This is a genomic window from Shewanella sp. 0m-8 (genome assembly GCF_052977265.1).
In genome coordinates, this window is the sequence record NZ_JBRIMB010000026.1 from 1 (window position 1) to 57,671 (window position 57,671).

Below are 57,671 nucleotides of genomic sequence, written 5' to 3' on the forward strand. Positions count from 1 at the left end.
TCCATCATCCATCATCCATCATCCATCATCCATCATCCATCATCCATCATCCATCATCCATCATCCATCATCCATCAACCTTATAACACCCTTTGGGTGTGTTTAGACCTCAAGTTGTATATTGACACAGTTGATATGCCATTGATTAACGCTGGCGCGCTAACCGATTTCCTTATGGAACACTTGAAACATGTCTTACCAGCTCTTTGAGCTGGTTTTTTTTTGCCTAAATTTTAATGGATGCTAAAGGCTGGTGGGCGTCAATACCGATATTGCAATGAATTAACGCCAGCAACATTATGCCGATTTCCTTATAGCGCTTTGTTAGAGATAGTTGAAACATGTTTTGCCAGCTCTTTGAGCTGGTGTTCTTTGCCTTGGATTTAAGGTTAGAAATCAGGTTGCACCTGAGCCTTAAGTTAGACTTCGTCTTATGATTCAAGCTTTGACACCCAATATAAATGACAAGTTCTACTTCCGCTGACTAAACTTTAGTGAATGCTGAAGTAGGAAGTTGGTATGCCGCGAGCAAGAAGTACCTTAATAAGCCTTGAAGACACGCCGTATTATCATTGTTGTAGCCGTGTAGTTCGGCGCGCCTATTTGTGTGGTGATGATAAATACACAGGCAAGAACTATGACCATCGCCGTGGTTGGGTTGAGTCGCAAATTCTGAAGTTAACAGAGGTGTTTGCAATTGATGTTGCTGCGTATGCTGTGATGAGTAATCATCTACATGTGGTGCTTTATATCGACCTAGAGGCGGTAAATAGCTGGACGGATAGGGATGTTGTTGAACAATGGCATAAGCTGTTTAACGGTACAGACTTAACTCAAAAGTTTGTTAAAGGTGATGTGATTGAAGCATGCATGGTCGCAGTATTAAAAAAACTCATTGCGACTTATCGTTCACGCTTAAGTGATATCAGTTGGTTTATGCGTTGCCTTAATGAACCGATAGCAAGGCAAGCAAATTATGAAGACAACTGTACTGGGCATTTTTGGGAAGGACGCTTTAAGTCACAAGCATTACTTGATGAAGCCGCAGTACTTGCCTGTATGGCCTATGTTGAGCTTAATCCTATACGCGCCAAGGTGGTTAAAATACCTGAACAATCAGACTATACCAGCTTGCAACTAAGAGTGAAGGCTGCATTAAAGGGCAAGCAGCCTGCCAAGTTACTGCCCTTTCTTGGTAATGAAAAAAAGTATCAACCGAAAGGCATTAACTTCTCGTTTGAAGATTACCTAACGCTTGTTGATGAAACGGGTCGAATCATTAGGGATGACAAGCGAGGAGCCATTTCTGCTAATGCAGAAAAGATTCTGAATACACTCAATATTGCTAGTGAGAACTGGGTCAAGCTTGCTACAGATTTTGGTAAGTTGTTCCATGGGCCGGTTGGTTCGTTACAGGAGTTAACTGACTACTGTGAACACCTAGAAAAGCGACGACGGCATTTCGCGCGCAGCTGCGAGTACCTCCAGGCAGGTTAAGCATTCACACAATCTTCTTATTTAGTTTATAGAATCATTCTATGAGCTAACTCTCTTTGTTTAAAATCCATTACTTTTCAGCAAAAGCATCGCTAATTGATACTGTCTTATCTTTAATCGCCAATCTGGAAATATGACTTGATAGTTTTATGTGGCTTGGAATCTCAATCTGGCAAGTGGGGGCTATCTTGTTGATTTATCATGGGTGGCTTAGATTAAACTACTAGTCAGAAAATGATACGTGCGATCAAAACTTTGAGAAAACAGAGCGTTTACTCGATGGATTTAATGCATTTGTATCCACGCTAGCCAACATAACGCCATACCCTTTTTCTAGAGAGATATATGGTATTTCTTCAAAGCGTGGTAATAAGTTCCAAGTGTCAATTTCAATGATACTAGCTGGTATTTATAAAAAGTTAGTGGAGTCCGGCTTTGACTTTGGGCTATTAGAAAATGCTACTAACTTAGAAACTTTCTCAATAGAGATTACCAGAATATTAAATCAATCTCATTTAGAAGACCCAGAGTATAAAGCTTCTACTACCAACCCTGTAGAAATTGAGAAAACCGTCGAGTCATTTGAGCTAAAGTTGGTATAAAAAGCATTTAAGAGTGATTCCCATAAAAGATAGGACAACCTTAACTTCCAATGTCAAAGCTTGTGTTTTTCTAACTCGGTGTAGATACGGCCGTGACCGTCCATGACATGGACGTCATGGCCGAGCTTCCAGGGATGGACTTGCTGCGTGTCACGGCAGTGTCTGCATATGCGCTGGCCGCAGGCGAAGCGCCGCGACTTTAGTTGTTCGACGCAATCTAACTTGAAATCCTTCAGTGACTTGGAAGTTCACGACCTTTTATCAAACGAAGTTTGATTGCTTTAATTTTTAGACGAAGTCTAACGTTAATCGCTGACATGCCAATTGTTATCAACAGCAAAACAATCAGATCACTGAAGCAGGCTAAAACTGAACTGAGTAGCCTCCCGAATTGCCAAACTCAAAAATAAACATGCGTTTTAAATATCTAGCCTCTGGCCTAAAGCCTCCGTATAATCGCTTCGAAATGTACAAATTGGACAGTTATTGTACACCTCTATATGCGTGCTTTATCAACCTAGACTCCCTGTAAATAAAACTATTATTGTTTCATAAAAAGAAAAGTCATACTTAAGTGCTCTCAATGAGTACACCCTACAAATCAATATAATAAAAAATAAGGGACTCAGCTCCATGCTAGAGAAAATATTCAAATTAAAACAAAACCAAACTTCGTTAAAACAAGAAGTCGTTGCGGGCCTAACAACATTTTTGACCATGGCCTACATTATTTTCGTTAATCCTATGATGCTCGCTGATGCCGGTATGGATCATGGCGCCGTATTCGTTGCGACCTGTTTAGCTGCCGCCATTGGTTGCTTTATCATGGGTTTCGTTGCCAACTATCCCATTGCGCTGGCACCAGGTATGGGATTAAACGCTTTTTTTACCTATACGGTTGTTGGCGAGATGGGCTATTCGTGGGAAACCGCGCTGGGTGCGGTTTTCCTATCGGGGATCTGCTTCTTAGTGCTGTCTTTAGTGCGGATCCGTGAATGGATAGTCAATAGCATCCCTATGTCTTTGCGTTTTGGTATTGCAGCGGGTATCGGCCTATTTTTAGCGCTTATCGGGCTGAAAAGTGCGGGGATTGTGGTTGCGAGTCCTGCAACCTTAGTCACCATGGGAGATGTGACTGCATTTCCTGCCGTTATGGCGGTACTGGGTTTTTTCTTGATTATTGCCATGGTGCACCGAGGTATGAAGTCGGCAGTTATTGTTAGTATTCTTGCCGTTACCGCATTAGGGCTATTATTGGGTAATGTGCAGTATCAAGGCGTGGTTGCTATGCCACCTTCAATAGTACCGACTTTTATGAAGATGGACCTATCGAGTGTGCTTGAGATCAGTATGTTGTCGGTGGTGTTTGCCTTTTTGTTTGTCGATCTGTTCGATACGTCCGGCACCTTAGTTGCAGTGGCTCAGCGTGGTGGTTTCTTGGATGATAAAGGACGCCTGCCACGCCTTAATCGTGCATTGACTGCAGATAGCACAGCCACCATCGCCGGTGCCATGCTCGGTACGTCGACCACTACCAGTTATATTGAGAGTACCGCCGGTGTGAGTGCGGGCGGGCGCACAGGGTTAACGGCTATTGTGGTTGGCTTGTTATTTCTCGGCTCGCTGTTTATCTCTCCTTTGGCTGCTATGGTGCCTGCGTATGCGACTGCTGGAACGCTATTTTATGTGGCAATCTTAATGATGTCTGGGCTGGTTCATATTGAGTGGGAAGATATTACCGAGGCAGCGCCAGTCGTTGTGGTGTGTATTTTAATGCCGCTGACATTTTCAATCGCTACAGGCATTGCGATGGGCTTTATCTCATATGCGGTCATTAAGTTGATGAGTGGACGTTATAAGGACTTAAGCGTTGGCGTGGTGATATTAGCAGCTCTATTTATTGCTAAGTTTATTTATGGCTAGCGCTTAATTGACTTAAGCTGCACACACAAAAGCCGCACTCGCTGTGGCTTTTGTGTTTATGGGTATTAGCTCTGACTGTTAAAAAATCTCGCGTTAAATTTCAATATTCTGCTAAATTTCCTGCCATTTTTACGAGAAACCCCTAATTCAGCCTTTTTTTTCAGTTTCTTTGTTGGTGCTTACTACCAATTCAAACCTAGATTGGGTATAAGGTTTTATTCAATGTAATTTTGTTAGCAAATAATGAACTTAAGTGAGATTAGTTACCGCCGCGTAGTGGTTAAATTGGGAACAAGTGTACTGACATCTGGCAGCTTAAAGTTAGATAAAGCACACATGGTTGAATTAGCACGACAGATGGCTGGCTTGATGAAAGCTGGCGTAGAAGTCGTTTTGTGCACCTCGGGAGCAATCGCTGCGGGTAAAGAGCATTTAGGCTACCCCAAACTACCCGATACCATAGCCAGTAAACAGCTGCTCGCTGCGGTAGGGCAAAGCCAACTTATTCTTGCTTGGTCTCAGTTATTCAGTATTTATGGTTTGCATGTCGGCCAGCTATTGCTGACCCGCGCCGACCTGCATGACAGAGAGCGCTACTTAAACGCGAGAGACTCTCTTAATGCACTGCTTAACAATGGCATTATTCCCATTATTAACGAAAATGACGCCGTAGCAACGGCCGAGATTAAAGTGGGCGACAATGATAATTTATCAGCCAGAGCCGCACTGTTATGTGATGCGGACCTATTGATCTTATTGACCGACCAAAAAGGTTTGTTTGATGCTGATCCGCGTAAAAATCCGGATGCAAAGCTGATCACTGAAGTTCAAAATATTGATGATAGTTTACGCATGCTGGCTGGTGGCGCTGTTTCTGGGCTGGGCACTGGTGGCATGGCGACTAAGCTCGAGGCTGCAGACATTGCACGCCGTGCTGGTGTTGAAGTGGTCATCGCGTCAGGACATCATAAAGATGTGATTCAAAACGTGGTCTGCTCAAAACCTGTCGGTACTCATTTTACCGCGCTTGAGCACCCGCTTGAGAGTCGTAAACAGTGGATTCTGGCAGGGCCTAAGGCTCGTGGACAGCTGGTACTTGATAGCGGCGCAATTGGCGCAGTCACCGAGAAAGGCAGAAGCTTGCTCTCTAAAGGGATCATCGAGGTTAACGGTCTTTTTCAGCGCGGTGATACCATAGAGCTTGTTGATACAAAGGGTAAGGTTTACGCCAAAGGCATGAGTCGATACGGCTCACTAGATGTCAGTAAAATTGCTGGTAAGCACTCTGATAGCATCGAAGAGATGCTTGGCTACGATTATGGTGATGCAGTAGTTCACCGCAACGACATGGTGGTGTTATGAATAACGAAGAATATTTAACGGCTTTAGGGCAAAATGCTAAGCAGGCAAGTTATGCATTAGCGACACTTTCTGGCAACCAGAAATCTGCACTGCTTAAGTGCATCGCGCAAAAGCTGACTGCCGCAAAAGCAGACATAGTCAATGCAAACCTGCAAGATGTTGCTGCCGCTAAAGCCAATGGCCTATCTGATGCGATGATCGATCGCTTGTTGCTTGATGAAACCAGACTGATGGGCGTGATTAGCGATATTGATAACGTGATTGGCTTGACCGATCCAGTCGGAAGCGAAATTGATAGCCGCCTTTTAGATAACGGTTTGCGCTTATCACGCAGGCGTGTGCCGCTTGGGGTTATTGGCGTTATTTATGAAGCGCGTCCAAATGTTACCGTCGATATTGCAGTGCTAGCCCTTAAAACCGGTAATGCGGTGATTCTGCGTGGCGGTAAAGAAACGTTAGCGTCGAACAAAGCCCTATGCACTGTGATCCGTAGCGCTATGGTCGAGCACGGTTTATCAGAAGATTGTGTGCAGCTAATTGATAGCCCTGATAGAAGCTTGGTATCTGGATTATTAAAACTCGATAAATATGTCGATATGATAGTGCCGCGCGGTGGTCAAAATTTACAACGTTTATGCGCCGAGCAAGCCACGATTCCGGTGATCTTGGGCGGGATTGGTATTTGTCATATCTATGTCGATGCTGAGGCTAACTTAGAAAAAGCGATTGCAGTTATTGAAAACGCTAAAGTTCAACGACCTACAGTATGTAATGCGCTTGATACCGTGCTTATTCATCAAAGCCATGCCAAGCAGTTTATTCCTCAGTTATGCAAGCACCTTGCAAGCCTTGGGGTTAAGTTTTATGGCTGCGACCAGACGCAAGCGATGTTAAACACGCAAGGGATTGAGGTTTGTGCTGCCAACGACGAAAGTTTTGCCACTGAATGGCTATCGTTAACACTCGGGATTAAGGTTGTTGCTGACTTAAGCCAAGCGGTAGAACATATTCGTACGTTCTCAAGCGGACATTCAGAGTCGATTTTGACTGACAATATCCATATAGCCAGTGAGTTTATGAATGCTATCGACTCGGCAGCCGTCTATGTTAATGCTAGCACTCGCTTTACCGATGGTGGCGAATTTGGCCTAGGTGCCGAAGTGGCGGTAAGCACCCAAAAGTTGCATGCTCGTGGACCTATGGGACTAGAAGCACTGACAACCTATAAGTGGTTAGCGTGGGGCGATTATACCATTCGAAGTTAAATTAATTCGCTTCTGTATCAGCATAAAAAAGCCGCATTGAGCGGCTTTTTTATGCTGATATTTTCTTACACTAATGGGTATAAGTGGGTAAAGGTGGGAATACGAGCGGCTCATAAGTGATGACTTGGTGCAGGTATAGCACCAAGTAGACGATTGCCATCACCGAGGTGTAGATCCTAAAGGGGGTGAGAAAACCTCGCATATGGAAAAAATGACGGTATTGGATCTCCCGGGTAAAATAGAGTGATGGCAGCAAGAAAAAGCAATACAAAAATGCGAAGTACCAAGTGTACGAACGCTCTTGTTGTAATTCATGTATTAGCATAGCAATAGCAAATGCCATTGAGCTCAGCCTGATAAACTTAACGACTTTAGCTTGCCTAAAAAACTTTAATGCATCCATATATTTGTAATACATAACTAATTTCCGTATTGTTACGCAGTTGTTACACTTATACCTAAGCTTGAACTTATTTACAATTGGCCATAGAAAAAAAGTCCATAAGTTGTAGAAGAATAACATTAAATGGGTAAAAGAATGATTGTTAGCTGTGTTGACCTGCTACTAACTCTTCGTGTTTAGCCCCATTTTGTTCAGTTCTATTTTTAGTTCAGCTTTAGTTTGGCCCGATTCTGTTTAGTCTAATTTTATTTAGACCGAATCTATTTTATCTCGAATTTAGTTTAGTCCAATGTACATTAAACAGATGAAAAAACCGACTCAAGGTCGGCTTTGTTTTGAAACCATAGTGCTAAGCATTGCTTTAAAGCCATGATATTAGATCCATGGTGTTAGAACGGGGAGGAAGGACTAGTGCAGCCCTCCCTTGATTGGCGTTAGTCTTTCATGCCTAGATATTATGCCTAGATGTTATACAGGGATACGCTTTTTTGCGCGCCACTGACCGACTTTAGGCAATATTTGCTGTAATGCCAGCGCGAATATAATCAAACCTAAGCCTATGTATGTCGATTTTTCAATGCTCTCTTGTAAAATCCAAGCGATAAAGCCTATCGACATCACTGGCGTAATAAATACTAGCGTGCTGATACTCGCAGTGCGCTCTGCTTTCTTTAAGGCGATTAACCAAAGCACAAAAGTAACGCCCATTTCAAACAGCCCAACATATACGCCAGCGAATATGGCTTTTATGTCCCAAGTGGGTAATGACTGAGTCAATAACAGCGCCACCACAATAAAAGGCAGCCCGACCAAAAAGCTTAATAATAGGCTAACAACGGGATCGCCCTTATCTTTAGTATTCACTATCCAGTAAAGCGACCAAAGCAGGGTACTGGTTAACGCAAGCACTACACCAGTCATGCTTTCAAAGTGAACGTTGGTGATATTACCTTTTGTCGCAATAAAGAATACACCGCAGTACGCTACCAGTGCGGCCGTAATGTCACTCTTTCTTAATTTTTGCCCCAGTAATGGCACTGATAATAAAGGTAACAAAATCGCCCAAGTGTAATTTAAGGACAATGCTTGCTGAGCAGGTAAAAGATCATAGGCTTTGAACAGGACTAGATAATACAGAAACGGGTTGAGCAGGCCTGTTTGCAAATAAAACCAAGGTCGCCCCCAAAATTGCTGCTTAATGAGTGACAGCTTTTTTTGGGCGATTAATATCGCACCTAAAGCAAAGATAGATGTAGTCACGGCAATAAACACCAATTGTAAGGGTGTAAAGTGCGCCAAAGCTAACTTAAACGCCGTTGCGACAGTGGACCACAAGAAAATGGCGCCAATGCCAAATACGTATGCTTGATGGGATGATTTCAATGTTTACTACTCTATACAACAAGATGATGACAAAGCGCATAATCCAGTTTTAGCTCTGATATCGTGCGCCATCTTTAAGATTGTATTCATTATACGTTTTACCGTTTTTTTAACCGCGTCCTAGATCAAATTAATGCACTCTTAAGATAAAATTTAAATTTATCCCTTGTATTCATTCTAAACGTCCCAATATAGGGTTTATGAGAAGATTTAGGGTGATAAAAAAGACTTGAAAAGTATTAAGTCTGTCCCCACTTCATAAACCAGATAACAAATTTAGTTTTTAAAAGTTTTTCGGAGGACTCCATGGGTAGAATTATTGGTATCGATTTAGGCACAACTAACTCTTGTGTTGCAGTATTAGATGGCGGCAAAGCACGCGTATTGGAGAATGCTGAAGGCGATCGTACGACACCCTCAATCATCGCATACACTGCTGATGAAACATTAGTTGGCCAGTCTGCAAAGCGTCAGGCTGTAACAAACCCAACGAACACAGTATTTGCTATTAAGCGTCTAATTGGCCGTCGTTTTAAAGATGACGAAGTTCAGCGTGACGTTGACATCATGCCATTCAAAATCATCAGCGCTGACAATGGCGATGCATGGGTTGAAGCACAAGGCAAGAAAATGGCTCCACCACAAATCTCTGCTGAAATCTTGAAGAAGATGAAGAAAACGGCAGAAGATTTCTTAGGTGAAGAAGTGACTGAAGCGGTTATTACCGTTCCTGCTTACTTTAACGATTCACAACGTCAAGCAACTAAAGATGCGGGTCGCATCGCAGGTCTTGAAGTTAAGCGTATCATCAACGAGCCAACAGCGGCGGCACTTGCTTACGGTATCGATAAGAAGCAAGGCGACAATATCGTTGCTGTATACGATTTAGGTGGTGGTACATTTGATATCTCTATCATCGAAATCGACAGTGTTGATGGCGAGCAAACGTTCGAAGTACTTGCAACTAACGGTGACACTCACTTAGGTGGTGAAGACTTTGATAACCGTATGATTAAGTATCTTGCTGACGAGTTCAAAAAAGAGCAAGGTCTTGACCTACGTAACGATCCACTAGCGATGCAGCGTCTAAAAGAAGCGGCAGAAAAAGCGAAGATCGAACTATCGAGCACAACACAAACTGAAGTTAACCTGCCTTACATCACAGCTGACGCAACAGGTCCTAAGCACTTAGTGGTTAAAATCACTCGTGCAAAACTTGAGTCACTTGTTGAAGATTTGATTAAACGTTCACTTGAGCCACTAAAAGTTGCACTTGCAGATGCTGACCTTTCAGTTTCTGACATCAACGAAGTGATTCTAGTGGGTGGCCAGACTCGTATGCCTAAAGTGCGTGAAGAAGTTTCTGCATTCTTTGGCAAAGAGCTACGTCAAGATGTTAACCCTGATGAAGCGGTTGCTATCGGTGCAGCGGTTCAAGCGGGTGTACTATCAGGTGAAGTTAAAGACGTACTGCTACTAGACGTTACGCCACTGTCTCTAGGTATTGAGACTATGGGTAGCATCATGACGAAGCTTATCGAGAAGAACACCACTATCCCGACTAAAGCGTCACAAACATTCTCGACTGCTGACGACAACCAAAGTGCTGTGACTATTCACGTACTTCAAGGTGAGCGTAAGCAATCAAGCGGTAACAAGTCTTTAGGTCAATTTAACCTAGAAGGTATTGAGCCTGCACCACGTGGCATGCCACAGGTCGAAGTGACTTTTGACATCGATGCTGACGGTATCTTGCATGTATCTGCTACAGACAAGAAGACTGGCAAAGCACAAAACATCACGATTAAAGCCTCTTCTGGTCTAAGTGATGAGGAAGTGGACGCTATGGTTCGTGACGCTGAAGCACATGCTGATGAAGATGCTAAGTTCGAAGAGCTAGCTACAGCTCGTAACCAGGCTGATGGCATGGTTCACGCAACTAAGAAGCAGATCGAAGAAGCGGGTGAGGCACTACCAGCGGACGAGAAAGAGAAGATTGAAGCTGCAATGGCTAACGTTGACACTGCTGTTAAAGGCAATGACAAAGAAGCGATTGAAAAGTCTACTCAAGAGCTAATGGAAGCGTCTTCTAAATTAATGGAAATCGCTCAAGCTAAGGCTCAAACTGAGCAAGGTCAACCTCAAGGCGAAGCACAAGCTTCTAAGCCTGAAGATGACGTAGTTGACGCTGAGTTTGAAGAAGTTAAAGACGACAAAAAATAATGACGGGTAATTCCTAAATTATTGTAGCGGGCGTTATGAGGAAACTCTAACGCCCGTTTGTGCAACTTTAGCCAAAAAGTATTAAAAACTATGTCAAAGCGCGATTTTTACGAAGTATTAGGTGTCGGACGTGACGCCAGCGAACGCGAAATAAAGAAAGCTTATAAGCGTTTAGCAATGAAATTTCACCCAGACCGCAATCCGGGTAACAAAGAAGCTGAAGCAAGCTTTAAAGAAGTTAAAGAAGCTTACGAAATTCTAACCGACAGCGATAAGAAAGCGGCCTATGACCAGTTTGGTCATGCTGGCGTTGATCCTAATCGTGGTGGCGGCGGTGGTTTTGGCGGCGGTGATTTTGGCGACGTATTTGGTGATGTGTTCGGCGATATCTTCGGCGGCGGACGCCGCGGTGGTCAACGTCAAGCTGCGCGCGGAAGTGACTTACGTTACAACTTAGAGTTGTCTTTAGAAGAGGCGGTTCGCGGCTTAACCAAAGAGCTACGTATTCCAACATTAGCGGCTTGTGATGTGTGTGACGGCAGCGGTGCTAAGAAAGGCTCCTCGCCAACAACTTGTGGTACCTGTCATGGCCAAGGCCAAGTACAGATGCGTCAAGGTTTCTTCGCAGTGCAGCAAGCCTGTCCAACCTGTCATGGCCGTGGCAAGATCATTAAAGATCCTTGTAACAAGTGTCATGGTGAAGGTCGCGTAGAAAAGAGCAAGACCTTATCAGTTAAGATCCCAGCTGGGGTTGATACAGGCGATCGTATTCGTCTTTCTGGCGAAGGTGAAGCGGGCGAGTTTGGTGCACCACCAGGTGACTTATATGTTCAGGTGAGTGTTCGTGAACATGCCATCTTCCAGCGTGATGGCAACAACCTTTATTGTGAAGTGCCTATTTCGTTCAGCAAAGCGGCGTTAGGCGGCGAGATTGAAGTGCCAACACTTGATGGTAAGGTTAATCTTAAGATCCCAACTGAAACCCAAACTGGACGCATGTTCCGTATGCGCGGTAAAGGTGTTAAGTCTGTTCGCAGTCATGCAGTGGGTGACTTGCTATGTAAGGTCGTCATGGAAACACCTGTCAACCTTAATGAGCGTCAAAAAGAGCTACTACGTGAATTTGAAGATACGTTAACGGGTCAATCAAAGAAGCACAGTCCAAAGGCTGATGGTTTCTTCGATGGCGTGAAGAAGTTTTTTCAAGATCTGAATAGCTAAATCTGAGCTCGTTCAGTATATAATTTAAGCCTCGCGAATGCGGGGCTTTTTGTTATATGTGCTGAAGCTATTTGTACTTAGGTTATTTGCACTAAAGCTATATATTATGTTTTACGTGAAGGGAGTTAAGCTTATATGAAAGGAATACTATTACTGCTTAGCGCTGTATTATTGTGTACGGGCTGCGCTACTCATCAATCGCCAACAGGGCGGGGGCAAACCTTGCTGTTTTCATCAGAAGAGATGTCGCAGCTTGGTGATACTTCATTTGCTCAGCTCAAGCAGCAAGAGACAGTTAGCCAAGACAGAGCGATAAACAGCTATGTTAATTGCGTTGCACTGCGTATTACTCAAGCGTTACCCGATCAGAGTTTGCCATGGGAGGTCGTGGTATTTGAGTCAGAGCAAGTCAACGCGTTTGCGCTGCCTGGTGGCCATATAGGGGTTTACACCGGTCTGCTAAACGTGGCGACCAATCCTGACCAGCTTGCCACAGTGATTGGTCATGAGGTGGCTCATGTACTGGCAAACCACAGTAACGAGCAAGTGTCGCGCGCACAGATGACAGGTGCAGGCATGCAACTGGCAGATCTTGCCTTAGGCGCGGGGGGGATTGCGGATAAAGAACTTTATATGGCAGCCCTTGGTTTAGGTGTACAAGTTGGATACATACTCCCCTATGGTCGTGACCAAGAATCAGAAGCCGATATGATAGGTGTCGAATTGATGGCCAAAGCGGGATTTGATCCAGCTCAGAGTGTCGATCTGTGGCGCAATATGTCTAAAGCGGGCGGCGAGCAGGGGCCAGAGCTGCTTTCTACTCATCCATCCCATGGGCAGCGTATTGCACAGTTACAACAAATGCAGGCGAAAGCCCAACCTCTATATAATGCCAGTAACGCGAGTATGAAAAATTCTTGCCAAAGACCAAAATAGCTACGGTTTTTAGGGCAATATCACAGAAATTATGATAAAGTTTCGCGCGAAATTTAAATTGAATCAATGAGAGTACAATCATTATGTCTGATAAGTTCAGTACAATTGAAGAGCAAGCAAGCTACGGTGTTGGTCGTCAACTAGGTGAGCAACTAGCTGCAAACTCGTTTGAAGGTATCGATATTTCTGCTGTTCAATTGGGTCTATCTGACGCATTCGAAGGTAAAGAAAGCCTAGTGTCTATGCAAGATATGCAAGTTGCTTTCACTGAAATCAGCCAGCGTATCCAGAAAGTTCAAGAAGCTGCTGCTGCGGCTGCATCAGAAGTAGGTGAAAAATTCCTTACTGATAATGGTGCTCGTGAAGGTGTTGTGACTTTGGACTCAGGTCTACAGTACGAAATCATTACTGAAGGTAACGGTGATAAGCCTGGTTACGACTCTACAGTACGTACTCACTACCACGGTACTTTTATCTCTGGTGACGTATTCGATAGTTCTGTTGCTCGTGGCGAGCCAGCAGAATTCCCAGTATCTGGCGTTATCGCTGGTTGGACTGAAGCATTGCAACTTATGCCTACAGGTTCTAAGTGGAGACTATTTGTACCACAGCACCTAGCATACGGTGAGCGCGGCGCAGGTGCTGCAATCCCGCCATATTCAACTTTGGTATTCGAAGTTGAATTGTTAGACATTATCTAAGTTAGACAATAAGCCTAAGTTAATACTTAGGCTTTTTTTTGACATTTGCAGGGAGTACTGAGATGACTGAACAAGTAAGAGTGGCAATAACAGGCGGCAGTGGCCGTATGGGACGTACTCTTATTGAAGCGGCAAAACAAAATGAAATGATTTTGTTGGGCGCGGCGATTGAACGAGCTGGTTCGACTCTGATGGGCGTCGATGCGGGTGAACTTGCAGGCGTTGGGGCGATGAATGTGGCCATTACCGACTCTCTCGATAAAGCGGTTGATGATTTTGATGTGCTTATCGATTTTACTTCACCTGAAGCCAGTGTTGTGCATACAGACTGGTGTGCAAAGAATGGCAAAGCAATCGTTATAGGCACCACCGGGTTCAATCATGCTCAGAAAGAGCAAATTTCTGCCTACTCTGATCAGATACCGATTGTCATGGCGCCAAATATGGCGGTTGGCGTTAATCTTATGTGGAAACTGCTTGAAGTGGCCGCAGAGGTGATGGGCCAATACAGCGATATCGAGATCATAGAAGCTCACCATAGATATAAGAAAGATGCACCGTCAGGTACCGCGCTGAAGATGGGTGAAGTGATCGCTGAAACCTTAGGCCGTGATCTGGAAAAGTGTGCAGTGTATGGTCGCGAGGGGATTACTGGTGAGCGTGATAGAGAAACCATAGGTTTCGCTACTGTGCGTGCTGGCGATATCGTGGGTGAGCATACCGCATTATTTGCCGATATGGGTGAACGACTAGAGATCACCCATAAAGCATCGAGCCGAATGACCTTTGCAAATGGTGCTATGCGCGCCGCAACCTGGTTAGTCGAGCAAAATGCAGGGCTTTACGATATGCAGCAAGTCTTAGGCTTGAAGGCATAATTATTTAAAACCGCTATTAGCGGTTTTTTTTTGCTTGAAATTTTTTTGATAAAATACTTTCTTCATCTATAGACAGGTTTTGCTTTTACATATAAAATCGGCGGAATTTGTCAAAATTTTGCATTTTAGCGAAAGTTGGTATTTTAAAAACATATAAAAAACAATTAATTTCAATGATTTGGCTCTTTCCGGAGGTCGCGTTGACAAAGTCTGCCTTACTCGTACTTGAAGATGGAACCATTTTTTCTGGCACTGCAATTGGTGCTGAAGGGATGTCTGTTGGTGAAGTCGTTTTTAACACTTCAATGACCGGTTACCAAGAAATTTTGACTGATCCATCATATTCACGTCAAATGGTAACCCTCACTTATCCACATATTGGTAATACTGGTACCAATGATGAAGATACAGAGTCTAGCTCTGTTCATGCATGTGGCCTTATCATTCGAGACTTGCCGCTAATCGCAAGTAACTTTCGTAATCAGCAATCTTTAAGCGATTATTTGATCGCTAACAACGTTGTTGGTATTGCTGATATCGATACTCGTAAATTAACTCGTATCCTACGTGAAAAAGGCGCTCAAGCCGGTTGTATCATGGTGGGTGATTTAGATGAAGCTAAAGCGCTAGCTGCAGCTAAAGCCTTCCCAGGCCTTAAAGGCATGGATTTGGCTAAAGAAGTCACCACAAACGAAACATATTCATGGCGCAGCGGTAGCTGGCGTTTAGTTGGCGGTTTGCCATCTGATACGCCTGAAGCTGAGCTTAAATATAAAGTCGTTGCTTATGATTATGGCGTGAAGCGTAATATTTTACGCATGTTGGTTGACCGTGGCTGTGATGTCACTGTTGTACCAGCTCAAACTCCTGCTGCAGAAGTACTTGCTATGAATCCTGATGGGGTTTTCCTATCAAATGGCCCTGGTGACCCTGAGCCATGTGATTATGCAATTGCTGCGATTCAAGAGATTTTAAAGACTGACATTCCAGTTTTTGGTATCTGTCTTGGTCACCAGCTGCTGGCATTAGCTTCAGGTGCTAAAACACTGAAAATGAAGTTTGGTCATCACGGTGCTAACCACCCTGTGAGCAATATTGAGCAAGGTAATGTGATGATCACCAGCCAAAACCACGGTTTTGCTGCGGATGAAACAAGCTTACCAGCCAATATTAAAGTGACACATAAGTCACTATTTGATGGTTCACTGCAAGGTATACACCTTACAGATAAGCCTGCATTTAGTTTCCAAGGACACCCTGAAGCGAGTCCTGGACCACATGATGCGGCGCCACTGTTTAATCACTTCATTGACTTGATTGATTTGTACCGTCAAAACGCCAAGTAGTAACCTCATCCGGGAGAAGATTTAAGCAATGCCAAAACGTACAGATATAAAGAGTATTCTTATCCTAGGTGCTGGACCAATTGTCATTGGTCAAGCCTGTGAGTTTGACTACTCAGGCGCACAAGCCTGTAAAGCCCTACGCGAAGAAGGTTATCGAGTTATTCTTGTTAACTCTAACCCTGCAACCATTATGACCGATCCTGAGATGGCCGATGCAACATACATCGAGCCAATTCATTGGGAAGTCGTGCGCAACATTATTGCAAAAGAGCGTCCAGATGCGATTTTGCCAACAATGGGCGGCCAGACTGCACTTAACTGTGCACTTGAGCTTGAAAGCCGTGGCGTACTAAAAGAGTTTAATGTTGATATGATTGGCGCGACAGCTGATGCAATCGACAAAGCGGAAGACCGTAGCCGTTTCGACAAAGCAATGAAGTCGATTGGCCTTGAGTGTCCTCGTGCTGGTATCGCTCATACAATGGATGAAGCTCGTGCTGTTCAAGCTGAAGTGGGCTATCCATGTATTATCCGTCCTTCATTTACCATGGGCGGTAGTGGTGGCGGTATCGCTTATAACAAAGAAGAGTTTGAGGATATCTGTTCTCAAGGTCTTGAATTATCACCGACTAGCGAACTCCTTATCGACGAATCTTTGATTGGTTGGAAAGAGTACGAGATGGAAGTAGTTCGTGACCGTAATGATAACTGTATCATTGTCTGTGCGATTGAGAACTTCGATCCTATGGGCGTGCATACGGGTGACTCGATTACGGTTGCGCCAGCGCAGACACTAACCGATAAAGAATACCAGTTGATGCGTAATGCATCTCTTGCTGTATTACGTGAGATTGGTGTTGAAACTGGCGGTTCAAACGTACAGTTTGGTATCAACCCGAAAGATGGCCGTATGGTTATCATCGAGATGAATCCACGTGTATCTCGCTCATCGGCATTAGCATCAAAAGCAACCGGCTTCCCGATTGCTAAGATTGCCGCCAAGCTAGCGGTAGGTTTCACTCTTGATGAGCTAAGCAACGACATTACTGGCGGCGCAACACCAGCATCATTTGAGCCAGCCATCGATTACGTTGTGACTAAAATCCCGCGCTTTAACTTTGAAAAGTTTGCCGGTGCCAATGACCGCCTAACCACACAGATGAAGTCTGTGGGTGAAGTGATGGCGATTGGACGTACATTCCAAGAATCACTGCAAAAAGCGCTTCGTGGCCTTGAAGTGGGCAAAAATGGTTTGTGCCCAGAAATCGACTTGGCAGATCCTGAAGCGCTATCACGTATTCGTCACGAGCTTAAAGAGCCTGGCGCAGAACGTATTTGGTATATTGCCGATGCGTTCCGTATGGGATTGTCGGTAGATGATATCTTCGCACTAACCAATATTGACCCATGGTTCTTGGTACAAATTGAAGACTTGCTTAAGTCTGAAGCGCAAGTTGCTGAAATCGGTCTAGCTGGTCTAAATGAAGATGTTCTACGTAAGCTTAAGCGCAAAGGCTTTGCTGATTCACGTTTAGCAGCACTTGCAGGTGTGAGCGAAACAGAAGTACGTAAGCTACGTACTCGTTTTGAAATTCACCCAGTGTATAAGCGCGTTGATACCTGCGCTGCAGAATTTTCAACCGATACTGCTTACATGTACTCAACGTATGAAGAAGAGTGTGAAGCGAACCCATCAAATCGTGACAAGATCATGATTTTAGGTGGTGGTCCAAACCGCATTGGCCAAGGTATTGAGTTTGATTACTGTTGTGTACATGCGGCATTAGCGCTACGTGAAGACGGGTACGAGACCATCATGGTTAACTGTAACCCTGAAACGGTTTCTACCGATTACGACACGTCAGATCGTTTGTACTTCGAGTCAGTGACATTTGAAGACGTGCTTGAAATCGTGCGTATCGAGAAGCCAAAAGGCGTTATCGTGCAGTACGGTGGTCAAACGCCGCTTAAACTTGCTCGCGACCTAGAAGCCGCAGGCGTACCGATTATCGGTACAAGTCCTGATGCGATTGACCGTGCTGAAGACCGTGAGCGTTTCCAGCAAGCAATTCAGCGTTTAGGCATGAAGCAGCCTGAAAACGATACCGTTACAACGGTTGAAGGTGCAGTGATTTCTGGTGAGCGTATCGGTTATCCGTTAGTGGTTCGTCCATCATATGTACTTGGTGGCCGTGCGATGGAAATCGTTTATGACGAGCAAGACTTACGTCGCTACTTTAACGAAGCGGTAAGTGTTTCGAATGCATCTCCTGTGCTATTGGATTGTTTCCTAGATAACGCGATTGAAATCGACATCGATGCAGTATGCGATGGCGAAACCGTTGTTATTGGTTCAATCATGGAGCATATCGAGCAGGCTGGTGTTCACTCTGGTGACTCAGGTTGTTCATTACCTCCATATAGCCTTAGCCAAGAAATCCAAGACCGCATGCGTGAGCAGGTCGGTAAGCTTGCAATGGAACTTGGTGTAATTGGTCTAATGAACGTGCAGTTTGCGGTGAAGGATAACGAGATCTACATGATTGAAGTTAACCCACGTGCTGCGCGAACAGTACCATTCGTATCAAAAGCGACTGGCGTTCCATTAGCTAAGATTGCAGCTCGAGTGATGGCAGGTCAAAGCCTTAAGTCACAGAACTTCACCAAGGAAGTTATTCCGCCATTCTTCTCTGTAAAAGAGGTAGTATTGCCGTTTAACAAATTCCCAGGTGTTGACCCTCTGCTTGGCCCTGAAATGCGCTCAACGGGTGAAGTGATGGGTGTCGGTGACACGTTTGCTGAAGCCTATGCTAAAGCACAGCTTGGTGCGACATCTGAAGTGCCTAAGTCTGGCCGCGCGCTATTGTCTGTTCGTAACAGCGATAAAGCACGTGTAGCAGATTTAGCGGCACAGCTAATCGCACTGGGTTATGAAATCGATGCGACTCACGGCACTGCAGTTATCTTGGGCGAAGCGGGTATTAACCCACGCCTAGTGAACAAGGTACATGAAGGTCGCCCACACATTCTTGACCGTATCAAGAATGGTGAGTACACCTATATTGTCAATACCACAGAAGGTCGTAAGGCGATTGAAGACTCACGTCAACTTCGCCGCGGTGCACTACGTTATAAAGTGAACTACACCACGACTCTGAATGCTGCATTTGCAACTTGTATGGCACACTCGGCGGATGACCGTTCGAACGTGACATCAGTGCAAGAGCTGCATAAGCGTATTACGAAATAAGTTGAGCTAAAACAGAAGGCCGCTTAAAGCGGCCTTTTTTATTGGCTTGACCTTTTGATTGAGCAGGGCAGCGATAAATAAAAATTTATCTTCCATTGCTAGCAAGTCTGGCAAAGGTTAAGTAAGCTCTACGGTCTCAAGTCGTGATTTGCTTCGAAAAAAAGGCGGTTTACTCAGCCTTAATGATAGCTAGATCGCGAGCAAGTATAGATTAGAGTGCATCGAATGCCCTCTGCGTTTACAATAACGTAATTCCACCTGATTTTACCTCACTGATGTTGTTCTCAGTGGGACATGCTTTTGTTTTAAAGGAGACGAAAGAGCTTATGAGTACGGTTCCAATGACCATAGTCGGTGCTGCAAGACTGCGTAAAGAGTTAGATTTTCTTAAGTTTGAGCGCCGTCCGCTAATTGCCGCTGCAATTGGTGAAGCCCGTGAGCTTGGCGATTTGAAAGAAAACGCTGAATACCATGCAGCCCGTGAAGAGCAGGGATTAAGCGAAGCGCGCGTTAGAGATATCGAAGGTAAGTTGTCTCACGCACAGATCATCGATGTGACCACAATGGAAAATAACGGCCGCGTTATTTTCGGTTCTACAGTGACTATTTTAAATGTAGATACTGAAGACGAAGTGACTTACCGCATTGTGGGTGAAGACGAAGCTAACATTAGAGAAAACTTGTTGTCAGTGAGTTCTCCAATTGCCCGTGGTCTAATTGGTAAGAGCTTAGATGATGAGATCTCTATTGTGACACCTGGTGGCACAACTGACTTTGAAATTATCAAAGTTGAATATATCTAATCTAACCCGTTAGAACTAAAAAAACCGCTTTTTAGCGGTTTTTTTATGTGACGCAGTGACCGGTAGCGCCAAAACAGTGAATAATTGTTTGTATCGAGGCTGTGCTACGTTTAGTATATTCAACATAGTAAATAGACTTAAAATAGGTAATTAGTGCTGTCATTTTGGCGATTCGGCTTCATCTTGTTGTTCATAGGGGGATTATTTCTCACACCTATGTCTGCAAGTGCATCTGAAAATGTTCAAAGTAATGATATGCGCTCAGTGGAACCTGCAGGGGCTGTTATAACCGTTATACAGGCTGCACCGCATAAGAATATGCTCGCAGATATGACAATCACGCAATCCTCTGGCTTACCTAAACATACTCCTTTAACGCTTGAAGATAAGCAGGCAAAGCAAACTGACAAAGATGGCTCTGAATATGCGCCACTTGTTTCGCAGCGCTTTATCAGTTTTTCTCAACATGATCCCCTGCAAAGTCGTCCCGACTATTTGCTGGCCTTTGAATTTACTTCCCCCGCAGTGCCTTCTTTAACCGTTGGTTATCGCATGGATTTTGCGCCAGCAGTAGACTGGTCACTGCACATTGATACTCGCTCCCACCGACTTTGCGCGTGGAAAGAGTCTAATCTTCTCTACCGCTTTTCTCAGTCTCGCTCCTTAAGCTAACGACCGATAGCCATTTGGCTTCGTTATCGGTTGGTTTTTAAAGCAGCTATTGAGCTCGGCAGTGTTAGTTATTACTAACTTTCCCCTGATGCATTGACGTACTCGGTGTTTATTCACTTTGTTGTTGATTCCGCTAATGGTGCACTCCCTATAAGCCGCTTACTTATTTCCGTCACAAGCATGTGATTGAAACGGTGAACGTTTACCTCGATAGCTCTAAAGCATACTCGCCCAATATTCCTAGGCACCAATGTTATTAGGCATTAGTCCTGCTGGGGTTAGCCTTTTAATAATAAGTCCAGTTTCACTTCTGTGGCCTTTGAATAATGGTGAGTTGCTATCACACTTTTAGTGAATTTAAAGAGCAAAAATATGAGAGAACAGAAAAAATCAGCAATTTTGAACCATTATGCTGCTTGGAAATACATAGTGTTAGTCGTCACCATCAGCATTATGTTACTGAGTGCGTTACCGACTTTTTTTGGTGAAGATGCAGCGGTGCAGATTAGCGACGAGGCCGGGTTGAAAGTTAACCCTTTGGAATTACATCAGCTGCTCGTGTCCCAAGGTGTTACCGTTAAGCGTATCGATCAAGCTAATGGACAAACCTTGATTGTGCTTGACGACAATTCACAACAGAGCCAGCTGAAAACCTTGCTTGCAAGTCAGGTAAAGGATCCATCAAAACTAACGCTTACTCTAGCGCCTGCAGCGCCAAACTGGCTATTATCGCTCGGTTTTACTCCGATTAAATTGGGATTGGATTTGCGAGGTGGGGTGCAATTTCTATTGGATGTTGAAATTGAGCCTGTCTATAAGTTGCACGCCAACACGTTCATTGACTCTGTTAGGCAATTTGCGCGTGAACAGTCCTTATATGGTGTCACGATTCAGCAGCAGGCTGACGGTAATGTGAACATAACAACTACGGATTTAGCACAAAAAACAGCGATAAGACAGTTTGTTACTAAGCAATATCCTAATTGGCAAGTCTCAAACTCTGGTGAGCAATCTTTAAATGCTGATCTGTCAGAAGCTGAAAAAATGAATATTCGCGACCTAACCGTGAAGCAAAACTTGCAGATCATGCGCAGCCGTATCGAGCAACTAGGGATCAGTGAGGCTGTCGTTCAGCGTCAAGGTGAGCATCGAATTCGAATAGAATTACCGGGTGTACAAGATCCTGCTGCTGCAAAGTCAGTGATAGGTGCTACCGCCAGCCTTGCTTTCTATCAAGTTAAGCAACAGGGTTCTGTTAATGCCAAGGTATTGAAAGATGAGCTGGGGGCTCCTGTTTATGTTGCTAGACGCGCGGTACTCGGCGGTGAGCATATTGTCGACGCAAGAGCATCGCTCGGTGAGATGGGGCAGCCTGAAGTGGTTATTCATCTAGACCGAGAAGGCGGCAGAATCATGTCGGCTTTTTCTCGCGACAATATTGGTAAGCCGATGGCGACTTCATATAGTGAGTATAGCCGCGGTGATAATGGACAAATTAGACAAACCACTGAAGTTATCAGTGTAGCGACAATTCAATCTCAGCTGGGAGACCGATTTAGCGTAACAGGCTCTAGGGATTATGCCAGTGCGCAGCAGCTTGCTTTATTACTTCGAGCGGGCTCAATGACGGCACCTGTGACTATTGTTGAAGAACGGACTATTGGGCCAAGCTTAGGCGAAGAAAACATCACCAACGGTTTCTCTGCGCTTGCCTTAGGTATGGCGGTGACATTGCTGTTTATGGGGCTTTGGTACCGACGTTTAGGTTGGATAGCGAACGTGGCACTTTTAGCCAACATGATCCTTATATTTGGCTTAATGGCACTGATCCCTGGCGCGGTTTTAACCTTACCTGGCATCGCAGGTTTAGTGCTAACCGTTGGTATGGCAGTAGACACTAACGTACTTATTTTTGAGCGGATTAAGGACAAGTTAAAGGAGGGGAGGAGCTTTGCTCATGCCATTGACCGAGGCTTTGATAGTGCCTTTTCAACCATTGTTGACGCCAACATTACCACGATGATCACTGCAGTGGTTCTTTATGCTATCGGTAACGGGCCAATTCAAGGCTTTGCGTTAACCCTAGGGTTAGGTCTGCTAACCAGTATGTTCACCGGGATTTTTGCATCCAGAGCATTAGTTAACTGGGCATATGGTCGTAATTTTAGTCGTAACGTGAAGGTATAATATGAATTTTAATCATTTAAGTAAGTTGAGTAAATTAACAAAAGCACGTTACCTCTCAAGTGTCTTCTCTGTGCTGATCATGCTGTCATCTATTGGCATTATTGTCGTCAATGGATTTAATTGGGGGCTAGATTTTACCGGAGGGATTGTTACTGAGGTAAAACTCGATTCGAATGTTAAGGCCACGCAAATTAGTAAGCTATTGTCAGCAACCTCGGAGCAGGAGGTCAGTGTTATTTCGGCGGGTGAGCCAGGTCGTTGGATTTTGCGTTACGCTAAAATAGACAATGCTGGGGCTGGTGATATCAAAACCATATTGGCGCCGTTGACTAATGATGTTGAAGTACTCAACTCTAGCATAGTTGGGTCGCAAATTGGTCAAGAGCTCGCAGAGCAAGGAGGGTTGGCACTGCTTGCGGCAATGTTATGTATTCTGGCTTATTTAAGTTTTCGTTTTGAGTGGCGTCTTGCCAGTGGCGCATTATTGGCACTATTTCACGATGTTATCTTCGTGCTGGCATTTTTCTCGTTAACGCAGATGGAGTTCAACTTGACCATTTTGGCAGCGGTACTGGCTATTTTAGGTTACTCACTGAATGACTCGATTGTCATTGCTGACAGGGTAAGAGAAGTGCTGATTGCTAAACCTAAGATGGCGATTGATAAAGTGTGCAGTAGCGCAGTAAAAGCCACGTTTTCACGTACCATGATCACGAGCGGTACCACACTATTTACCGTTGGCGCCTTATGGGTGATGGGCGGTGCGCCGCTGCAGGGATTTTCAATTGCGATGTTTCTCGGGATCATGATTGGAACGGTGTCATCGGTATCTGTAGGTACTTGCTTACCCGAGTATTTGAAAGTGAATGCCGAGCACTATAAAGTCGAACCTATTAGCGAAACGCCATAAAAAAGGCCCATAAAAAAAGAGCCGCTGAATAATCAGCGGCTCTTTTTATTTATCTTACAAAGGCTTCTTTATCTTAATGAAGACGTCTTTGTTAATTACTTTGCCTTAGGCACTGCAATTTTCATTTCTTCAGACTGACGGAACAGTACTAAAACGTGACCGATAAGCTGTATTTTTTCAGCTTTAGTTTCACGTACAATGGCATCTACGATAGCGTTTTTAAGCTCTCTGTCACCAGAGGCTACTTTCACTTTAATCAATTCATGATGTGAAAGTGCATTATCAATTTCAGCCAGCACTCCCTCAGTCAAGCCGTTACCACCAAGCATCACTACAGGCTTGAGACTATGCGCTAAGCCCTTTAAGTGCTGTTTTTGTTTGGTTGTTAAGTTCATTTATACCAACTTTATGCTGAGTTACTGTTGAAAACCCGCTATTCTACCCTTATATAGGCTTTGTGTAACTCTCAATTTTGTTGCGGATTTTAAATGTCAGGAAAAAAACGAACAGCCAGTTCTTCTCGCTGGATGCAGGAACATTTCGATGATCACTATGTCAAACTAGCGCAGAAGCGTGGTTTAAGGTCGCGTGCGGCTTTTAAGATTGAAGAGATCCAAGAAAAAGATAAACTCATTCGACCTGGAATGACGGTTGTTGATTTAGGGGCCGCACCGGGTGGCTGGTCTCAGGTAGCCGTTAAATTGGCAGGTGATAAGGGTAAAGTTATCGCTTGTGATATTCTACCTATGGACCCGATTGTTGGCGTTGATTTCCTACAGGGTGATTTTCGCGAGGAAAAAGTGCTGGACGCATTGTTAACCCGAGTGGGTGATGCCAAGGTTGATGTGGTGCTATCTGATATGGCACCGAATATGAGTGGTACAGGTGGTGTTGATCAGCCGCGTGCTATGTATTTAGTAGAACTTGCGTTAGATATGTGTCATCAAGTGTTGGCGCCTAATGGTTGTTTTGCTGTTAAAGTCTTTCAGGGGGAGGGCTTTGATGAATACATGAAAGCGGTTAAAGAGGCGTTCAAAACGGTTAAAACACGTAAGCCCGATTCTTCACGTCCACGTTCGCGTGAAGTCTATCTTGTGGCGACTGGGTACAAGTTGTAGTAATCTACCCTAAGTACTCTAACATTAGTTTTCGAAAGACTTTAAAAGAGGTCGAGTAATTTGAGTGACATGGCAAAAAATTTAATTCTCTGGGTTGTCATCGCCGTTGTGTTGATGTCAGTTTTTCAGGGCTATTCCCCCTCTTCTTCGACTAAGCAGAAGATGGATTATTCAACATTTTTAGATAACGTTAAAGACGGTCAAGTCAATACTGCAACGGTTAAGAGTGACCAGCGCACTATTGAGGGAACAACGCGTACTGGTGAAAAGTTTGTCACTGTAATGCCGTTACCTGACTTAGATCTAATTAATGAACTAAATCGCAAGGGGATTACATTCAAGGGAGAAGAAGCTGAAGAGTCAGGGTTCTTAACTCAGATATTTATCTCTTGGTTCCCAATGTTACTGCTTATCGGTGTGTGGATTTTCTTCATGCGTCAGATGCAAGGCGGTGGCGGTAAAGGCGCAATGTCATTTGGTAAGAGTAAGGCCAAATTGATGAGCGAAGACCAAATTAAAACTACTTTTGGTGACGTTGCAGGTTGTGATGAAGCTAAAGAAGACGTTAAAGAATTGGTTGATTACCTGAAAGAACCCACTAGGTTCCAAAAGCTGGGTGGCCGTATTCCAACAGGCGTATTGCTTGTGGGTCCGCCAGGTACAGGTAAAACTTTGCTTGCTAAGGCGATTGCAGGTGAAGCAAAGGTTCCTTTCTTTACTATTTCAGGTTCTGATTTCGTAGAAATGTTTGTCGGTGTTGGTGCATCTCGTGTACGTGACATGTTTGAACAAGCTAAAAAATCAGCTCCTTGTATCATCTTTATCGATGAAATCGATGCCGTAGGTCGCCAACGTGGCGCTGGTGTTGGTGGTGGTCACGATGAGCGTGAGCAGACATTGAACCAGATGCTAGTTGAGATGGATGGTTTCGAAGGTAACGAAGGTATTATTGTTATCGCTGCGACTAACCGTCCAGACGTACTCGATGCTGCATTGTTACGTCCTGGTCGTTTTGATCGCCAAGTGGTTGTTGGCTTGCCTGATGTACGTGGTCGTGAGCAAATCCTTAAGGTACATATGCGTAAAGTACCTTTGGCTGACGGTGTTAAAGCAAGCGTTATCGCTCGTGGTACACCAGGCTTCTCGGGTGCAGATCTTGCTAACCTTGTTAACGAAGCGGCGTTATTCGCTGCTCGTAACAACCGCCGTGTTGTGGGTATGGAAGAGTTCGAAAGCGCTAAAGACAAGATCATGATGGGCGCTGAGCGTCGCACTATGGTGATGTCGGAAGAAGAGAAAGAGATGACCGCTTACCATGAAGCGGGCCATGCTATTGTGGGTTGTTTGGTACCGGAGCACGACCCTGTGCATAAGGTAACAATCATTCCACGTGGCCGCGCATTGGGTGTGACCTTCTTCTTACCAGAAGCAGATGCAATCAGTCAGAGTCGTCGCAAGCTTGAGAGTCAAATCTCTGTGGCTTACGGTGGTCGTATTGCAGAAGATATTATCTACGGTAGCGAGAAAGTATCAACTGGCGCGTCACAAGATATTAAGTACGCAACGTCGATTGCACGTAACATGGTTACTCAGTGGGGCTTCTCTGAAAAGCTAGGTCCTGTACTTTATGCTGAAGATGAGAACGAAGTGTTTTTGGGGCGTAGCATGGGTAAATCTCAGCATATGTCTGATGATACTGCACGTGTTATTGATGCTGAAGTTAAAATGCTGATTGATGCTAACTACAGTCGAGCAGTTACTTACCTAACTGAAAATATGGATATTCTTCATGCAATGAAGGATGCGTTGATGAAGTATGAAACCATCGATGCAAACCAAATTGATGACTTAATGGCTCGTCGTGAAGTGCGTATGCCTGCTGAGTGGGAAAAAGATCTGCAGTCAAATGATAACGATAGCAATGACGCTTCATCTGAAAAGAAAGAAGAGATCAAGGAAGCTAAAGAAGATAAGCCTGATGTCAGTGATGCTGACGAATCACCCGCTAAGTAATCTTTAGTTAGATAAAGAAAACCCCTTCTAGGGGTTTTCTTGTTTACGGAACTTTATTTTGTCTAAATTAACCAGTGGTAATGCATCTCTAGATTTAAGTTCTCCAGTTGTGATGGGGATCCTCAATGTCACGCCCGACTCATTTTCTGATGGTGGCGAATATTCTTCAATCGAAACAGCCTGTAGACAAGCCGATTTTATGGTGGCTAATGGCGCCAAAATCATCGATATTGGTGGTGAGTCCACCCGTCCTGGTGCGAAAGATGTATCTGTTGACGACGAGCTGGCGCGTGTGCTGCCTTTAATCGATTACGTGAGCCGTACTCATAATGTGTGGATCTCAATAGATACCAGCAAGGCCGCCGTGATGCAGGCAGCAATAGAAGCGGGTGCCCATCTGATTAACGACGTGCGAGCACTGCAAGAACCGGGTGCATTAGCTGTCGCTGCGGCATTGAATGTGCCTGTGTGCCTGATGCATATGCAGGGGCAGCCTAGGACGATGCAAGATGCGCCGCAATATGGTGACATCATTAGCGATATCACCGAGTTCTTCAATCAACGTATTGAGGCCTGTATTGCGGCTGGGATAAAACGTGAACAGATAGTGCTCGACCCCGGTTTTGGTTTTGGTAAAACCCTTGCACATAATTATGAGCTGCTAAATCGTATGGCAGAATTTTTACCTATGGGCTTACCTATCCTGGCTGGCTTATCACGTAAGAGTATGTTCGGGCAGTTACTTGGACGTGAAGTAGCACAAAGATTAAGTGGTACACTTACTGGTAATATGCTGGCAGTCCAAGCTGGCGCGAATATTGTGCGCGTGCATGATGTGCAAGAAACCAGTGATATGCTTGCTGTTTTAGCAGCGACAAAGAATTATATCGCTTTAGCTTAATCGTTGGCTTTGATGCCAGCTGTTCAGCTAGGGTTAGTATTTTTACGGTAGAATCGATGGATTTAGATCTACGTGATTAGTGAGTTTGGAGTTCAAGTGAAGCAAAGACAATTTTTCGGAACCGACGGTATTCGAGGCAAAGTAGGCGCGGGCAAAATGACCCCTGAATTAGCGCTTAAGTTGGGTTGGGCTGCGGGGCGCGTATTATCTCGTGCTGGCACCCATAAAGTTATTATCGGTAAGGACACTCGCATTTCAGGTTACCTGTTTGAATCTGCATTGGAAGCGGGGCTTTCTGCCGCAGGGATTGATGTGATGCTTATTGGCCCAATGCCAACACCGGCAGTTGCCTATTTGACACGCACCTTCCGTGCTGAAGCCGGTATTGTTATTAGCGCTTCCCATAACCCGTATTACGATAACGGTATTAAGTTCTTTGCTAACGATGGCAGTAAACTCGACGATGACGTTGAACTTGAAATCGAAGCTGAGCTTGAAAAATCATTAACCTGTGTTGAGTCTCACCTGTTAGGTAAAGTGGCTCGTATTGATGATGCCGCTGGTCGTTATATTGAGTACTGTAAGAGTCATTTCCCAGCAGAGCAGACGTTAAGCGGTCTTAAAATTGTTGTCGATTGTGCTCATGGCGCAACTTACCATATCGCTCCGAGTGTGTTTAGAGAGCTTGGCGCTGAGGTTATCGCTATCGGTGATAAGCCAAATGGTTTGAATATCAACGATAAAGTTGGCGCCACCTCGATGGCAAAGATTTGTGAAACCGTTTTAGCCGAAAATGCTGATTTAGGTATTGCTCTTGATGGTGACGGCGACCGGATCATGATGGTTAACCGTCATGGACGTGTTATTGATGGCGATGAAATTCTTTATATCTTAGCCTGTGATGCGCAAAAAAGCGGCGTCCTTCGTGGTGGTGTTGTCGGTACCTTGATGTCAAATCTAGGGTTAGACCTCGCATTACAAGCGCTCAATATTCCTTTTGTACGCTCTAAAGTGGGAGATCGCTACGTCATGGAGCTTCTAAAAGAGCATGATTGGCGTATCGGTGGTGAAAATTCAGGTCATATTTTGAATCTCGACCATGGCACAACCGGTGACGGTATTGTTGCCGGCATCTTGGTGCTAGCGGCTATGCAGCGTCAAAACGCCAGCCTTGAGCAGCTAACTGCCAATATCACCATGTTGCCACAAGTATTAGTGAACGTTCGCTTCGAGGGTAATAACGACCCGTTAGCAGCTGATATTGTGTTAGCTGCAAAGGCAGAAGTAGAACAGAAACTGGGTGAACGCGGTCGTGTGTTACTGCGTAAATCAGGAACTGAACCGCTATTGAGGGTGATGGTAGAAGGTGATGAGCAAGAAGCGGTCACCAAATATGCTAATTATATTGCAGATGCTGTTCGTAATTTAGTTTAGTATTTAGTTAAATAAACAGGATGTTATAGGCAGTCGTGGTTGAATTTGCTGCAAAGCTGTTATTAATCGTACTGCCAACATCTTGTTAGCATAAAAAATACGCGTTCTCGCCTTAATTCGTAAAAATAACGTCTTTAGGTATTGTAAGTTAACAAGTGGTTCGCTATTATTCACGCCGCTTTCAAAGGAGACAGTAATGGCACTCAGACGTCCCATGGTTGCTGGTAATTGGAAAATGAATGGCAGTGCGCAACTTGCACAAGAGCTTTTCAAGAAATTCGCTACCAAGCTCCAAGATGATTCAGCGGAAGTGGTATTGTGTCCACCTTCTATTTACTTAGAAAGTGTACGACAGCTACTGGATGAAAACAAAGAAGCCTTAAATGGTTGTTTGGTCAGAATGGGAACGCAGAATATAAGTCAACATGACTTCGGCGCCTATACTGGTGAAATATCTGGTCAGATGTTAAAAGATTCAGGATGTCGATATGTTATTATCGGACATTCAGAACGTCGCCGTATGTACGGAGAGACGAGTGATATCGTGGCAGAGAAATTTGCCGCAGCTCAGAAACATGGTTTGACCCCAATACTTTGTGTTGGTGAGTCGGGTCCAGCTCGTGAAGCAAGACGCACTTTTGAAGTGATTGCTGAAGAGTTAGATGTGGTCATTGAAAAGAATGGCACCATGGCTTTTGACAACGCAATTATCGCCTACGAGCCATTATGGGCAGTAGGAACCGGTAAGAGTGCTACGCCAGAGCAGGCGCAAGAAGTTCATGCGTTTATTCGCAAGCGTCTCTCTGAAGTATCTCCATTTATCGGAGAAAACATCAGGATTTTGTACGGTGGTAGCGTAACACCGAGTAATGCAGCAGACTTGTTTGCTCAACCTGATGTAGACGGTGGTTTGATTGGTGGTGTAAGCCTCAATGCTACCGAATTTCTCAGTTTATGTACGATAGCGATGAGCGCATAATATGTATGAAGTTCTAATGGTTGTTTACTTGTTGGTTGCGATTGGTCTAGTAGGACTTATCCTTATCCAGCAAGGTAAAGGTGCTGACATGGGTGCTTCTTTTGGCGCCGGTGCTTCAGGTACTCTGTTCGGTTCATCTGGTTCTGGTAACTTTTTGACTCGTTCAACTGCAATTTTAGCAGTCGCGTTTTTTGCTCTAAGTCTTACCATTGGTAACTTAAGTGCAAATCACACTAAAGCTGAAGGTGCATGGGACGATTTAGGAAGCAACGCAGCGCAAGTTGTTGAGCAAGTTCAGCAAGAAGCTGAAAAGTCAGAAGATAAAATCCCTGACTAATTCATAAGAATGTTTATGAATGGTATCAATCTTAGATTGATTGGTACCGACTGTTAGATTGCTACGCCCTCTCAATGTAGCAAACAATGATAACAGTCAGATGTAACGATTTATGCGGATGTGGTGGAATTGGTAGACACGCCAGCTTGAGGGGCTGGTGAGCGAAAGCTCGTGGGGGTTCAAGTCCCCCCATCCGCACCAAATCTTTGAGTTCGTTAACGACGGAGTCGAAGATAATAAAGTGGTTTAAACGCCCTTTATTATTGCAAGTGGAGAGGATTCTCAATATACTTGCACAAGTTGTCGCGGGGTGGAGCAGTTTGGTAGCTCGTCGGGCTCATAACCCGAAGGTCGTCGGTTCAAATCCGGCCCCCGCAACCAGCTTCCCAGTAAAGAAATTTATTTCTATACTGTTACAGGTTCTGGATATATCAACCTCGTCATTACGGGGTTTTTTGTTATCTGGAACTTATAAAACGGTCACTCAAGGTGACGTGTACTGGGGCTATTAGGCCCTTTTTTGTTTTTCTGGGGGTAACCTTGGCTACATTAGAACGCAAACTGGTAGAAATGCTCAACGCACCAGTTGAAGCATTAGGCCACAAACTTTGGGGTCTGGAATATATTCAAGCAGGCAAGCATTCTATCTTGCGTTTATATATAGACAACGAAAAGGGCATCTTCATCGAGGATTGCGCCGAAGCAAGCCGCCAAGTAAGTGCTGTGCTGGATGTTGAAGATCCAATCACATCTGAATACACGCTAGAAGTTTCTTCTCCTGGTGTAGATAGACCGCTGTTCACCGCTGAGCAGTATAAGGCCTACATCGGTGAGACTGTAAAAGTACAATTAACGATGCCTGTAGCAGGCAGTCGTAATTTAAAAGGCACCGTTACTGGCGTTGATGGGCAAATGCTTAATCTGTCGGTAGATGGGAACGAACTTATTGTTGCTTTGGATAATATCCGTAAAGGCAACTTAATCGCTAAGTTTTGATGAATTCAAGGTGAACGAGGCAAGACAATGAATAAAGAGATTCTGCTAGTCGCTGAGGCGGTTTCAAACGAGAAAGGTGTACCGCGCGAAAAGATTTTTGAAGCGCTGGAAATTGCACTAGCCACAGCAACCAAGAAAAAATACGAAGGTGACATTGAAGTTCGTGTTGCAATCGACCGTAAGACAGGTGCTTATGAAACTTTCCGTCGTTGGATGGTAGTTGAAGATGCGGGCGTTCCATTAGAAAACCCGTTCCGTGAGATCACACTTGAAGCTGCAAAGTATGACGATCCAGAAATTGAGCTGGGCGGTTACATCGAAGATGAAATCGAGTCAGTTGCATTTGACCGTATTACCACTCAAACCGCTAAGCAAGTTATCGTACAAAAAGTACGTGAAGCTGAGCGTGCTCAAATCGTTGATCAGTTCCGTGATCGTGAAGGCGAGTTGATTGTAGGTGTTGTTAAGAAGAGTAACCGCGAGAGTGTAGTGGTTGATCTTGGTAATAACGCTGACGGTGTGCTGTTTAAAGAAGATTTGATTTCACGTGAATCTTTCCGTCCTGGTGATCGTGTTCGTGCATTGCTTTACTCTGTACGTCCGGAAGCTCGCGGTGCACAACTGTTCTTAACGCGTACTAAACCTGACATGCTTATTGAGCTATTCCGTGTTGAAGTACCTGAGATTGCAGACGAGATGATCGAAATCATGGGCGCTGCTCGTGATCCAGGTTCTCGCGCTAAGATCGCCGTTAAGTCTAACGACCGCCGTATCGACCCAATAGGTGCGTGTGTTGGTATGCGTGGTGCACGTGTTCAAGCTGTTTCAAACGAGCTTGGTGGTGAGCGTGTAGATATCGTGCTTTGGGACGATAATCCAGCGCAATACGTTATTAACTGTATGGCACCAGCGGATGTGGCTTCTATCATCGTTGATGAAGATAACCACTCAATGGATATCGCAGTTGAAGCTGACAGCTTAGCACAAGCAATCGGTCGTAACGGTCAGAACATCCGTTTAGCTACTCAGCTATCAGGCTGGGAACTTAACGTGATGACTGTTGCTGACATGAAAGCTAAGCATCAAGCTGAAAGCGCAAAAGTAGTCAATCTATTCATTCAAGCATTAGATGTGGATGAAGATTTTGCACAACTACTATCTGACGAAGGTTTCACTTCTTTAGAAGAGATTGCTTACGTTCCAGAATCAGAGCTATTAGAAATTGATGGATTCGACGAAGATACCGTTGAGTCATTAAGAGAACGCGCAAAAGCGGCGATCTCTACTCGTGCACTTGCGACTGAAGAAGCACTTGATGGTGCTGAACCAAGTGAAGATCTTCTTGCTCTAGAAGGTCTAGATAGACACTTGGCATTCGTAATGGCAAGCAAAGGCGTAATTACGCTTGAAGATTTGGCCGAACAAGGCATTGATGATTTGATCGAAATTGAAGAATTAACAGAAGAAAAAGCAGGCGAGCTAATTATGGCTGCCCGTAATATCTGTTGGTTTGGCGAAGAAGCATAAGTCGATCAGCAGAGGGGAGTTTTAATATATGGCAGATACTACAGTAGACAAGCTAGCCCAGGAAGTTGGGAAAAGCACTGATCGTTTAGTCGAGCAGTTTTCTCAGGCTGGTATTAAGAAGTCGGCGAGTGATACGGTTTCTGAAACTGAAAAACAGCAGTTGCTTGATTTCCTTAAGAAGCAACATGGTGGCGATGCAGCCCCAACTAAAATGACATTACAACGCAAATCAGTTTCAACACTTAGTGTTGCTGGTAGTGGCGGACAGTCTAAAGACGTTAAAGTCGAAGTGCGTAAAAAGCGTACGTTCGTAAAACGTGACGAAGCGGCAGAAGCAGAACTAGCTGCTGCGGCTAAAGCAGAAGAAGCTAAAGTTGCTGAAGAAGCTAAGGCTGCCGCGGAAGCAAAAGCTAAAGCGGATGCAGAAGCAAAGGCAAAAGCTAAGGCTGATGCCGAAGCTAAGGCGAAAGCAAAAGTGTTAACAGAAAAACCAGTTCAAGAAAGTGCTGAAGATAAAGCAGCTAAAGCAGAAGAAGCAAAATTGTTAGCCGCTCAAGACGCAGTTGCGAAAGCAAAAGCTGATGAAGAAGTTGCAGCAGCTGCAGAAGTTGCTCGTCGTTTAGCGGAAGAAAACGAAAAGCGTTGGGCTGAAGAAGAAAAAGCCCGTAAAGAAGCTGAAAAGTCAGTTGATCACCACGTGACGACCTCTACTGAGGCACGTGCTGCTGAAGATACAGCTGATGCGAACGCTGAAAAGCGCGGTCGTCGTCCACGCAAGCCTTCTGCTAATGCGGGTAATAACCCTAACGCGAATGCTAACGCTGGTGCGGGTAAGCCAACAGGTAAAGGTAAGCGCGGTAAAGACAATCGTCGTGATAACCGTAACTCACGTAATTCACGTAGCAACAATCGTAGCGTTGCGCCAGAGTCAATGGATCACGCGTTCACTAAGCCTGCTGCAGTGGTTAAAGCTGATGTCAGCATCGGTGAAACGGTTTCAGTTTCTGAATTGGCTTCTAAGATGTCAATCAAAGCTACTGAAATTATCAAGCAGATGATGAAGATGGGCTCTATGGTTACAATTAACCAAGTCCTAGATCAAGAAACTGCGCAGTTAGTTGCTGAAGAAATGGGTCATAAAGTTGTGCTTACTCGTGAAAACGAACTAGAGCACCAAGTACTTGCTGATCGTAACGGCGATATATTAGCTGAATCTCGTGCTCCAGTAGTCACTATCATGGGTCACGTTGACCATGGTAAGACATCGCTACTTGATTACATTCGCCGCGCGAAAGTTGCTTCAGGCGAAGCAGGTGGTATTACTCAGCACATCGGTGCGTACCACGTTGAAACTGAAAATGGCATGATCACTTTCTTAGATACTCCTGGTCACGCTGCGTTTACCGCTATGCGTGCTCGTGGTGCTAAGGCTACCGATATCGTAATCCTAGTGGTTGCGGCTGATGACGGTGTTATGCCTCAAACAATCGAAGCGATTCAACATGCTAAAGCCGGTGGCGTTCCGCTAATCGTTGCAGTTAACAAGATGGATAAGCCTGAAGCAGATCCTGATCGTGTTAAGTCTGAGCTTTCACAGCATGGCGTTATGTCTGAAGATTGGGGCGGAAACAACATGTTTGTTAATGTTTCTGCTAAGACTGGCGATGGTATCGATGAGCTATTAGAAGGTATTCTTCTAGAAGCTGAAGTACTTGAACTTAAAGCTGTTCGTGAAGGTATGGCTGCTGGTGTTGTTGTTGAATCTAAGCTTGATAAAGGCCGTGGTCCAGTTGCAACAGTTCTTGTACAAGAAGGTACATTGAAGCAGGGCGATATCGTTCTATGTGGTCTTGAGTACGGTAAAGTCCGTGCGATGAGAGATGAGAATGGTAAAGCAATTACTGAAGCTGGCCCATCTATTCCTGTAGAGATCTTAGGTCTTTCAGGTGTGCCATCGGCTGGTGATGAAGCGACGGTAGTACGTGATGAGCGTAAAGCACGTGAAGTTGCACTATATCGTCAAGGCAAGTTCCGTGATGTTAAGTTGGCTCGCCAGCAGAAGTCTAAGCTTGAAAACATGTTTGCTAACATGACTGAAGGCGAAGTCGAAGAGTTGAATATCGTGCTTAAGGCTGATGTTCAAGGTTCACTTGAAGCTATTTGTGATTCATTAAATGCGCTTTCAACTGGCGAAGTTAAAGTTAACATCATCGCACGTGGTGTGGGTGGATTAACTGAAACTGATGCAACTCTTGCTGCAGCATCTAATGCAATTATGGTCGGCTTTAACGTTCGTGCTGATGCACAGGCGCGTAAAGTTGTTGATAGCGAAAGTGTTGACCTACGTTATTACAGCATCATCTATCAATTGATTGATGAAGTTAGAGACGCAATGAGTGGCCTGCTTGCTCCTGAATTTAAGCAAGAGATCATTGGTCTTGCTGAAGTTCGTGATGTATTTAAGTCTCCTAAGATTGGCGCGATCGCCGGTTGTATGGTGACCGAAGGTACTATTAAGCGTAGCGCTCCAATCCGCGTTCTTCGTGACAACATTGTTATCTACGAAGGTGAGCTTGAATCACTTCGTCGCTTTAAAGACGATGTTAGCGATGTTCGTAACGGTATGGAATGTGGTATCGGTGTGAAGAACTATAATGACGTCAGAGTTGGCGATCAGATTGAAGTCTTCGAAACGGTAGAAATTGCACGTACCTTGTAATTCAACTAGTTACTTATAAGGGCGGCGTTAGCCGCCCTTAATATTTATGGCAAATATATTATGGCAAAAGAATTTAGTCGTACACGTCGTATTGCACAGCAGCTTCAACAAGAGCTAGCACAAGTGCTACAACGTGATATGAAAGACCCACGAATCGGGTTTGTGACGGTTAATGATGTCGATGTTTCTCGCGATTTAAGCTATGCAAAAGTCTATGTCACTTTCTTTGAAGAAGACGAAAAGCTTGTTCAAGAGAAAGTTGAAGCGTTAGATGCAGCTGCAGGCTACATCCGTTCATTGGTTGCCGGCCGTATGAAGTTACGCGTTATGCCTGAACTTCGCTTTATCTACGACAGCTCGCTTGTTGAAGGTATGCGCATGTCTAACTTAGTTAGCCGCGTTATCAGCAATGACGAAGCAAAGCAGAAGCAACACGGTATTGAACCTGATGCTGCGAAAGATGATACAAAGGAAGAGGGCGATAAGTAATGGCACGTCGTTCTCGCGGTCGTTTTATCGACGGTATTGTACTGTTAGATAAAGATACTGGTATGAGTTCTAACTTTGCATTACAAAGAGTGAAACGCTTTTTTAATGCAAATAAGGCTGGCCATACCGGTGCTCTTGATCCGCTAGCAACGGGCATGTTACCTATTTGCTTAGGTGAAGCGACGAAGTTTTCGCAGCACCTACTTGATGCGGATAAACGTTACTTAGTGACTGCAAAGCTTGGGCAACGTACCGATACCAGCGACTCTGATGGTGAAGTTGTTCAAACAAGAGAAGTTAACTTCACTCAAGAACAGCTTGATACAGCACTGGATTATTTTCGCGGTGAGACGATGCAAGTCCCGTCTATGTTCTCGGCGCTCAAGTACCAAGGTCAGCCTTTGTATAAGTACGCTCGCGAGGGAATTGAAGTCCCCCGTGAAGCACGCCCTATCAATGTGTTTGAGTTAAATTTTATCAGCCTTGAAGGTGATGAGTTGACCTTGGATATCCATTGCTCTAAAGGCACTTACATCCGTACAATCACTGACGATTTGGGCGAGATGCTAGGCTGTGGTGCTCACGTTATCATGCTACGTCGCACACAAGTTGCCGGTTACCCATACGATAAGATGGTGTCGCTTAAACAGCTTGAAGAACTTGTGACGAAAGCTGAAGATGAGTCTTTATCACTGTCTGAAGTGCTCGATCCACTCTTGTTACCTATGGATACCGCGGTAAGTGGTTTCAAAGAGATAAACGTCTCTGACGAACTTGCTACTTACTTGATGAACGGTAACCCTGTACAGGTGGCCAACTTACCGGTTGATGAGTTAGTTCGTATCACTATCGGCGAATCTCGTCAGTTTGTTGGTATCGGACAAATGAACGATGATGGACAGCTTGCCCCTAAGAGACTTATCGTACTAAGAGAGCAACAAGATTAATTGAGGACTTATTCCTAGATTAATCTTGCTACCCAAAGTCTAAATGGGTAGAATGGCGCGCCCCTTTGGCTGAGTTAGTGATCGGCTAAAGATTTTTTAATGTAATATTTTGGAGATAGAAATGTCACTAAGTGTTGAAGCTAAAGCTCAAATCCTAGCTGAATTTGGTCGTTGTGAAAATGATACTGGTTCTTCTGAAGTTCAAGTTGCTCTGCTAACTGCGCAGATCAACCACCTACAAGGTCACTTCAAAGAGCACATCCACGATCACCATTCACGTCGTGGTCTACTACGTATGGTTAGCACTCGTCGTAAGCTTCTTGCATACCTTAAGCGTACTGAAAACGTTCGCTACCAAGAGCTAATCAAGAAGTTAGGTCTACGTCGTTAATTTTAACGTCTGATCTATTAAAAGGAGGCCAAGCCTCCTTTTTTTGTGCCTGACTTTCGGCTATAAGCCGCCATTCGCCAGTTTATAGCTGTTGGTATGCAGGGTGCTTTAGCTGAAGATATACCTGTTGGTTTTAATCCTGAACGTTTTAGCTGATAAGTGAAGTTCGATTGGTTGCAATGTATTTTTCTTCAAACTCTTCTATTGGCAAAGGCTTACTAAAGTAAAACCCTTGGCCTATTTGGCAGCCACGCTCCTGCAACCAGGCTAGTTGTTGCTCACTTTCAATTCCCTCAGCCACAATGTTTAAGTCAAGCTGCTTACCGAGCATCAAGATGGTTGACGCGATAGCACTTTCCTCTGGTAGGTCGGACACAAAACAACGATCAATTTTCATGGTGGTAATGGGCAGGCGACGAAGGTACGACAACGAAGAATACCCGGTACCAAAATCATCAACCGCAATCCCAAACCCCGCACTCTTTAGCTCTCTAAGTTTGATAATGGACGACTCGATATCACTCATTAGAGAGGTCTCAGTTATCTCAATCTCTAACAGCTCTGGAGCGATTTGATAGCGTAGTGTCGCTTGCTTAATATCGGGCACAATACTGGCGTCTAGAAACTGCTGAGGAGCGACATTAATTGCAATAGGTAGTGAGAAATTATAACGCATTTGCCAATCTCTAATCGTCTTACAGGTTTGCTCAATTACCCAGCGCCCGATAGGTATAATGATACCAGTCTCTTCAGCCACAGGAATGAAAGATATTGGACTGATTAAACGTCCATCTTTTTGCCAGCGGATCAGTGCTTCACAGCCAATAACCTCTCCGGTTTTTATATCGAGTTTAGGCTGAAAATGGAGTAAGAATTCATTGTTTTTTAGTGCGTCATGTAAGGATGCTTCGGTTCTTAAGCGAACGGCTGCTCTTTCGGTCATTTGGGATTTAAAGAAAGACCACTGGTTCGACCCTGCAGCTTTTGCACTGTACATGGCGATATCTGCATGGCGAATTAGATCTTCTGCCCGCAGGCCATCGTCTGGGTAGATGGCGATACCTACCGAGGCCGCCGGGTGCACAGTATGCTCATTGAGTTGCATAGGGTTATTCAGTTGTATTAGCAGCTTATCGACAAATTCAGCCGCTTGGCTTGGTGACTCTAAACCATCCGCGAGTACCACAAACTCATCGCCCCCTAATCTAGCAACAGTGCCCATTTGGCCAACAGCAAGCTCTAAGGTACGGGCTACACGGATCAAAAACTGATCGCCAATCTCATGGCCTAAGGAGTCATTTACATTTTTGAATCGGTCTAAGTCAATAAATAGCAGTACGAATTGACATTGCTGTTTTTTTGCTCGCCCAATGGTTACCGCGATGGTTTCTAAAAGCAAAGTGCGGTTCGGCAAGCCCGTTAAGGGATCTCGGGTTGCCATTTTGCGTAATTTATTTTGAGTATTATCAAATTGAACCAAAATTTGATTTAGCTTAGAGGTGACGAGCCCGAGTTCATCATTACAGTGAGCACTGTCTATGGGTAGTAGGTTTCTCGCAGGAGACTCCGGGTCTATGTTGTCGATAGACTCACTGATGCGAGCAATAGGTTGGGTTAAAAATCGGTGAAATAATACCGACAATACCAGTGTGAGCAAAAATGCTCTCGCTAAGGTAGCCCAAAGGCTGAAGCGCAAAGTTGATATTAATGAACTGGTGAGCTCTTGGGTGTCATAAAAGACCGTTAAGGTACCAATCAGTTCTTCGTTACCATTACTGTCAACATAAAATGGTCGATACAGCGAGCGGGATAGCTGTTTGAAATCACCAAAAAGCGCAGCGCTAATTTCGCTATACACTTCAGCATTAGCCGCTCCGGGACCGTTACTGACTAACACGAACCGACTACCGTCTTCTAAATCCATTATTGCAGAGCTTACATGCTCAACTTTTAAGATCCCTTGTATTGTTTGCACGGCAAGTACATCATCTAACGCCCAGACTGCATTTGTTGCAGGTTGTTCGACGGAATCCAGTAGTTCGCGCTGGGTATCGGTTAACTCATGGCGGGCGTTAATAACGAGCAGAGAAATCTCAATAAGAAAGATGGCAACGGCAAAAAATAGCGTTGCAGATACGACCAAAATAGTCTGTTTCCACGTGAGGGATTTAAAGCGCTGCTCCATCAACTCTTGTCCTTTATATCAATGACTTATTTTTGTAGTGTTGATTGCTTTATGTTTACGTTGTACATGTTTTTTACCGAATGAAACCACTTTAGAGAAAAGATTCCGCTTTGTCATCAATCTATTCTCTTTATCTATTGAATAAACTTGCAGTATACTTACGCGCGTAATTAAGGTAATTAAATATTAAGGAATGGTTCACGTGAATCCAATCGTAAAGAGTTTTGAATATGGTCAGCACACAGTCACATTAGAGACTGGGGTTATCGCGCGTCAAGCAGATGCAGCTGTTTTGGCAAGTATGGGTGATACAACAGTTTTAGTAACTGTTGTTGGCAAGAAGTTTGAAGAGCCAGGCCGTGACTTTTTCCCGCTAACCGTTAATTACCAGGAAAAAACATACGCAGCCGGTAAGATCCCTGGTGGATTCTTTAAGCGTGAAGGTCGTCCATCTGAAGGTGAAACGCTGACTGCACGTCTAATTGACCGTCCAATCCGCCCACTATTCCCGAACGGCTTTAAAAACGAAGTTCAGGTTATCATTACTGTTGTTTCAGTTGATCCAGAAATCAGCCCAGAAGTTATCTCTATGATTGGTACTTCTGCAGCACTGTCTATCTCTGGTATTCCATTTAACGGTCCACTAGGTTCAGCTCGTGTTGGTTATGTAAACGGCGAATACATCTTAAACCCAACTGTATCTCAGTTAGTTGACAGCCAGCTTGAGCTATCTGTTGCCGGTACTGAAAGTGCAGTATTGATGGTTGAGTCTGAAGCAAGCGCATTGCCTGAAGAAGTCATGTTAGGTGCGGTTGTTTATGGTCACGACCAGCAGCAAGTTGTTATCAAAGCTATCAAAGAGCTACAAGCTGAAGTGAACAAGCCTGTATGGGAATGGGCTGCACCAGTTCAAGACCAAGAGCTTGTTGCTAAGATCAAAGGTTTGGCTGAAGCAGGTTTAACTGAAGCTTACCAGATTGAAGTTAAGCAAGATCGTTACGCTCAAGTAGGTGTTGTTAAAACAGCAACTAAAGAAGCATTGTTGGCTGAAAATCCAGATGCTAATACACGTGAAATCGACGGTCTTCTAGCTAGCCTAGAGAAGAAAGTGGTTCGTAGCCGTATTATCGCGGGTAACCCACGTATCGATGGTCGTGAACCAGATATGGTTCGTGCACTTAACGTGATGGCTGGTGTTCTTCCACGTACTCACGGTAGCTCACTATTCACTCGTGGTGAAACTCAAGCGCTAGTAACTTGTACTCTTGGTACAGAACGTGATGCACAGAAGATTGATAGCATCATGGGCGAGTACACTAACCGCTTTATGCTTCACTACAACTTCCCTCCATACTCTGTTGGTGAAACAGGCATGGTTGGTTCTCCAAAGCGTCGTGAAATTGGTCACGGTAAGCTAGCATGGCGTGGTATTAACGCTGTTATGCCAACAGCTGAAGAGTTCCCATACAGCGTTCGCGTTGTATCTGAAATCACTGAATCTAACGGTTCAAGCTCTATGGCTTCAGTTTGTGGTACGTCTCTTGCTCTTATGGATGCAGGTGTTCCAATCAAGACTTCTGTTGCGGGTATCGCAATGGGTCTAGTTAAAGAAGGCGACGATTTCGTTGTTCTTTCTGACATCCTAGGCGATGAAGATCACTTAGGTGACATGGACTTTAAAGTTGCTGGTACTCGCGACGGTATTACTGCGCTGCAGATGGATATCAAGATCGAAGGTATCACTAAAGAGATCATGCAGATTGCTCTACAGCAAGCATACGGCGCACGTGTTCATATCCTAAACGTAATGGACCAAGCTATCTCAGGTCACCGTGGTGATATTTCTGAGCATGCTCCACGTATTACAACAATCAAGATCAATCCAGAGAAAATTCGTGATGTTATTGGTAAAGGTGGTGCGACAATTCGTGCACTTACTGAAGAAACCGGTACTACAATCGAACTTGATGACGATGGTACAGTGAAAATTGCTTCTTCAAACGGTGATGCGACTAAAGAAGCTATCCGTCGTATTGAAGAGATCACTGCAGAAGTTGAAGTGGGTACAGTTTACAACGGTAAAGTTGTTCGTATCGTAGACTTCGGTGCTTTCGTAACGATTCTTCCTGGTAAAGATGGTCTAGTTCATATTTCACAAATCGCTGAAGAGCGTGTTGCGAATGTGTCAGACTACCTAGAAGTAGGTCAAGACGTTAAAGTTAAAGTGATGGAAGTTGACCGCCAAGGCCGTGTACGTCTTTCTATGAAAGAAGCTGCACCTAAAGCTGAAGCGCCAGCTGCTGAGTAAGCACTAGCACTTTAAATAAAAGGAGGCCTATGGCCTCCTTTTTTGTGCCTGTAAAAAATATCTTGATGAAATAAGCAACACTAATTGGAATATTTTCAAATCCTTGATAGCAGTAGTGAATAGGGGTTGCTATGATTGGAGCTATTGGTGAACTCAAAAGGTTAAATGGATGAATCAAAAGATGCGAACTGCCGTGGTCGTGGCTATGGCAAGCGTGAGTATGCTGCTAACAGGATGTGTATCAACTTCCGAAAGCGAACAACAAGCTTCGATTAAAGTCGCGCCGGTTTCTCCTGATTATAAATTAGAAATCACCTTAGCAAAATTGAATGAGATTTTGGCTTCTGTTGAGCTAACGCCTGAACAACGCGCACGATTTCATTATGACCGTGGTGTTATCTATGACCGCGTGGGCCTGCGTATACTAAGCCGCATTGATTTTCATCAAGCGCTAAAACTTCAACCTAATCTCGCAGATGCCTATAACTTCCTTGGTATTTATTACACTCAAGAAAGTGAATTTGAAAGCGCTTATGAAGCATTTGATGCTGTTTTAGAGCTGTCACCAGGTTATGACTATGCTTACCTTAATAGAGGGATTTCACTTTATTATGGCGAAAGGATGGAACTTGCTGTCTCTGATATGAACGACTTTTATGCTCGTGATCCATCAGATGGTTATCGAGTGTTGTGGTTATACTTAGCCGAACGTGAAGTGGATGAACTGGCTGCTCAAACGCAATTAGCGAATAATCGCACTAAGCTGCAAGCTAATGCTTGGTCAACTGCCTTGGTGGATTATTATTTAGGGCAAAAGAGTAAAGAGCAGATCTTTAGCCTGGCAAAAGAGGGATTAAAACACCCGAATGAATACGCTGAGCGCCTTTGTGAAGCGTATTTTTATATGGCGAAAATAGCGCAAAAACGTGGCGAAAACGTCGAAGCTGCGAACTATTTCAGATTAGCATTAGCCACTAATATCTATGATTTTGTTGAGCATAGGTACGCTCGACTCGAGCTTGCCAGAATAAACCAAATATTGCAGCCTGCGGCAAATTAGCGCGGGCTGCCTATAAATAAGCCTCCTGATGGAGGCTTTTTTATAGGCCGTCATTTACAAATCCTCCCCATACTGATTTTACGCTCTAGTTTGGTAGCCAAAATATAGGTGAACGGCTATAATTGCGGCCTTTGTGAACTCCCAGAATTACAGGTAAACATGTCAGGCAATAAAGTTGAGGTCGACAAACGTCGCACTTTCGCCATCATCTCTCACCCAGATGCGGGTAAAACCACCATTACTGAAAAGGTTCTTTTATTCGGCAACGCGTTACAAAAAGCGGGTACCGTAAAGGGCAAGAAATCAGGTCAGCACGCTAAGTCTGACTGGATGGAGATGGAAAAAGATCGCGGGATCTCAATTACGACTTCTGTAATGCAGTTTCCTTATCACGATGCGCTGGTGAACCTGCTAGATACGCCTGGTCACGAAGACTTCTCTGAAGATACCTACCGTACATTAACGGCGGTTGACTCATGTCTGATGGTGATTGACTCTGCTAAAGGTGTAGAGCAACGTACTATTAAGCTAATGGAAGTTACACGCCTACGTGATACGCCTATTGTGACCTTCATGAACAAACTTGACCGTGATATTCGCGATCCAATCGAATTGATGGATGAAGTGGAAGAGGTGCTGAACATTAAGTGTGCCCCTATCACTTGGCCAATCGGTGCAGGTAAAGAGTTCAAAGGTGTTTATCACCTATTGCGCGATGAAGTGATCTTGTACAAAGGTGGTATGGGTCATACCATTCAAGATTCTCGTATCATTAAAGGTTTGGATAACCCAGAGCTTGATGAAGCGATTGGTAGCTATGCCGCTGAAATTCGCGATGAGATGGAATTGGTTGTTGGCGCTTCACATGAATTTGACCACGAACTATTCTTAAAAGGCGAATTGACACCTGTTTACTTCGGTACAGCGTTAGGCAACTTCGGTGTTGACCATATTCTTGACGGTATCGTTGAGTGGGCTCCAACACCTCAGCCCCGCGAAACAGAAGTGCGCGACGTGCTGCCTGATGAAGAAAAGTTCAGTGGTTTCGTGTTTAAGATCCAGGCAAACATGGATCCTAAGCATCGTGACCGTGTGGCCTTTATGCGAATTTGTTCAGGTCGTTATGAGCAGGGCATGAAGATGCATCACGTACGTCTAGGTAAAGACGTAAACGTGAGCGACGCGTTGACCTTTATGGCCGGCGATCGTAACCGTGCTGAGGCTGCATATCCTGGTGATATTATCGGCTTACATAACCATGGTACGATTCGAATTGGTGATACTTTTACCCAAGGTGAGAAGCTTCGCTTTACTGGTGTACCAAACTTTGCACCAGAAATGTTTAGACGCATACGTTTACGTGACCCTCTGAAGCAAAAGCAATTGCTTAAAGGACTGGTCCAGCTTTCAGAAGAGGGCGCCGTACAGGTATTTAGACCACTGGACAGTAATGACTTGATCGTAGGCGCCGTGGGTGTGCTTCAGTTCGAAGTTGTTGTCGGTCGTTTAAAGACTGAGTATAAAGTAGAAGCTATTTACGAGGCTATCAGTGTGGCTACCGCTCGTTGGGTCTATTGTGATGATCACAAGAAGCTTGATGAATTCAAACGTAAGTGCAGCATGAACTTAGCGTTGGATGGTGGTGATAACTTGACTTACATTGCACCGACTATGGTTAATCTTAATCTGTCGATGGAACGTTATCCTGATATTGAGTTCGCTAAGACACGCGAAAACTAACAGTCATACGCGCTTTTTATATTAAGCTGTTATTTTTAACCCCAAGCCTAGCTTGGGGTTTTGTTTTTAAGCTCAGTGGCTCTTATGCTATGTATACTAATTATGTAATAGTTATCAGCTTGTGATTGACTCTATCAGCGTTTTGAGGAGGGTGTATGCGATATATAAGACGGTTATGGCATAAATACATTCAATGGTGTGATCGGATGGGCTTAACGCTTGAAAATCGCCGTTGTTGTGCACCACTGCTATCAGAACCTGAGCTTCCGCGAACAACAAAGCCGGTCTCAAAAAGTTGCGGTTCAGCTAAAGTAGAAGCAAAAGTAGTGGTCAATGGGAAACCTTTAAAACAAGTACCATTACCCCCAGCGCAGTTAACTCCAGTTCAATTATCCACAGTGCAGTCAGAGTCTAAAACTGAACATGATAAGCAACAGCTTCATGGCGTTTATCAGCAGTCAGCAGATAACGTAAGCGAGCTCAAGTGATGACTAATGCGGGTGTTTACGTACAGACTATTATTGATAGTCATGCCCATATCGACTTTCCAGAGTTTGATTGCGATAGGGGCTCGCTATTTGATGATATGCAAGCTGCAGGTATTAAGACGGTTGTTATCCCTGGTGTCTCTCCTGAGCGATGGGGACGGCAAATCGAAGTGGCTAAGCAATATAACTGTTTTTTTAGTTTAGGGATCCATCCTTGGTATTGCGAAAGTACAACAGATAATGACATTCAAAAGTTACGTGCTTTACTTACTTACTATAGAGATGACCCTAAATTAGTTGCAATCGGTGAATGTGGCCTAGATAAGTTACATAAAAGTAATTTCGCAACACAAATGATGGTGTTTAAAGCTCAAATCAGCTTAGCAAAAGAATTTGAGTTGCCTCTCATTATGCATGCGGTAAGAGCACATGGAGAAGTGATTAAGTGCCTTAGAAGCGAGAGCTTAGTGAAAACGGGCGTCATTCATGGTTTCTATGGTGGCCCCGAACTAGCAATGCAATATGTTAATTTAGGTTACAAGCTAGGCATTGGGGGGTTGTTGCTCAATGATAATGCACCTAAGCTGCAACAAACAGTAGCAAAGTTACCGCTAGAATCATTCGTTTTAGAAACCGATTCACCTGCTATGGCCCCTAAACGCAGTCAAACGAATCGTAATACCCCGCTAATTTTGCCTGAAATAATCAAAAAAATAGCAAATTTACAAAATAAATCAGCCGTTCTTATTTCCGAACAGATGTTTTTCAATGTCACGCAACTCTTTGACCTTTAATTTTTTTCTGTTCAAACAGATGTTCCGCGCACCGGAAATTCCAACGAAATCATTGAAATAAAACCTCAAAAACTTGATCAATACGACGCTTTTACCGACGTGGTCGGGTATAATCGGGGTCGTAAAAAAAGGTTGGTTAACAACATAATTAAAAAGTATTAACAATAGGGTGATGGTTAATGGATATTTTAATGAGTTTAGTAGGGGTGGTCACCTTACTAGCGATAGCTTTCGGGTTATCAAACAATAGAAAAGCAGTTAACAAGCGTACCGTTTTTGGTGCGTTAGCAATTCAAGCCGCTTTCGGTGGTTTTGTTTTGTACGTTCCAGTTGGTAAAGACATTTTGCAAGGAATGTCAGATGCAGTATCTAGTGTTATTGGATACGCTCAAAGCGGTATTGGTTTCTTATTTGGTGATTTAGCTAACTTTAAAGTTGGCTTTATTTTTGCCATTAACGTACTACCAATCATCGTTTTCTTCTCTTCTTTAATCGCAGTTCTTTACTACTTAGGCGTTATGCAGTGGATCATCCGTATTATCGGTGGTGCGCTACAAAAAGCATTGGGCACAAGTCGTACAGAGTCTATGTCTGCGACTGCTAACATCTTCGTTGGTCAAACTGAAGCTCCACTTGTTGTTCGTCCGTTTATCGCGACTATGACTAACTCTGAACTATTCGCCGTAATGGTGGGTGGTCTTGCATCTATTGCGGGTTCAGTAATGGCTGGTTACGCGCAGATGGGTGTACCTATTGAGTATCTAGTTGCGGCTTCGTTCATGGCAGCACCTGCTGGTCTATTAATGGCTAAGCTGATGCACCCAGAAACTGAAGAAGCAAAGAACGACATGAGCGACTTACCAGAAGATCCTGATAAGCCAGCTAACGTTCTTGACGCTGCGGCTGCAGGTGCTTCATCTGGTATGCATTTAGCACTTAACGTTGGTGCAATGCTTTTAGCATTCGTTGGCTTGATTGCTATGGTTAACGGTATTATCGGTGGCATCGGTGGATGGTTCGGTATGGAAGGCTTAACACTAGAATTAATTCTAGGTTATATCTTCATGCCTCTAGCATTCCTTATCGGTGTACCTTGGAACGAAGCACTTGTTGCTGGTTCTTTCATCGGTCAGAAGATTGTCATTAACGAATTTGTTGCTTACCTAAACTTTGCTCCATACCTAAAAGATCTTGCTGATGGCGGTATGGTTGTTGCTGAGACTGGTGTAGCAATGTCTGACCGTACTAAAGCGATTATCTCTTTCGCTCTATGTGGTTTCGCTAACCTATCTTCAATTGCGATTCTACTTGGTGGTCTAGGTTCTATGGCTCCGACTCGTCGTCATGACCTAGCTAAGCTTGGTATCCGTGCGGTTATCGCAGGTTCTCTAGCTAACTTAATGAGCGCAACACTCGCTGGTTTATTCTTAGCGTTGTAAGCCTCTATTAGGCTGGGCATTCATTGCCCAGTCTAAGCGCTATCCACCTTTTGGCTAGCGCTATATTAAATCAATCGTTTTCCAAACTAAGTGTTCTTTGAAATGATCAATAACTAGGGTTAGGGGTTATTTCGACTTAAATAAGACAATAATAGTGATTAGGCAGCATATTCGACCTTAAAATCACAAAGTTGTTCGAATGTTAAAACTTAGTGTTCGCATTTTTACATTAATCATGTTGATGTTTGACGTAAATAAAGTAGAATGCGCGCCATAAAAAAGAAACGCTGACTCTTCACTAAAGAAGCGCAGCAAACCATAAAATAAATGGGGTTGATGATGAAAAACGTTAAAACTTTCGCACTAGCAGCTACTGCTATCGCGGCAACTATGTCTGCACCTACATTCGCTGCTGACCGTACAGATCTTCGTTCTGGCGATTACAGCTGGATGCAGTTCAACTACATGTATGCATTTGATGAGCTTCCTGGCGAAGGCAGCCACGATTACCTAGAGATGGAATTTGGTGGTCGCGCTGGTATCGTTGACCTATACGGTTATGTCGATGTTTTCAACCCTTCAGAGCGTCCTGACAGCGATAAAGCTGGTAAGCCTAAAATGTTCATGAAGTTTGCTCCTCGCTTCTCTATCGATGGAATGACAGGTTGGGATCTTTCTGCTGGTCCTATTCAAGAAGTGTACATTTCTACGCTATTCAACTGGGGTGGCGGTGACGCAAACCTTTATGCTCCTGGTGCTGGTGATGTGAATAACGCTTCAATTGGTATCGGTGCTGACGTTATGGTGCCTTGGCTTGGCAAAGTCAGCATGAACCTATACAAGTACTATGAAATCCAAGCTAAAGATTGGAACGGTTACCAATTCTCTATGAACTGGTTCAAGCCTATCGTTAACTTTGACAACGGTTCATTCATTTCTTACCAAGGTTACTTAGATTACCAATTCGGTGCTGATGAGAACTTTAATGGTGCTACTAACAACACTACTAGCGGTGGTGTTATGTTTAACGGTATTTACTGGCACACTGATAATTACGCATTAGGTTACGGCCTAAAAGCGTATAACGATGTTTACCTAATTAACGATACAGAAGGCTTTAAGTCTACTGGTTTCGCACATTATGTAAGTGCTACTTACAAGTTCTAAGCATCGCTTAAAGCGTTGGCTTAAAACTGTGTAAATAGATGACAGAGCCGCGAGTTTCGCGGCTCTATCTTACAGCTCAAACATAACCCTTTAAACGCTCAACTTTTATTTAAACTTACGCTAATATTTTCATGCAAACAGGTTAATTTTTACTTAAGCATCAGCTATATTAACTATGCTCATTTTTAAGAGAGTATAAATACAGTTTGTTTAGGTAAGCATTAACGACTCATCACAAAATAAGATGAGCAGTCTATTGTTAGATAGATAAGATTTACTACGCGCTAAAATGGATTTTTCGCGGAAAGGCTGAAATAAGCAGTTTCAATTTCCCTTCCCGGTCTTCATGGATTCAAGTCGTGACACTAGTGTCAGGATGGTTGCGCTCAATTGAGTTTACAACGTTGGATACCTGAATAGAATCTTGATGTTAAGCGTTAAATGATGCTTAACATGTAATTCGGTAATGCCCGAAGGCCCGGCCCATAACAATAATCAAAATAAGCCAGTTCAAGGCATCGCCGTGCGATAATTTTCTGTTTTAAATTAATTATTTGAATCTTTCTCGGAGAGCTATTATGAGCGACTTAAAAAAAGCAGCACAACAAGCCATTAGTTTAATGGATCTTACAACGCTTAATGACGATGATACCGATCAAAAAGTCATCGACCTTTGTCATAAAGCTAAGACGCCTGCTGGCGACACTGCTGCTATCTGTATTTACCCTCGCTTTATTCCTATTGCGCGTAAAACACTAAATGAAATTGATGGCGACGATATCAAGATCGCAACAGTGACTAACTTCCCACACGGTAACGACGATATCGCTATCGCAGTACTAGAGACTCGCGCAGCAGTTGCCTACGGCGCAGACGAAGTTGACGTCGTATTCCCATACCGCGCACTAATGGCTGGCAACGAAACGGTCGGTTTCGAGCTAGTTAAAGCCTGTAAAGAAGCTTGTGGTGAAGATGCAATTCTAAAAGTTATCATCGAGTCTGGCGTATTAGCCGATCCAGCTCTTATCCGTAAAGCATCTGAGCTATCAATCGATGCGGGTGCTGACTTTATCAAGACATCTACTGGTAAAGTTGCTGTTAACGCAACACTGGAAGCCGCTGAGATCATGATGACAGTGATCAGCGAAAAGAACCCTAAAGTTGGCTTTAAGCCAGCTGGCGGCGTAAAAGATGCTGCAGCTGCTGCAGAGTTTTTAGGTGTTGCGGCTCGTCTTCTAGGTGATGACTGGGCGACGCCTGCGACATTCCGTTTCGGCGCTTCAAGCCTGTTGACTAACCTTCTTCATACACTCGAGCTAGGTGACGCACCACAAGGTGCACAAGGTTACTAATCTTTACTGATTAAGCTTGTTGTTAAGTGTGATCTAAATCTAATTAGGTGTATCAAAAGTTCGTTAGTATGTAACAATATTACGACTTTTGATTCCCTTTAGCGGAATGCTAACTGAAAGCACTATTTATTAGGAACTCAGTTACACTCTTGGAGGTAGTACATGTTTTTAGCTCAAGAAATTATTCGTAAAAAACGTAATGCTGAAGTTCTTTCGACTGAAGAGATCCAATTCTTCGTCAACGGTATCACCAACAATACTGTTTCAGAAGGTCAGATCGCAGCCCTAGGCATGGCGGTCTATTTCAACGACATGAACATGGATGAACGTATTGCGCTTACTACGGCGATGCGCGATTCTGGCACAGTACTAGACTGGAAATCGCTCGACCTTAATGGTCCAATTATTGATAAGCACTCAACCGGTGGTGTGGGAGATGTCATTAGTTTGATGTTAGGCCCAATGGCTGCTGCTTGTGGTGGTTATGTGCCGATGATTTCTGGCCGGGGTCTAGGCCATACAGGCGGTACGCTCGATAAATTCGATGCCATTCCTGGCTATAATACCGAACCTGATAGTGCGCTGTTCCGCAAAGTTGTAAAAGAAGCGGGTGTGGCCATTATTGGTCAAACAGGCGATCTCGTTCCAGCTGACAAGCGTTTCTATTCTATTCGTGATAATACCGCGACCGTAGAGTCTATCTCTTTAATCACAGCTTCTATTCTTTCTAAAAAGCTTGCCGCAGGTCTTGATGCTTTGGCGATGGACGTCAAAGTCGGTACTGGCGCATTTATGCCGACTTATGAAGCCTCTGAAGAGCTCGCACGCAGTATTACCGCTGTCGCAAACGGAGCGGGCACTAAGACAACTGCATTGCTAACTGATATGAACCAAGTACTGGCTTCATGTGCCGGTAACGCTGTAGAGGTGAAAGAAGCGGTCGACTTTATGACGGGTGCTTACCGTAACCCGCGTCTGTATGAAGTGACCATGGGTCTATGTGCTGAGATGTTAGTGCTAGGCGGGATCGCCAGTACTGAGGCTGAAGCGCGCGTAAAACTCAACGCAGTACTGGATAACGGTAAAGCGGCAGAGATCTTTGGTCGCATGGTGTCAGGTTTAGGCGGTCCAGCAGATTTTGTTGAGAACTACAGCAAGTACCTACCTGATTCTCAAATTATTCGTCCAGTGTATGCAGACAAAGCCGGTTTTGCATCGGCAATGGATACCCGAGAACTTGGACTTGCAGTCGTTACCTTGGGCGGTGGTCGCCGTAAACCTGGGGATACTCTCGATTACAGCGTCGGACTTTCTAAAGTTTGCGCACTAGGTGATGAGATTAACGCTGATAAGCCTATTGCATTTATTCATGCTCAATCTGAAGACGCCTTTGCTGAAGCACAAGCTGCAGTGAAAAAAGCGATTCATATTGGCGATACCAAACCAGACAAAACTCCGGAAATTTATCGTTATATCCGCGAGTCAGATCTGTAACGGAGCACAGTTTATGAAACGTACTATAATCATGATGCTAGATTCATTCGGCATAGGTGAAGCGCACGACGCGCATGCCTTTGGTGATGTGGGTTCAAACACATTTGGCAATATCGCTAAAGCGTGTGCTGAAGGTAAGGCAAATGATGGTCGTGAAGGCCCATTAAAACTGCCTAACCTAGCTCGACTAGGTCTTGGTCATGCATCAAAAGAGAGCACCGGTGAGTTTCCTGCTGGCTTTGGTGATGATGTAGAGATCATTGGGGCATATGGCCATGCTGACGAGTTAAGTTCTGGTAAAGATACACCAAGTGGGCACTGGGAAATGGCTGGCGTACCTGTTCTTTATGAATGGGGTTACTTTGGCGATAAGCAGAACTCTTTTCCAAAAGAGCTAACTGATAGAATCCTTGCAAGAGCCGGTCTAACTGAGTTTCTTGGTAACTGCCACTCTTCAGGCACGATAATTTTAGAAGAGCTTGGCGAAGAGCATATGCGCACCGGCAAGCCAATTTTCTATACTTCGGCTGACTCTGTTTTCCAGATTGCATGTCACGAAGAGAGCTTTGGTCTTGAGAAGCTTTATGAGCTTTGTATCATTGCCCGTGAAGAGCTTAGCGATTACAACATCGGTCGTGTTATTGCGCGTCCATTTGTGGGAACTTGCGCAAGTGATTTCGAGCGCACAGGTAATCGCCGCGATTACGCGGTTGAGCCACCTGCCCCCACAGTGCTTGATAAACTTAAAGCAGCCGGTGGCGAAGTGGTCAGCGTAGGTAAGATTGCTGATATTTATGCACATTGCGGTATTACCAAAAAAGTTAAAGCGACAGGTCTTGAAGCCTTGTTTGATGCGACATTAGAGCAAGTTAAACAAGCGGGTGAAAATACTATTGTATTTACTAACTTCGTAGACTTTGATTCGCATTATGGTCATCGTCGCGACGTAGCGGGTTACGCACGTAGCCTTGAGTATTTTGACTCTCGCTTACCTGAGATTTTAGCGTTACTCGATGAAGATGATTTCTTGCTGCTAACGGCAGATCACGGTTGTGATCCAACTTGGCCAGGCAGTGATCATACTCGCGAACGTGTACCAGTTTTAGCCTATGGTGCAGGCCTTGAGCCTGGTTCATTAGGGCTGCGAAACAGCTTTGCTGATATGGGGCAATCCATTGCCAGCTACTTTAAGCTTGAACCAATGGAATATGGCGAATCATTTATTCGCTTATAAACGGTTACGGAATTTAAATTTGGCGGCTCTGATTGGGCCGCTAGTAAACAAGACTTAAGTTGATTACGACGGTCTAAAAATATAAATAGGGGTTATTCTGATGGCTACACCACACATTAATGCAGTAGACGGTGCATTTGGCGATACAGTGCTATTTCCAGGCGATCCATTACGCGCTAAGTACATTGCAGAAACGTTTCTAGAAAACGTTGAGCAAGTGACTGACGTACGTAACATGCTAGGCTTTACTGGTACTTACAAAGGCGTTCGTATTTCAGTTATGGGCTCAGGCATGGGTATTCCTTCTTGCTCAATCTACGCAACTGAATTGATTAAAGACTACGGCGTTAAGAACCTAATCCGCGTTGGCACTTGTGGCGCGATCAGCACTGACGTTAAAGTACGTGACGTGATTATCGGTATGGGTGCTTGTACTGACTCACAAGTTAACCGTTTACGTTTCAAAGGCCAAGATTTCGCAGCTATTTGTGATTACAGCCTACTAGCTGCTGTTGTTAAAGCTGCTGATGCAAAAGGTACTAAGTACCGCGTTGGTAACGTTTTCTCAGCAGACCTATTCTACACGCCAGATCCAGAAATGTTTGATGTGATGGAAAAGATGGACGTTCTTGGTGTCGAAATGGAAGCTGCTGGTCTATACGGCGTAGCGAAAGAGTTCGGTGCTAAAGCCTTGTGTGTTGTTACTGTATCTGATCATATCCGTACAGGTGAAAAGACCTCTTCTGATGAGCGTCAATCAACCTTCAACGAAATGATCGAAATGACACTAGAAGCTGCTATTACTCTGTAATCGCTAAACTTCGCAGTCGTTGACTGTAGTGTGAAAAACGGACGCTTATGCGTCCGTTTTTGTTTTCAGTCTACAGGCAAGTACCGGTGCTTTTAAAAAGCGCTAGAGTTATTGTTACTCACTCTTCGGCTTTGGTTTTGGCTTAGCTTCGGCCTCTGTTACTGGCTCAGCTTTAGTCTTTGGTTTTGCAGGCGCTTTAGGCTTTTCTGCAGTCTTAGATTCTGCCTTAGCCTTAGGTTTTACCTTCGTCTTTGGCTTGGATCTAGGTTTCACCGCAGGGGTTTCCTCTGCAGCACTTTGCTTTTTTAACTGGCTGGTATTAGTCGCAGCTGCCTTTTTTGGGACTGGTGTCGAGACTGGCTTTAGCATTGTTGCTGACGTTGCTGACGTTGCTGACGTTGCTGACGTTGCTGACGTTGCTGACGTTGCTGAAGGCTCAGGCTCTAACGTTAGCTTTGGCGCTAATTGTGACTTTGAGCTTGATTCTGACTCAAATTCCGACTCAAATCCAGGGCGCCGCTTTGGCTCAGATTCGATTTGAGCATTAGCATTGCTTGGTTTTACTGTTTCTGTTTTAGGCGTGTGTTTTACGACTTCGGTTTCATTGCCATTTCCACTCCCTACTTGCTCAGATGTAGATGAACTGATTTCTATTAAGTTAGCTTCACTGGTCTTAGGCTCGATACTGGAAGTGACTTCAGTTGTCTCAGTGCTTTTTGCGCGCTTTTTATCTTCCGCAGCTTGTTTCTTGGCAGCCTTCGCGGCGGCTTTTTCATTTTTCTTTGTGAGTATTTGCCTGAGTTTGACTCTGGCTTTACGTCTATCAAAATCGGCACGTTTAAACGACAGGGCACGAGATAGCAACATACCAATCAAACCAGCAATAAGCAGCATCATCTGTTGCTGCTCCATGTTGATTTGGTGAGCCTCTTTTATTTCATTGAAGAAATACCTAGGTTCTAGGCGCACCTCAACATAACCCAAGTTTTTACCATCTTGAGAGACTGCCTCAACATAAGGCGGGTATTGTGCTAATGCATTGGTTAGCTCTGTTGATTCTGGCTCTAAGTCCTCATCGATAACGCTTTGGGCAAAGGAGAGTCTCACGCCATCTTCACTAAAGATGCTGGCAGACATGACTTTAGGATCTAAAACAAGCGCTTGAGCAAGCCATTGCAGCTGCTCGTCATTTTCTAACTGTAATGCCGGTGCAGCGCCATAAGCGGTTTGCTGCACCAGTAATCTTGCCATCTTTTCTGTTTGGGACTTTAGAAGCTGCTGCCCTTGTAGTAGGCTAGTTTCCCACAACTGATCGAGACCGATGAATAATGCGATAGCAACCATGATCTGCAATAATCGACTTATTCGATGGCTCTTTTTTAGGCCTTTTAAATAGAACACTGAAACCCTTAATTTGTTGTGTACTCACTTAATCATAATTGATTATGTCTGTACTCGATAGTTGGAGAGTCATAACTAATGAAAAATGCGAGTCAATCTACTGTTTTTGCTTGGTTAAACACCGAAAGTAGCACGTCTTTAATTGCTGGGAAACAAAGATTTTCTCGCCATAATGAAGCTGAGTACCCGTTAAGCTTTTCACGCTATCGAGTGGTATTTTTTTCAGCGCAAAAAGCGGTCGATAAAGCATGGCAAGCGCAGTTGATTGCTGTTGAGAACTGGCTGACTTCATTAAGTGTTGATTTAAGCCTTGCAATAATCAAGCGAGACTGCGACTTGACTTGTATTGAGGTTTGTCTTGAACCTTCACTCACTGTAGCGCAACAGGCTGCTTGCAATGCGCTATCTGGTGTTGAGTTATTCGAGTTATTTGCCAATGCTCCTGTTATTAATCAACCAGGCTTGCTGGTGATGGATATGGACTCCACAGCGATAGAGATTGAGTGCATCGATGAACTGGCTGTTATGGCTGGAGTGGGCGCCGAAGTTGCAGAAGTGACAGAGCTTGCTATGCAAGGCGAGCTTGATTTTGAGCAAAGCCTCAGGGCGCGAGTGGCGAAACTTAACGATGCCGATGCGCAAATTATCGAAGCCTTGTGTGACCGGTTACCACTCATGCCTGGACTTAAAGAGATGATTGCTGAGCTGAAAAGTCATGGTTGGCGTACGGTGGTCGCATCTGGAGGCTTTACTCCATTTGTTAACCACCTTAAGCAGCTGTTGGCACTCGATGCCGCTTTTGCCAATGAGCTAGATATTGCTAAGGGGAGGTTGCTTGGTAGTGTATCGGGTCAAGTTGTCGATGCGCAGTTTAAGGCCGATACCGTGCTTAACTGTGCACAGCAATGGCAAATAGAGGCTGGGCAAAAAGTCGCTATTGGTGATGGTGCCAATGATATTCCGATGATCCATGCTGCAGACTTTGGTATCGCCTATCATGCTAAGCCTAAGCTAGCTCAGGTGGCAGATGCAAAGATTAATAAGTTAGATTTAAAGACGCTGCCTTATCTGTTTCAGCTTAAGTGATCTCTTCGGTGTTGTTGCGACTCTTGCCTGAACACGCATGTTGTACTCTCTTGCTGCAACCTTTTGCTGTTACATAGGCCGGTTTAACTAAAAAGCTCATGACTATTCCGTTATGAGCTTTTGTTTTAAAACACAGCTATCATCTTGATTCATTTAGTTGATACATCTTCAAAGCTGTTTTAATGACGAATTAAACCTGTTTACGACCATTTAATTAGAGTGTTTACTCTTGTCTTTGTGTTATGACTTCAGTAGCTTATCTAAAAAAAGATGAGTACTTGCCGTTGAATATCCAACAAAAATCCTTTTATGTACCCTATAAGCATGGTCACCTTCATCTTAGGCAGATAGTGCCAGTTCAAGCTGATATGAATAAGCCGCCAGTGTTAATGTTACATGGCGCAATGTCTAATGGCCGAGTGTTTTATAGCGATTCTGGCAAGGGGCTTGGTTGCTACTTAGCAGATTCTGGCGTGGTGGTTTATGTACTCGACACACAAGGTCGGGGGCTCAGTGAGCCTAAACTGGCTCGTGGTTTTACTGGGGGGCAGGGGGAGGTCATTAGAGAGCAGTTACCTCTTATTCAGCAATATATTTTATCACTTCACCCAAATGTTAAAACCGTACATTGGTGCGCCCATTCATGGGGTGGAGTATTGATGGCGAGTGCTATCGCTCGCTATGATCATTTACAGCAATCTGTAGCGTCACTGGTGACCTTTGGCAGTAAGCGCCGCATACAAGTTAAGTCATTACAGAAATGGCTTACGGTTAATCTGGTGTGGAATAAACTTGCGCCCTTGATTGCTTGGCGCAGTGGTTACCTCCCAGCTGACAAACTTAAGATAGGGATGGACAATGAGTCTCGAGCATCATTAAGGCAAACTATCGAGTGGGTTGGCGGGCATTGGATAGATAATGATGATGGTTTTGATTACGCCAGTGCTGCCAAGCAGGCCAACTGGCCTAAGTCTTGGTTTATCGCTGGTAAGGGCGATAAGGTATTAGGTAACCCAAGTGATGTGCAGCGAATGATAAAAGAATGTCATATCAAGCAGGTCGACTACACCTTGTTATCGAAGAAGCAGGGGTTTAAACATGATTATGACCACGGCGGCATGTTAACTCACAAAGATGCTGTCGCAGATCACTTTCCTCGGATCAAAGACTGGTACCACAGCTTTAACGGCTAACGATTTTGCTGTTTGCTGTTTGCTGTTTGCTGTTTGCTGTTTGCTGTTAGCTAGCGGTTAGTTTGAGCTGTGATATGGCCGCAACGTCAACGGCTCTAGTCACTTTGTGAGGAGAGTAGTGGCGCGAGTTTGACTAACTCGGCTAGATTACTGACCCCGAGTTTACTCATCAGTTTTGAGCGGTGCACCTCAATCGTTCTTAGCGCCACACAGAGTTCATTTGCCATCTGCTTATTGGTATTACCGGCAATGACTAAATCAAAAATTTGCGCCTCTCGTTCAGTTAATGTGTCAATCAAGGCTTGATGGGTTAACTTCCAATGTTGGCGGACGCTGTACGCTAAGCCCTTGGCAATAGATTGCGATAAAAGGTTGCCTTGTACAGGCTTTTGGAAAAAGTCGAAAGCCCCATTTTTAAAGGCATCCACAGCCATAGGCACATCGCCGTGACCCGTTAAGAATATGACAGATAAAGGGCTTTTAGCTTGTGTGAGCAGTTGCTGCAC

Annotated in this window: 48 protein-coding genes and 2 tRNA genes (1 of these 50 running past the window's edge); 44 read left to right on the forward strand and 6 right to left on the reverse strand. The window is 44.3% G+C overall.

The features are described 5' to 3' along the window. The 6 genes from ACVBIO_RS13045 to ACVBIO_RS13070 form a co-directional block, all read left to right on the forward strand. A partial coding sequence (locus ACVBIO_RS13045) for a hypothetical protein (RefSeq protein WP_447172780.1) occupies nt 1-210 on the forward strand: 210 nt, incomplete at its 5' end. A 309-nt stretch (nt 211-519) separates the two neighbouring features. Beyond that, nucleotides 520-1,497: a transposase gene (locus tag ACVBIO_RS13050; protein WP_447172781.1), complete on the forward strand. Its 978-nt coding sequence runs from the start codon at nt 520-522 to the stop codon at nt 1,495-1,497. A gap of 380 nt (nt 1,498-1,877) precedes the next feature. Beyond that, nucleotides 1,878-2,099: a hypothetical protein gene (locus tag ACVBIO_RS13055; protein WP_447160141.1), complete on the forward strand. Its 222-nt coding sequence runs from the start codon at nt 1,878-1,880 to the stop codon at nt 2,097-2,099. A gap of 633 nt (nt 2,100-2,732) precedes the next feature. After that, on the forward strand, nt 2,733-4,022 hold the full coding sequence (locus ACVBIO_RS13060) for an NCS2 family permease (protein WP_447172782.1): 1,290 nt from the start codon (nt 2,733-2,735) through the stop codon (nt 4,020-4,022). A gap of 243 nt (nt 4,023-4,265) precedes the next feature. Next, nucleotides 4,266-5,384 carry a glutamate 5-kinase gene (gene proB / locus ACVBIO_RS13065; protein ID WP_447172783.1) on the forward strand — a complete coding sequence of 373 codons (1,119 nt, stop codon included), beginning with the start codon at nt 4,266-4,268 and terminating at the stop codon, nt 5,382-5,384. Continuing rightward, on the forward strand, nt 5,381-6,649 hold the full coding sequence (locus ACVBIO_RS13070) for a glutamate-5-semialdehyde dehydrogenase (RefSeq protein WP_447160138.1): 1,269 nt from the start codon (nt 5,381-5,383) through the stop codon (nt 6,647-6,649). Before proB ends, ACVBIO_RS13070 begins: the two co-directional genes overlap by 4 nt. Before the next feature lie 70 nt (nt 6,650-6,719). On the opposite strand, the gene ACVBIO_RS13075 is transcribed toward ACVBIO_RS13070, so the two are convergent. After that, a complete protein-coding gene (locus ACVBIO_RS13075) occupies nt 6,720-7,067 on the reverse strand; it encodes a hypothetical protein (protein ID WP_447160137.1) in 348 nt (115 codons plus the stop codon). 453 nt (nt 7,068-7,520) lie between these two features. Next, nucleotides 7,521-8,435: a DMT family transporter gene (locus ACVBIO_RS13080; protein WP_447160136.1), complete on the reverse strand. Its 915-nt coding sequence runs from the start codon at nt 8,433-8,435 to the stop codon at nt 7,521-7,523. A gap of 306 nt (nt 8,436-8,741) precedes the next feature. Between ACVBIO_RS13080 and dnaK the strand changes: the two genes are divergently transcribed. The 11 genes from dnaK to secF all read left to right on the forward strand — a co-directional run bounded on the left by dnaK (nt 8,742) and on the right by secF (nt 23,562). Further along, nucleotides 8,742-10,658 carry a molecular chaperone DnaK gene (gene dnaK / locus ACVBIO_RS13085; RefSeq protein WP_447160135.1) on the forward strand — a complete coding sequence of 639 codons (1,917 nt, stop codon included), beginning with the start codon at nt 8,742-8,744 and terminating at the stop codon, nt 10,656-10,658. Between the two features lie 90 nt (nt 10,659-10,748). Continuing rightward, nucleotides 10,749-11,879 carry a molecular chaperone DnaJ gene (gene dnaJ, locus ACVBIO_RS13090; RefSeq protein WP_447172784.1) on the forward strand — a complete coding sequence of 377 codons (1,131 nt, stop codon included), beginning with the start codon at nt 10,749-10,751 and terminating at the stop codon, nt 11,877-11,879. A gap of 135 nt (nt 11,880-12,014) precedes the next feature. Next, a complete protein-coding gene (locus ACVBIO_RS13095) occupies nt 12,015-12,815 on the forward strand; it encodes a M48 family metallopeptidase (RefSeq protein ID WP_447163331.1) in 801 nt (266 codons plus the stop codon). A gap of 83 nt (nt 12,816-12,898) precedes the next feature. Then, complete coding sequence (locus ACVBIO_RS13100; protein WP_447160132.1) at nt 12,899-13,516, forward strand: FKBP-type peptidyl-prolyl cis-trans isomerase; 618 nt, start codon at nt 12,899-12,901, stop codon at nt 13,514-13,516. Nucleotides 13,517-13,578: 62 nt separating this feature from the next. Continuing rightward, entirely contained in the window at nt 13,579-14,394 is an 816-nt protein-coding gene (dapB, locus tag ACVBIO_RS13105) for a 4-hydroxy-tetrahydrodipicolinate reductase (RefSeq protein ID WP_447160131.1), read from the forward strand. Between the two features lie 173 nt (nt 14,395-14,567). Further along, nucleotides 14,568-15,740 (forward strand): glutamine-hydrolyzing carbamoyl-phosphate synthase small subunit, encoded by a 1,173-nt coding sequence (carA, locus tag ACVBIO_RS13110; protein WP_447160130.1) that lies wholly within the window; start codon nt 14,568-14,570, stop codon nt 15,738-15,740. A gap of 28 nt (nt 15,741-15,768) precedes the next feature. After that, entirely contained in the window at nt 15,769-18,990 is a 3,222-nt protein-coding gene (gene carB, locus ACVBIO_RS13115; RefSeq protein ID WP_447160129.1) for a carbamoyl-phosphate synthase large subunit, read from the forward strand. 326 nt (nt 18,991-19,316) lie between these two features. After that, a complete protein-coding gene (gene greA, locus ACVBIO_RS13120) occupies nt 19,317-19,793 on the forward strand; it encodes a transcription elongation factor GreA (RefSeq protein ID WP_447160128.1) in 477 nt (158 codons plus the stop codon). A 216-nt stretch (nt 19,794-20,009) separates the two neighbouring features. Then, nucleotides 20,010-20,465 (forward strand): hypothetical protein, encoded by a 456-nt coding sequence (locus tag ACVBIO_RS13125; RefSeq protein ID WP_447172785.1) that lies wholly within the window; start codon nt 20,010-20,012, stop codon nt 20,463-20,465. 372 nt (nt 20,466-20,837) lie between these two features. Further along, on the forward strand, nt 20,838-22,652 hold the full coding sequence (secD, locus tag ACVBIO_RS13130; protein ID WP_447160126.1) for a protein translocase subunit SecD: 1,815 nt from the start codon (nt 20,838-20,840) through the stop codon (nt 22,650-22,652). Nucleotide 22,653: 1 nt separating this feature from the next. After that, entirely contained in the window at nt 22,654-23,562 is a 909-nt protein-coding gene (gene secF, locus ACVBIO_RS13135; protein WP_447172786.1) for a protein translocase subunit SecF, read from the forward strand. Nucleotides 23,563-23,657: 95 nt separating this feature from the next. Here secF and yhbY read toward each other — a convergent pair whose 3' ends face one another. Then, the gene (yhbY, locus tag ACVBIO_RS13140) at nt 23,658-23,957 is read right to left on the reverse strand and encodes a ribosome assembly RNA-binding protein YhbY (RefSeq protein ID WP_447160124.1); all 300 of its coding nucleotides are present in this window, start codon (nt 23,955-23,957) and stop codon (nt 23,658-23,660) included. Between the two features lie 93 nt (nt 23,958-24,050). Here yhbY and rlmE point away from each other — a divergent pair, with 93 nt between their 5' ends. The 14 genes from rlmE to rpsO all read left to right on the forward strand — a co-directional run bounded on the left by rlmE (nt 24,051) and on the right by rpsO (nt 37,413). Beyond that, entirely contained in the window at nt 24,051-24,680 is a 630-nt protein-coding gene (gene rlmE / locus ACVBIO_RS13145; RefSeq protein WP_012278226.1) for a 23S rRNA (uridine(2552)-2'-O)-methyltransferase RlmE, read from the forward strand. Between the two features lie 69 nt (nt 24,681-24,749). After that, nucleotides 24,750-26,693 carry an ATP-dependent zinc metalloprotease FtsH gene (ftsH, locus tag ACVBIO_RS13150; RefSeq protein ID WP_447160123.1) on the forward strand — a complete coding sequence of 648 codons (1,944 nt, stop codon included), beginning with the start codon at nt 24,750-24,752 and terminating at the stop codon, nt 26,691-26,693. 58 nt (nt 26,694-26,751) lie between these two features. Then, nucleotides 26,752-27,594 (forward strand): dihydropteroate synthase, encoded by an 843-nt coding sequence (gene folP, locus ACVBIO_RS13155; protein ID WP_447163335.1) that lies wholly within the window; start codon nt 26,752-26,754, stop codon nt 27,592-27,594. 96 nt (nt 27,595-27,690) lie between these two features. After that, nucleotides 27,691-29,028 carry a phosphoglucosamine mutase gene (glmM, locus tag ACVBIO_RS13160; protein WP_447160121.1) on the forward strand — a complete coding sequence of 446 codons (1,338 nt, stop codon included), beginning with the start codon at nt 27,691-27,693 and terminating at the stop codon, nt 29,026-29,028. 196 nt (nt 29,029-29,224) lie between these two features. Beyond that, nucleotides 29,225-30,007 (forward strand): triose-phosphate isomerase, encoded by a 783-nt coding sequence (gene tpiA, locus ACVBIO_RS13165; RefSeq protein ID WP_028769143.1) that lies wholly within the window; start codon nt 29,225-29,227, stop codon nt 30,005-30,007. Between the two features lies 1 nt (nt 30,008). Then, a complete protein-coding gene (gene secG, locus ACVBIO_RS13170; protein ID WP_447160120.1) occupies nt 30,009-30,344 on the forward strand; it encodes a preprotein translocase subunit SecG in 336 nt (111 codons plus the stop codon). Between the two features lie 114 nt (nt 30,345-30,458). After that, nucleotides 30,459-30,545: transfer RNA gene (locus tag ACVBIO_RS13175), tRNA-Leu, on the forward strand. 103 nt (nt 30,546-30,648) lie between these two features. Beyond that, nucleotides 30,649-30,725 (forward strand) — tRNA-Met (locus tag ACVBIO_RS13180). A gap of 159 nt (nt 30,726-30,884) precedes the next feature. Continuing rightward, nucleotides 30,885-31,340 carry a ribosome maturation factor RimP gene (rimP, locus tag ACVBIO_RS13185; protein WP_447160119.1) on the forward strand — a complete coding sequence of 152 codons (456 nt, stop codon included), beginning with the start codon at nt 30,885-30,887 and terminating at the stop codon, nt 31,338-31,340. A 27-nt stretch (nt 31,341-31,367) separates the two neighbouring features. Further along, on the forward strand, nt 31,368-32,867 hold the full coding sequence (gene nusA / locus ACVBIO_RS13190; protein WP_447160118.1) for a transcription termination factor NusA: 1,500 nt from the start codon (nt 31,368-31,370) through the stop codon (nt 32,865-32,867). Between the two features lie 28 nt (nt 32,868-32,895). Beyond that, complete coding sequence (gene infB, locus ACVBIO_RS13195) at nt 32,896-35,586, forward strand: translation initiation factor IF-2 (protein ID WP_447163336.1); 2,691 nt, start codon at nt 32,896-32,898, stop codon at nt 35,584-35,586. Between the two features lie 60 nt (nt 35,587-35,646). Beyond that, nucleotides 35,647-36,075 (forward strand): 30S ribosome-binding factor RbfA, encoded by a 429-nt coding sequence (gene rbfA, locus ACVBIO_RS13200; RefSeq protein ID WP_447160116.1) that lies wholly within the window; start codon nt 35,647-35,649, stop codon nt 36,073-36,075. Further along, nucleotides 36,075-37,022 carry a tRNA pseudouridine(55) synthase TruB gene (gene truB / locus ACVBIO_RS13205; RefSeq protein ID WP_447163337.1) on the forward strand — a complete coding sequence of 316 codons (948 nt, stop codon included), beginning with the start codon at nt 36,075-36,077 and terminating at the stop codon, nt 37,020-37,022. The genes rbfA and truB overlap by 1 nt, the downstream gene beginning before the upstream one ends. A gap of 121 nt (nt 37,023-37,143) precedes the next feature. Beyond that, nucleotides 37,144-37,413 (forward strand): 30S ribosomal protein S15, encoded by a 270-nt coding sequence (gene rpsO / locus ACVBIO_RS13210; protein ID WP_012156278.1) that lies wholly within the window; start codon nt 37,144-37,146, stop codon nt 37,411-37,413. Between the two features lie 148 nt (nt 37,414-37,561). Here the strand turns inward: rpsO and ACVBIO_RS13215 are convergent, their stop codons facing one another. Further along, nucleotides 37,562-39,598 (reverse strand): putative bifunctional diguanylate cyclase/phosphodiesterase, encoded by a 2,037-nt coding sequence (locus ACVBIO_RS13215; RefSeq protein WP_447172787.1) that lies wholly within the window; start codon nt 39,596-39,598, stop codon nt 37,562-37,564. Nucleotides 39,599-39,800: 202 nt separating this feature from the next. Between ACVBIO_RS13215 and pnp the strand changes: the two genes are divergently transcribed. From pnp to deoD, 11 genes are all read left to right on the forward strand, one after another. After that, entirely contained in the window at nt 39,801-41,906 is a 2,106-nt protein-coding gene (pnp, locus tag ACVBIO_RS13220) for a polyribonucleotide nucleotidyltransferase (RefSeq protein ID WP_447160113.1), read from the forward strand. Nucleotides 41,907-42,075: 169 nt separating this feature from the next. Continuing rightward, complete coding sequence (gene nlpI / locus ACVBIO_RS13225; RefSeq protein WP_447160112.1) at nt 42,076-42,966, forward strand: lipoprotein NlpI; 891 nt, start codon at nt 42,076-42,078, stop codon at nt 42,964-42,966. Nucleotides 42,967-43,125: 159 nt separating this feature from the next. After that, nucleotides 43,126-44,706 (forward strand): peptide chain release factor 3, encoded by a 1,581-nt coding sequence (gene prfC, locus ACVBIO_RS13230; RefSeq protein WP_447160111.1) that lies wholly within the window; start codon nt 43,126-43,128, stop codon nt 44,704-44,706. A gap of 155 nt (nt 44,707-44,861) precedes the next feature. After that, complete coding sequence (locus ACVBIO_RS13235; RefSeq protein WP_447172788.1) at nt 44,862-45,194, forward strand: hypothetical protein; 333 nt, start codon at nt 44,862-44,864, stop codon at nt 45,192-45,194. Beyond that, nucleotides 45,194-45,988, forward strand: coding sequence for a TatD family hydrolase (locus tag ACVBIO_RS13240; RefSeq protein WP_447172792.1), 795 nt, complete (start codon nt 45,194-45,196; stop codon nt 45,986-45,988). Before ACVBIO_RS13235 ends, ACVBIO_RS13240 begins: the two co-directional genes overlap by 1 nt. A 179-nt stretch (nt 45,989-46,167) precedes the next feature. After that, entirely contained in the window at nt 46,168-47,427 is a 1,260-nt protein-coding gene (locus ACVBIO_RS13245; protein WP_447160108.1) for a NupC/NupG family nucleoside CNT transporter, read from the forward strand. Nucleotides 47,428-47,766: 339 nt separating this feature from the next. After that, the gene (locus tag ACVBIO_RS13250; protein WP_447172789.1) at nt 47,767-48,594 is read left to right on the forward strand and encodes a nucleoside-specific channel-forming Tsx family protein; all 828 of its coding nucleotides are present in this window, start codon (nt 47,767-47,769) and stop codon (nt 48,592-48,594) included. Nucleotides 48,595-49,172: 578 nt separating this feature from the next. Continuing rightward, nucleotides 49,173-49,946, forward strand: a complete 774-nt coding sequence (gene deoC / locus ACVBIO_RS13255; protein WP_447160106.1) for a deoxyribose-phosphate aldolase — start codon at nt 49,173-49,175, stop codon at nt 49,944-49,946. Between the two features lie 162 nt (nt 49,947-50,108). After that, entirely contained in the window at nt 50,109-51,440 is a 1,332-nt protein-coding gene (deoA, locus tag ACVBIO_RS13260; protein ID WP_447160105.1) for a thymidine phosphorylase, read from the forward strand. A gap of 13 nt (nt 51,441-51,453) precedes the next feature. Next, nucleotides 51,454-52,674, forward strand: coding sequence for a phosphopentomutase (locus tag ACVBIO_RS13265; protein ID WP_447160104.1), 1,221 nt, complete (start codon nt 51,454-51,456; stop codon nt 52,672-52,674). Nucleotides 52,675-52,774: 100 nt separating this feature from the next. Next, nucleotides 52,775-53,485 carry a purine-nucleoside phosphorylase gene (gene deoD, locus ACVBIO_RS13270; protein WP_447160103.1) on the forward strand — a complete coding sequence of 237 codons (711 nt, stop codon included), beginning with the start codon at nt 52,775-52,777 and terminating at the stop codon, nt 53,483-53,485. Between the two features lie 114 nt (nt 53,486-53,599). Here the strand turns inward: deoD and ACVBIO_RS13275 are convergent, their stop codons facing one another. Continuing rightward, nucleotides 53,600-54,886, reverse strand: coding sequence for an AhpA/YtjB family protein (locus ACVBIO_RS13275; protein WP_447172790.1), 1,287 nt, complete (start codon nt 54,884-54,886; stop codon nt 53,600-53,602). A 78-nt stretch (nt 54,887-54,964) separates the two neighbouring features. On the opposite strand from ACVBIO_RS13275, the gene serB reads away from it, so the two are divergent. Then, entirely contained in the window at nt 54,965-55,972 is a 1,008-nt protein-coding gene (gene serB / locus ACVBIO_RS13280) for a phosphoserine phosphatase SerB (protein WP_447160101.1), read from the forward strand. A 284-nt stretch (nt 55,973-56,256) separates the two neighbouring features. Further along, nucleotides 56,257-57,165 carry an alpha/beta fold hydrolase gene (locus tag ACVBIO_RS13285; RefSeq protein WP_447160195.1) on the forward strand — a complete coding sequence of 303 codons (909 nt, stop codon included), beginning with the start codon at nt 56,257-56,259 and terminating at the stop codon, nt 57,163-57,165. 95 nt (nt 57,166-57,260) lie between these two features. Here the strand turns inward: ACVBIO_RS13285 and ACVBIO_RS13290 are convergent, their stop codons facing one another. Continuing rightward, on the reverse strand, nt 57,261-57,671 hold the 3' portion of the coding sequence (locus ACVBIO_RS13290; RefSeq protein WP_447172791.1) for a response regulator transcription factor. It continues 201 nt past the right edge of the window; the window shows 411 of its 612 coding nt (coding positions 202-612); its start codon lies off the right edge, out of view — the gene reads right to left on this strand; it ends in the stop codon at nt 57,261-57,263.

Bases quoted from the DNA above. Each gene is read 5' to 3' on its own strand.
- ACVBIO_RS13050 (WP_447172781.1), top strand. From the start codon at position 520: ATGCCGCGAGCAAGAAGTACCTTAATAAGCCTTGAAGACACGCCGTAT.
- ACVBIO_RS13060 (WP_447172782.1), top strand. From the start codon at position 2,733: ATGCTAGAGAAAATATTCAAATTAAAACAAAACCAAACTTCGTTAAAA.
- proB (WP_447172783.1), top strand. From the start codon at position 4,266: ATGAACTTAAGTGAGATTAGTTACCGCCGCGTAGTGGTTAAATTGGGA.
- ACVBIO_RS13070 (WP_447160138.1), top strand. From the start codon at position 5,381: ATGAATAACGAAGAATATTTAACGGCTTTAGGGCAAAATGCTAAGCAG.
- ACVBIO_RS13075 (WP_447160137.1), bottom strand. From the start codon at position 7,067: ATGTATTACAAATATATGGATGCATTAAAGTTTTTTAGGCAAGCTAAA.
- dnaK (WP_447160135.1), top strand. From the start codon at position 8,742: ATGGGTAGAATTATTGGTATCGATTTAGGCACAACTAACTCTTGTGTT.
- dnaJ (WP_447172784.1), top strand. From the start codon at position 10,749: ATGTCAAAGCGCGATTTTTACGAAGTATTAGGTGTCGGACGTGACGCC.
- ACVBIO_RS13095 (WP_447163331.1), top strand. From the start codon at position 12,015: ATGAAAGGAATACTATTACTGCTTAGCGCTGTATTATTGTGTACGGGC.
- ACVBIO_RS13100 (WP_447160132.1), top strand. From the start codon at position 12,899: ATGTCTGATAAGTTCAGTACAATTGAAGAGCAAGCAAGCTACGGTGTT.
- dapB (WP_447160131.1), top strand. From the start codon at position 13,579: ATGACTGAACAAGTAAGAGTGGCAATAACAGGCGGCAGTGGCCGTATG.
- carA (WP_447160130.1), top strand. From the start codon at position 14,568: ATGATTTGGCTCTTTCCGGAGGTCGCGTTGACAAAGTCTGCCTTACTC.
- carB (WP_447160129.1), top strand. From the start codon at position 15,769: ATGCCAAAACGTACAGATATAAAGAGTATTCTTATCCTAGGTGCTGGA.
- greA (WP_447160128.1), top strand. From the start codon at position 19,317: ATGAGTACGGTTCCAATGACCATAGTCGGTGCTGCAAGACTGCGTAAA.
- ACVBIO_RS13125 (WP_447172785.1), top strand. From the start codon at position 20,010: ATGTCTGCAAGTGCATCTGAAAATGTTCAAAGTAATGATATGCGCTCA.
- secD (WP_447160126.1), top strand. From the start codon at position 20,838: ATGAGAGAACAGAAAAAATCAGCAATTTTGAACCATTATGCTGCTTGG.
- secF (WP_447172786.1), top strand. From the start codon at position 22,654: ATGAATTTTAATCATTTAAGTAAGTTGAGTAAATTAACAAAAGCACGT.
- yhbY (WP_447160124.1), bottom strand. From the start codon at position 23,957: ATGAACTTAACAACCAAACAAAAACAGCACTTAAAGGGCTTAGCGCAT.
- rlmE (WP_012278226.1), top strand. From the start codon at position 24,051: ATGTCAGGAAAAAAACGAACAGCCAGTTCTTCTCGCTGGATGCAGGAA.
- ftsH (WP_447160123.1), top strand. From the start codon at position 24,750: ATGGCAAAAAATTTAATTCTCTGGGTTGTCATCGCCGTTGTGTTGATG.
- tpiA (WP_028769143.1), top strand. From the start codon at position 29,225: ATGGCACTCAGACGTCCCATGGTTGCTGGTAATTGGAAAATGAATGGC.
- secG (WP_447160120.1), top strand. From the start codon at position 30,009: ATGTATGAAGTTCTAATGGTTGTTTACTTGTTGGTTGCGATTGGTCTA.
- nusA (WP_447160118.1), top strand. From the start codon at position 31,368: ATGAATAAAGAGATTCTGCTAGTCGCTGAGGCGGTTTCAAACGAGAAA.
- infB (WP_447163336.1), top strand. From the start codon at position 32,896: ATGGCAGATACTACAGTAGACAAGCTAGCCCAGGAAGTTGGGAAAAGC.
- rbfA (WP_447160116.1), top strand. From the start codon at position 35,647: ATGGCAAAAGAATTTAGTCGTACACGTCGTATTGCACAGCAGCTTCAA.
- truB (WP_447163337.1), top strand. From the start codon at position 36,075: ATGGCACGTCGTTCTCGCGGTCGTTTTATCGACGGTATTGTACTGTTA.
- rpsO (WP_012156278.1), top strand. From the start codon at position 37,144: ATGTCACTAAGTGTTGAAGCTAAAGCTCAAATCCTAGCTGAATTTGGT.
- ACVBIO_RS13215 (WP_447172787.1), bottom strand. From the start codon at position 39,598: ATGGAGCAGCGCTTTAAATCCCTCACGTGGAAACAGACTATTTTGGTC.
- nlpI (WP_447160112.1), top strand. From the start codon at position 42,076: ATGAATCAAAAGATGCGAACTGCCGTGGTCGTGGCTATGGCAAGCGTG.
- prfC (WP_447160111.1), top strand. From the start codon at position 43,126: ATGTCAGGCAATAAAGTTGAGGTCGACAAACGTCGCACTTTCGCCATC.
- ACVBIO_RS13235 (WP_447172788.1), top strand. From the start codon at position 44,862: ATGCGATATATAAGACGGTTATGGCATAAATACATTCAATGGTGTGAT.
- ACVBIO_RS13240 (WP_447172792.1), top strand. From the start codon at position 45,194: ATGACTAATGCGGGTGTTTACGTACAGACTATTATTGATAGTCATGCC.
- ACVBIO_RS13245 (WP_447160108.1), top strand. From the start codon at position 46,168: ATGGATATTTTAATGAGTTTAGTAGGGGTGGTCACCTTACTAGCGATA.
- ACVBIO_RS13250 (WP_447172789.1), top strand. From the start codon at position 47,767: ATGAAAAACGTTAAAACTTTCGCACTAGCAGCTACTGCTATCGCGGCA.
- deoC (WP_447160106.1), top strand. From the start codon at position 49,173: ATGAGCGACTTAAAAAAAGCAGCACAACAAGCCATTAGTTTAATGGAT.
- deoA (WP_447160105.1), top strand. From the start codon at position 50,109: ATGTTTTTAGCTCAAGAAATTATTCGTAAAAAACGTAATGCTGAAGTT.
- ACVBIO_RS13265 (WP_447160104.1), top strand. From the start codon at position 51,454: ATGAAACGTACTATAATCATGATGCTAGATTCATTCGGCATAGGTGAA.
- deoD (WP_447160103.1), top strand. From the start codon at position 52,775: ATGGCTACACCACACATTAATGCAGTAGACGGTGCATTTGGCGATACA.
- serB (WP_447160101.1), top strand. From the start codon at position 54,965: ATGAAAAATGCGAGTCAATCTACTGTTTTTGCTTGGTTAAACACCGAA.